Genomic DNA, 45,063 nt, shown 5'->3' with positions numbered 1-45,063 from the left:
CGGCCCCCGGACCCGTTGCGGGCCCCGGCCGCGCCCGCGCCCCCCCCCCCCCGCACGACGTGCGTCAGCCCTGCGGCGGGTTCCGGTCGACGGCCCGCGGGGTGGCGTCGGCCGGCGGGCCGGACGCCGCGTCCCGGGCCGTGTCCCGGTCGACCTGCGCGGGCGGGGACCAGGCCGGGGGCGGGCCCGCGGGGGCCGCGAGGGGCGGGCCGTAGGGCGGCGGCGGCCGCCGGGACCCCCGCCGCAGCGCCACCACGAACAGCAGCGTGCTCAGCGCCAGCACCAGGACGCCGGCGGCGAGCATCCCCCAGGCGAAGCCGGTCAGCCCGGGCACGGTCGCGCCGATGCGCGCCTCGACCACGACCCCCGGCGAGCCGTCGGTGTTCATGACGACGATCAGCCAGTCGCCCTCGGTCGGGTCCCAGGTCAGCTCCTGCGTCCCGGCGCCGGAGGCCTGCGCGACCCAGAAGTCCTGCTGGGCGGGCGGGGTGGCGGGCGTGCCGCCGGAGATCTGCTGCCCGGGGACGGCGCCGCCGCCGAGGTCGTCGACCACCGTCCGCGCCACGCCGTCGAGGTAGGCCTGGCCCTCGGCCAGCGGCGCGATGCCGACGAAGACGTCGGTGTCGGGGTCCGTGCCGGCCACCTCGAGCCGCGCAGTGCCCAGCAGCGAGTCCAGCGGCGCCCAGTCGGTGCCCGTGTCGGACAGCTCGATCTGCTCGCTGACCAGCGCCGAGCCCGGTGTGGAGAAGCTCTCCTCGGGGGTGGTCAGGTAGCCGTCGTCGTCCCGGCCGGGGCCGTCGGCCCAGATCAGCACGCCGCCGCCGAGCAGCAGCCCGAGGCCCGGGAACAGCAGCAGGATCGCGAAGACGAGCGCCACGACGCGGCCGGCACCCCAGCCGCGGGAGGGGGGAGCCTGCGACCACGCAGGCGAGGGGGCGGCGGTCATGGGGCACCTCCAGCGCGCCGCCGGGGACCGCGGGACCGCGGAGGGGACGCCGGCGGCGGCACCGAGCCTGGCACTGCGCGCCCGGGGTGCACGAGGGACCTTCTACTGTCGCGCCATGCGCGCGGTCACCCTGGACGGCACCGGCGGACCCGAGGTCCTGGGCTGGGGCGAGGTCCCCGACCCGGTGTGCGGGCCCGGTGAGGTCGTCGTCGACGTCGTCGCCACCGCGGTGAACCGGGCCGACCTGCTGCAGCGGCAGGGCTTCTACCCGCCGCCGCCCGGCGCCAGCGACGTCCTCGGGCTGGAGTGCAGCGGCATCGTCAGCGAGGTCGGCGAGGGGGTGACCGGCTGGCGGGTCGGCGACGAGGTGTGCGCGCTGCTGGCCGGCGGCGGGTACGCCGAGCGGGTCGCCGTCCCCGCGGGGCAGCTGCTGCCGCGGCCGGCCGGGGTGGAGCTGGCCACCGCCGCGGCGCTGCCCGAGGTGGTGTGCACGGTCTGGTCCAACGTGTTCATGCTGGCCGGGCTGCGCCGCGGGGAGAGCTTCCTGGTCCACGGCGGGTCCAGCGGCATCGGCACCATGGCGATCCAGCTGGCCGCCCGGGCCGGCGCCCGGGTGTTCACCACCGCCGGCACCGCGGCCAAGCTCGACGTCTGCCGCGAGCTGGGCGCGGAGGTGGGGGTCAACTACCGCGACGAGGACTTCGTCGAGCGGGTCCGGGAGGCGACCGGCGGCGCCGGGGTGGACGTCGTCCTGGACAACATGGGCGCGAAGTACCTGGCCCGCAACGTCGACGCGCTGGCCACCGGCGGGCGGCTGGTCTGCATCGGGATGCAGGGCGGCACGAGGGCCGAGCTCGACCTCGGGCTGCTGATGCGCAAGCGGGCCGCGGTGCACGCGACCACGCTGCGGGCGCGGCCGGCGACCGGCCCCGGCGGCAAGGCCGCGATCGTGGCGGCGGCGCGGTACGACGTCTGGCCCGACGTGGAGCGCGGCGTCGTGCGCCCGATCGTGGACCGGCGGCTGCCGATGTCGCGCGCGGCCGAGGCGCACCGGGTCGTCGAGGCCAGCGAGCACGTGGGCAAGGTGCTGCTGCTGACCGAGGGCTGAGCGGTCAGACCGGTACCCGGATCAGCTCCTGCCCGGTGCCGTCGCGGAGGACGACGGCGGCCAGCGCGTCGCGCTGGACGTCGGTCCAGCCGCGGAACCAGCCGTCCCCGTCGTGCGTGGCCGCCCACTCCCCCGCCTCGTGCCAGCCGCCGTCCCGGTCGACCACGAGCAGGTGGCACTGCGTGTAGCTGGCCAGCCCGGCGACGGTGACGTCGAGGTCCGTGCCGCCGGGCTCCCCGGTCGCGATGACGCTGATCTCCACGTCCCCGGCGGCCGCGGTGTGCGTGGTGGGCCCGTCGCCGGGACGGGTCGCCAGCACCACCCAGACGGCGGCGGCCGCCACCGCGACCACGAGCGCCGCCGCGGCCAGCAGCAGCCGCCGGGACCGCCGGGGCCGCGCCTGCTCGTCCACCGCCGCCCGGACGCGGTCGTACAGGTCCGGCGGGGGCTGCACCGGCGGGCCGGTCAGCTCGGCCGGGTCCACGCGGGACAGCAGCGCGGGCAGGTCCCGGAACTCGGTGAGCTCGGCCCGGCAGACGGCGCAGCCGGCCAGGTGCTCCTCGACCCGGCGCCGCTCGTCGCGCTCCAGCGCGCCGAGCACGTAGGCACCGAGGTCGGTGGCCCCCTGTGGGCAGGTCACGTCGTCATCCCTCGTTCGGCGAGCGCCAGCTTCAGCGCCCGCAAGGCGTAGTAGCACCGGGACTTCACCGTGCCGGGCGGGATGCCCAGGACGGCGGCGGCCTCCCCGACGGTGCGGCCGCGGTAGTAGGTCTCCACGAGGACGGCGCGGTGCTCGCGCGACAGGGAGTCCAGCGCGTCCAGCAGGATGATGCGGTCCAGCGCGCCGTCGAGCTCGTCCAGGCTGGGGATGGCCGCGACGGCGTCGTCCCCGACCTCGTGCGGGCGGGCGTGCCGCGCGCGGTGCGCGTCGATCGCCAGGTGGTGGGCGACGGTGAACAGCCACGGCCGCACCGGCGCCGCCTGGTCGTCGAGCTGGTCGAGGTGCCGCCACGCCCGGACGAGGGTCTCCTGGACGAGGTCCTCGGCCCAGGCGTGGTCACCGCCGCACAGCCGCAGCGCGTACCCGAGGAGCGCGGAGGCGTGCGCGTCGCAGAGCGCGCGCAGGCTCTCCTCCCGGGTGTCGCGGCCGCCCAGCCCCATCAGCGCACGCGGACCCGGTCCGTCCGGGACGGCGTGCCGCGGGTGACCCCGGAGCGGGGGAACGCGAGCACGGCCAGCACCGCGAGGACGACCGCGCCGGCCGCCTCGACCCACACCGTCTCCCAGAACAGCTCGGCGCGGGTCGACTCCTGGAAGCCGAACAGCCCCACCCACACCGACAGGCACAGCGCCCCGAGCGTGCCCGCCTGGAGCAGCGCGCCGAGCGCCGAGACCGCCGCCAGCCAGCGCCCCGGCGCGGCGAGCACCGCCAGCGCCAGAGCGAACCCGGCGATCACGTTGACCATGAACAGCGGCCCGATCCAGTCGATGGTGTCGTAGCCGTCCTGCCACAGGTACAGGTGGATGCCGGCCATGGCCACGAGCAGGCCCGCGCCCACCACCCGCAGGAGCAGCACCAGCCAGGGCGCGGCCGGGCGGCCGGAGGTGCCGTCCACCGCTCAGCCCGCCGCGACCGGCCCGTGGCCGGTGTCCGACGTCGACGTCTTCCGCATGGCCACTCCCTCCAGCAGGGCCCGACCGTCCCGGGCACCGACACCAGGGAGCACGGAGCCTGAGGGTCTGCGGTTCACCGCGGGGGCGCGGGGGGCGCCGGGAGCGCTGGTGTCCGCGGGTCGTCACCGGGCGTCGCGGACCGGCGGCGGGCGGTGCCACCCGGAACGGGGCGGCAGGGTCGGACTCAGCGGGGGCTCAGCGGGGGCTCAGCGGGGGCGCAGCGCGGCCACCGCGTCGATCACGTAGCCGACCTCCTCCGCGGTGTTGTAGTGCATCAGCCCCAGGCCGACCGCCCCGCCCTGCTCGCTGGCGCCGATCGCGTCGAACAGCTCGCGGGCGTAGCGGTCGCCGTCCCAGGCGCAGATCCCGCGCCGGGCGAGGTCGGCGGCCACCTGCCGGGGGCGCATGCCGTCCACCGTGAACGACAGCACCGGGGTGGGGCCGGCGGCGGCGCCGAGCACCTGCACGTGCCGCATCGCACGCAGCGCCTGGTCCAGCCAGTCGAACAGCTCGCTCTCGTAGGCGGCCACGGCCGTCATCGACCGGCGCAGCCGCTCCCGCCGGCTGCCCGAGGCCTCCCCGCACAGGCCGGCGAGGTGGTCGACGGCGGCGGCGACGCCCGCGTACAGCGGATAGGGCTGCCCGCCGATCTCGAAACGGTCGGGCACCCGGTCCGGGGAGGGCACGAGCTTGTCCGGCCACAGCTCGGCGAGCAGGTCCGGGTCGGCGACGACGGCGCCCACGTGCGGCCCGCACCACTTGTAGGCCGAGACCGTCAGGAAGTCCGCGCCCAGCGCCCGGCGGTCCAGCGGGTGGTGCGCGGCGGCGTGCACCGCGTCGACGAAGACCCGCGCCCCGACCCGGTGCGCGCGCTCGGCGATCGCGGCGACGTCCGGGCGGGTGCCGATGGCGCTGCTGGCGGCGGTGACGGCGACCAGCCGGGTCCGCGGGCCGAGCAGCTCGTCGTACTGCCAGTCGGGCAGCTCGCCGGTCTCGATGTCCACCTCGGCCCAGCGGACCTGCACGCCGCGCCGCTCGGCCAGCTGCACCCACGGCCGGATGTTGGCGTCGTGGTCCAGCCGGCTGACGACGATCTCGTCGCCCGGGCGCCAGGTGCGGGCCAGCGCCCGGGCCAGCACGTAGGTCAGCGTCGTCGCGCTCGGCCCCAGCACGACCCCCGCCGGGACGCCGCCGGTCAGGTCGGCCAGCGCGGCGCGGGCGCCGGCGACCAGCCCCTCGGCGCGCGCGGAGGCCGGGAACACCCCGCCCCGCGGCGCCACCGGGACCCGCATCGCCTGGGTGATCGCGTGCACGACGTTCTCCGGCACCAGCGTGCCCATCGGGCCCTCGGTGTGCACCAGCCCGTCGGACAGGCCCGGGAACTGGCCGCGGACGCGGGCGATGTCCAGCCGCGCGTCCCCCGATCCCATGTACACCGACCCTAGCCGCCCGGCGGGGGCGCCGACGGTCCGCACCGGCCCGGCGGCAGTCGCCCCGGGCGGGGCAGGATGGAGGGCATGACCATCCCCGGGAACGGCAGTGAGCGTCCGCAGCAGGTCGTCGTCGTCGGGCCGGACGGGCGGCCGGTCGGCACCGTGCCCCTGCCCGGCGGGGAGGAGGGCGGCCAGGACGGTGCCGCCGCCGTCGGCGACATGGTCGAGCAGCCCGCCAAGGTGATGCGGATCGGCACGATGATCAAGCAGCTGCTCGAGGAGGTCCGCGCCGCGCCCCTCGACGACGCCAGCCGGCAGCGGCTGCGCGACATCCACGCCTCGTCGATCCGCGAGCTGGAGCAGGGCCTGGCGCCGGAGCTGCGCGAGGAGCTGGAGCGGATCACCCTGCCGTTCAGCGAGGACTCCACGCCGTCGGACGCCGAGCTGCGGATCGCCCAGGCGCAGCTGGTCGGCTGGCTGGAGGGCGTGTTCCACGGCATCCAGACGGCGCTGTTCGCCCAGCAGATGGCCGCCCGGGCACAGCTGGAGGAGATGCGCCGGCGCGCGCTGCCCGGCGGCCCGAGCGCCGGCGTCCCGCAGCAGCCCGACTTCCGCCCCGGCGGCGGCCAGTACCTCTGATCCCGGCCCCGGGCCGGGATCAGGTCACCTGATCATCAAGCGTCCTCCCTCACGGTGTGCGGTGAGGGAGGACGCTCTGCGCTGAGGGAGGACGGCGTTCTCCCCCAGGTGACGCCGCCGTCCACAGGCGCGCCCGGACCGGCCGCCAGGCGTCTCCCGGCCCCGACACTCCCCGGCATGCACCCGGGTCTCGAGTTCGCCGAGCGGTCCCGCGGCGGCGTCTTCACCGTCGAGGACGCACGCCGCGCCGGTCTCCGCCCCGACCAGATCCGGTCGGCCGTCGTCTCCGGTGCCTGGCGCCCGCTGCGGCGCGGCATCTACGTGACGTCGGAGCGCTGGGCCGCGGCCCGCGACGTCCGTGCGCGGCACCTGCTCGCCGCCGCCGCCGCCCTCACCGCGCTCGACCCCGGCCCGGTGCTCAGCCACACGTCGGCGGCGCGGTTCCACGAGCTCGTCCTGCCTCGCCGGGTCGACGACGTCGTCCGCCTGACGCACCCCGACCAGTGGCGGAGCGGGAGGGGCTACCGGATCGCGGCCGCCGCCCTGCCGCCCGAGGACCTCGTCGTGGCCGATGCCCTCCGCGCGACCAGCGTGGCCCGCACGCTCCTCGACTGTGCTCGCGAGTGGTCCCTGACCGATGCGGTCGTCGCGATCGACAGCGCGATGCAGACGCGGAAGTGCCGGCGGGCCGACCTCACGGACGCCGTCCTGCGGCAGAGCCACTGGCGGGGCATCGGTGCCGCCGCGCGGGCGGTGGGCCTGTCGGACGGGCGAGCCGAGTCGCCGCTGGAGACCCGCGGGCGGCTGGCGATGCTCGCCACCGGCCTGCCCGCCCCGGAGCTGCAGGTGGAGCTGCACGGTCCACAGGGCTTCGTGGGGCGGGTGGACGCCTGGTTCGAGGAGGCCGCCGTCGCCGTCGAGTTCGACGGGGAGGTCAAGTACACCGATCCCTGGGGTGGCCGCACCCCGGCCGAGGTCGCCTGGGTCGAGAAGCGGCGCGAGGACCACGTCCGCGACCTCGACGTCCGCGTCGTCCGGGTCGTGCAGGAGGACCTGCCGCGCTTCGAGCGGGTGGCCGGACGGATCGACGAGCTGCTGCGGCGCCCGTTCACCGGCCCGCGACGCTTCCGCGTCGTCCGGACGCCCGAACCCGGCAGCGACCCCGCCGGCGCGGTCGCCTGACGCGCCGCCGTCGTCCTCCCTCACCGCAGAGCGTCCTCCCTCCCGGTCCACGGTGAGGGAGGACGCTCCACGATCAGGTCACCTGATCCCGGCCGGCCGGCCCCCGGGAACGGCGACGGCGCCGTCTCCCCCCGTGGGAGACGGCGCCGTCGTCGCGTGCGGCTAGACCGCGAAGCGGGCGATCGCCTGCTGCAGGTCGTCGCTCATCCGCGCCAGCTCGGCGGCGGCGCGCTGGGCGTCCTCGACGCGGGAGTTGGTCTCCTGCGTGCCGGCGGCGAGCCCGGAGATGGCGTCGGCGATCTGCTGCGAGCCGTTGGCCGCCTCCGCCACGTTCCGGTTCATCTCGTTGGTGGTCGCGGTCTGCTCCTCGACCGCCGCGGCGATCGTGGCCTGGAAGTCGTTGATCTCCCCGATCACCGAGCTGATCTGGCCGATGGCCTCGACGGCCCCGGCGGTGTCGGCCTGGATGGCCTCGACGCGGCGGGAGATGTCCTCGGTCGCCCGCGCGGTCTCCTGCGCCAGCTCCTTGACCTCGCTGGCCACCACCGCGAAGCCCTTGCCCGCCTCGCCGGCCCGGGCGGCCTCGATGGTGGCGTTGAGCGCGAGCAGGTTGGTCTGCTCGGCGATGCCGTTGATCAGCTTCACGACCGTGGCGATCTCCTGCGAGGAGTCGCCGAGCTTGCCCACGGTGCGGGTGGTGGTCTCCGCGACGGTCACCGCCTGCCCGGCGACCCGCGCCGCCTGGGTGGCGTTGGTGGCGATCTCGCGGATCGCGGACTCCATCTGCGACGAGCCGGCCGCGACGGTGTCGACGCTGGAGGCGACGTCCCCGGCGGAGGCCACGACGGCGTCGGCCTGGCCGGCCGCGGTGCGGGCGTTGTCGGCGATCGCGCCGGAGGCGGCGCTCAGCTTGCCCGAGGCGCCGGCCAGCCGCTGGGCGGAGTCGCCGACCAGGTGCAGCACCGCGCCGAGCGAGTCCAGCGTGTGGTCCAGCGACTGCGCGACCTCGCCGAGCTCGCCGCCGCCGGTCCGCCCGGCGCGCACCCGCAGGTCCCCGCCGGCGACCTGGGCCAGCACCTGGCGGATCCGCTGCACGGGCAGGGTCACGCTGCGGGCCACCAGCAGCGCCAGCACGACCGCCACCAGCAGGCCGGCGACGATGATCACCACGGTCACGGTGCGCGCGGAGGTGTAGGCGTCGCGGGCCTCCTCGGTCACGGCGACGGCGTGCGCGGCGGCCGCGTCGGACGCGACGACCAGCGACTCCTCGATGATCGACTCCTGCTCGTCCAGGGTCTGCACGAGCTGGCCGAGCTGCGCCGGCGCGAGGGTGGTCGCCCCCTGCTGCAGCTGGGCGAGCGTGGTCAGGTAGATCGCGACCGCCGCCTGGAAGTCGCCGAACGCCGTCCGGGCCTCGGCCGACAGCGGCATGGCCTCGACGGCCTCCATGTCGGCGGTCAGGCGCTCACCGATCTCCCCGACGTTCTGCCCGGCGCGGGCGATGCTCTCCGGCGGCAGGGTGGGGATGTTGGCCCGCGCGGTGTTCGCGGCCAGCTCCCACCAGTCCACCTGCAGCCGGCGCAGGCCGTCGAGCGGCTGCGCGCCGTCGGAGTGGACCTCGGCGGCCTTGGCGTCGAGGGTCGCCATCCGGGTGATGCCGAAGACGCCGACCCCCAGGGTGGTCAGGGCGACGACCAGGACCGCGCCGAGCACCCGGCTGCGCAGTCCCCATCCCCCGGTCCGCTGCGTGCTCCCCGTGTCGACCGACTGCGCGGCATCCATGCCCGGCAACTCCCACCTGTGCTCGACCGCGGCTCCTCCGCGGCCCCGACGGCAGGAGTGTCGGCAGCCGCCCGCCGGCCTTGAGCCGAGACGGATCCGTCCGGTGGGGTCAGAGCGCGGCGAGGAACGCGGCCACGCCGTCCTCCTCGTTGGTCCCGGTGACGTCCGTGGCGACGGCGAGCAGGTCGGGGTGGGCGTGGGCCATCGCGACCGCCCGGCCGCCGCCGGCCCGCACCCACTCGAAGACGGCGATGTCGTTGGGCATGTCACCGAAGACGACGACGTCGGCCGGGTCGACCCCGTGCTGCCCGGCGACCTTGGCCAGGCCGCTGGCCTTGGTGACGCCGGGGGCGGAGATCTCGGCGAGGGCGTCGTCGGAGGAGTTGGTCACGGTGGCCCGGCAGCCGGCGACCCGCTCGACCAGCGCGACGAACTCGTCCCGCGGCAGCGACTCGTGCCGGGCCAGCAGCTTGGCGGCGGGGGCGGCGACCATCTCGTCGAGGGTGGCCACGGCGACGCCGGGCGCGTCGAGGTCCCACCGCGGCTGGTAGACGGGCTCGTGCCGGAACTCCAGCCCGTACTCGACCGCGAACCAGGTGTCGGGCTGTACCCGCCGCAGCTCCGCCGTGACGTCCTGCAGGACGTCGGGGTGCAGCGCGTCCTCGTCGAGGATGGTGAAGCTCTCCAGGTCCAGCAGCACGGCGCCGTTGCAGCAGACCGCCGTGCCGTGCCGCAGCTGCTCGCGGATGCGCACCATCCAGCGCGGCGGCCGGCCGGTCGCCAGCACGACGGGGACGCCGCCGGCGCGCCAGCGCTCCAGCTCGGCGACCGTCTCCGGGCTGACGGTGTCGTCGCCGCGCAGCAGGGTGCCGTCCATGTCGCTGGCGATGAGCCGCGGCCGCCAGTCAGACACCGGCGGCCCCCGTCCCGAACAGCGCCTCCAGGTACCGGGCGACGCCCTCGGCGTCGTGCCCGCTGGTCCGGTGCTGGGCCGCGGCGCGCACCGCGGGGTGGGCGTTGGCGACGGCGACGGAGCGGCCGCCGGCCTCGGTGACCGCGGTGATCATCGGCAGGTCGTTGGGCATGTCGCCGAAGACGAGGACGTCGCCCAGGCCGACGCCGTAGCGCTCCAGGGCGACCGCCAGCCCGGTGGCCTTGGTGATGCCCGGCGGCAGCACCTCGATGAAGCCCAACCCGGCGTGGGTCAGCTCGGCGTCGCGGGGGTCCACCACCGAGCGGGCGCGGGCCAGCAGCTCGTCCTGGCCGAGGGAGGCCGAGCGGAGGAACACCTTGAGCACGGCCCCGGGCGGCAGCACCTGGTGGCGGGGCAGCAGGTGCGCGGGCTCGGGATAGGGCCACTCGAAGCCGTGCTGCACCCGCAGCTGGGTGTGCACCTCGCCCTGCTCGGCGGCGTCCTCGACGGCGACGACGAGCTCCCCCGCGACGTCCTCGATCCGCTCGATGACCGCCTGGGCGCGGTCGCGGGGCAAGCCGACGGTGCGCAGCACCTCGTCGCGCTCCAGGTCGACGACGAACCCGCCCTGGGCGAGGACGGCGATCCCCCGCCCGTCGAGTGCGACCCGGACGCTGTCGAGCAGCCGCGGCCCGCGGCCGGTCACGCCGACGACGGGCACGCCCGCGGCCCAGCAGCCCTCCAGCGCGGCGCGGGTGCGGGGCGTGACCAGGGAGTCGCCGTCGAGCAGGGTGCCGTCGAGGTCGGTGGCGACCAGCTTCGGCCGCCACGGCCCGAGGTCGCCCAGCTCGACGACCTCGTCGTACCCGTCGAGCACGCCGTGCGCCCGCACGGGTCCGGCCGGTCCCGAGGTCATGGCACCGGCACCGGCGCGGCCAGCGTCATCCCGGGGGTGAGCACCTCGTGGCCGCCGAGCCAGGGCCGCAGCGCCGCGGGCACGTGCACCGAGCCGTCGGCGCGCTGGTGCACCTCCAGCAGGCAGGCGATGGTGCGGGCGATCGCGCACAGGGTGCCGTTCAGCGTGGCCGCGGTCTGCGGCTTCCCGTCGGCGTCCCGGTAGCGGATGGCCAGCCGGCGGGCCTGGAAGGTGGTGCAGTCCGAGGTGCTGGTCAGCTCGCGGTAGGTGCCCTGGCTGGGGAACCAGGCCTCGATGTCGAACTTGCGCGCGGCGGACGTGCCCAGGTCGCCGGCCGCGATGTCGACCACCCGGTAGGGCAGCTCCAGGGCCTGGAGGAACTCCTCCTCCCAGGCCAGCAGCCGGCGGTGCTCCTCGGCGGCCTCCTCGGGCCGGCAGAAGCTGAACATCTCGACCTTGTCGAACCAGTGCACGCGGATGATGCCGCGGGTGTCCTTGCCGTAGGAGCCGGCCTCGCGGCGGAAGCAGGACGACCAGCCGGCGTAGCGGCGCGGGCCGCCGGACAGGTCCAGCACCTCGTTGGAGTGCATGCCGGCGAGCGCGACCTCGGAGGTGCCGACCAGGTACAGGTCGTCGCGCTCGACGCGGTAGACCTCCTCGTCGTGCTCGCCGAGGAAGCCGGTGCCCTCCATGGCCTCGGGGCGGACCAGCGCCGGGGCCACGACCGGGGTGAAGCCGGCGGCCACGGCCCGGCTGATCGCCAGCTGGGCGAGGGCGAACTCGAGCAGCGCGCCCGGGCCGGTGAGGAAGTAGAAGCGGGCACCGGAGACCTTGGCGCCGCGCTCCATGTCGATGGCGCCGAGGGCCTCGCCGATCTCCAGGTGGTCGCGCACGGGGAAGTCGTAGGCGGGCACCTCGCCGACGGTGCGCAGGAGAACGGCGTCGTCCTCCCCGCCGGGCGGGACGTCGTCGTGCACCACGTTGGCGATCCGCAGGTGCGCCTCGCGCAGGGCGGCGTCGGCCGCGCGCTGCGCCTCCTCGGCCTCCTTGACCTGCGCGGCCAGCGCCTTGGCCCGCTCCAGGACGGCGGGGCGCTCCTCCGGCGTGGCCTTCTTCACCGCCTGCGAGGCCGACTTCTGCTCGGCGCGCAGGTCGTCGGCCCGCTTGACCGCCTCGCGACGGGTGGCGTCGGCGGCGAGCAGGTCGTCGACGCGGGACTCGTCGGCCCCCCGGGCGCGCTGGCTGGCACGGACGACGTCGGGGTGCTCGCGCACGAGTCGCAGGTCGATCACCAGCCGATCGTAGGTGCCGGGCTGCGCGGGGCCCGGCACTCAGTCGCCGACCACCCGGACGGCGGGCAGCACGCCGCCGGCGGCGCTGCGCACGACGGCGGTCAGGTCGTCGCGCAGCGCGGCCAGCCGCTGCTCGCCGATCGCCTCCGCCCAGCCGCCCTCCAGCTCGGCCCAGACCTCCTCCACCTCGGCGAGCAGCGCGTGCCCCCGCCGGGACAGGGCGACCCGCTTGGCCCGCGCGTCGCCGGGGTGGGCCGCCCGCTCGGCGTAGCCGGCCGCGACCATCGCGTCGACCAGCTTGGACACCGCCTGCTTGCTCGTGCCGAGGGTGGCGGGGAGGGCCCGCAGGTCGACCGGGCCGCTGCGCAGGGCCAGGAGGACGAAGCCGAACGCCGGCCGGACGTCGGTCCACCCGCGGTCGGCCAGCCGCCGGTGCAGGTCGTCCACCAGCAGCCGGTAGGCCATGGCGAACAGCCGCGCGAGCGGGACCGGCGGCTCGCTCACCGGGCCCACGGCGGCGTGAACGGCTCACCGTCGGCCAGCTGCGCCTGCCCGCCGACGGGCAGGCAGCACACCGCGCGCAGGGCGTCCCGCCCTGCGGCGGAGAGGGCGAACGGCACGCCCGGGGGGACGACGATCGTGTCACCGGGCCCCGCCGCGGACGACTCCCCGTCCAGCCACACCTCGGCCCGGCCGGCGAGCACGACGAACACCTCCTCGCGGGTGAGCGTGTGCGGGGCGCCGACCTCCCCCGGCGCGAGCTCGACGGTCCAGACACTCGTCTCGGCCGAGCCGCGGGACGGCGTGGCCAGCGACGTGAAGCGGGCGCCGGCCAGCTCGTGGGTCGGCGCGGGCGGAGCGGGGACGACGGGCATGACGACCTCCACGGTCAACCAGGTTGACGATCGGTGCGTCGAGCATGCTCCGCCCGCGACGATCGGTCAACCACGTTGACGACCGTCCGGGTGAGCCGCCCGGGCCGGGCAGACCCGCATCGCCGCCCCCTGATCCGGGGCACGACGCGGCTCCACGGTCGCCGGCCCGGCTCCACCCTCGCCGCGAACGGATCCGGCGAGGGCGCGGTGCGGGACAATGGACCCATGCGGTTCCTGCAGCGACCCTCGCACGACCTCACCTACGCCGACGTGTTCATGGTGCCCAACCACTCCACCGTGGGCTCCCGGCTCGAGGTCGACCTGACCACGCCGGACCGGGTGGGGACGACGATCCCGGTCGTGGTGGCCAACATGACCGCCATCTCCGGCCGGCGGATGGCCGAGACCACCGCCCGGCGCGGCGGGCTGGCCGTGATCCCGCAGGACATCCCGGTCGACGTGGTCTCCGAGGTCATCAGCTGGGTCAAGTCCCGCCACCCGGTCTACGACACCCCGATCACGCTGGCGTCGACGTCGACCGTCGGCGAGGCGCTGTCGCTGCTCACCAAGCGCGCGCACGGGATCGTCGTGGTCGTCGAGGGCGGCAGCCCGGTCGGCGTGGTGACCGACGGCGCCTGCCAGGGCGTGGACCGCTTCACCCAGCTGTCGGAGGTCATGGCCCGCGACCCGCTGACCATCCAGGCCGGCACCGACCTGCCGAAGATCTTCGACGTCCTGTCCGACGAGCGGGTCAGCGCCGCCCCGGTGGTCGAGGGCGACCGGCTGGTCGGCGTGATCACCCGCAAGGGCGCGCTGCGCTCGGCGCTGTACCAGCCGGCGGTCGGGCAGCACGGGCAGCTGCTCACCTCGGCCGCGGTCGGCATCAACGGCGACGTCGCCGGCAAGGCCGGCGCGCTGCTGGCGGCCGGCGTGGACGTGCTCGTCGTCGACACCGCGCACGGCCACCAGGAGAAGGCGGTCGAGGCCGTGCGCGCCGTCCGGTCGGTGGCCGGGCCGGTGCCCGTGGTGGCCGGGAACGTGGTCACCGCCGGCGGCACCCGGGACCTGATCGAGGCCGGCGCCGACGTCGTCAAGGTCGGCGTCGGGCCGGGCGCCATGTGCACCACCCGGATGATGACCGGCGTCGGCCGGCCGCAGTTCTCCGCGGTCGAGGAGTGCGCGGCGGCCGCCCGCGAGCTGGGCAAGCACGTGTGGGCCGACGGCGGCGTGCGCCACCCCCGCGACGTCGCGCTGGCCCTGGCCGCGGGCGCGGCCAACGTGATGGTCGGCTCCTGGTTCGCCGGCACCTACGAGAGCGCCGGCGACATCCACGACGACGGCAACGGCCGGCTCTACAAGGAGTCCTTCGGCATGGCCTCGGCCCGCGCGGTCAAGGCCCGGACCTCGGCGCAGAGCGGCTTCGAGCGCGCCCGCGCCGGGCTGTTCGAGGAGGGCATCAGCTCCTCCCGGATGTACCTCGACCCCGCCCGCCCCGGCGTGGAGGACCTGATCGACCAGATCGTCGCCGGGGTGCGGTCGTCCTGCACCTACGCGGGCGCCCGCACGGTCGACGAGCTGCACGAGCGCGCCGTCCTGGGGGTGCAGAGCGCGGCCGGCTACGAGGAGGGCCGGCCGCTGCCGACCAGCTGGTGAGGGCCTGCGGGTGAGGGCACTGCCGCAGGAGCGCTTCGAGGAACTGGTCGCCGACGCGCTCGACGAGGTGCCGGCCGAGCTCATGCGCCTGCTGGACAACGTCGTCGTCCTGGTGGAGGACCGCGACCCCGAGGAGCCCGACCTGCTCGGCCTCTACGTCGGGGTGTCGCTGACCGAGCGCGGCTGGCAGTACGGGGGCGAGCTGCCCGACCGGATCATGATCTACCGCGAGGCCATCTGCGACGTCTGCGAGACCGAGGACGACGTGGTGGAGGAGGTCACGATCACCGTCGTCCACGAGATCGCCCACCACTTCGGCATCGACGACGACCGCCTGCACCAGCTCGGCTGGTCGTAGCCCTCGACGAGATCTGCACACTCGTCACCATCAGCGGCTGATGGTGACGAGTGTGCAGATCTCGCGGAGGAGGGCCCGCGTAACGTGATCGCCGTGGCCGAGGTCAAGAGCAGTGGGCTGCCGATCAAGATGCTGCACGACCGGGTGCTGGTCTCCCTGCGCAAGGAGGACGGCGAGCGCCGCTCCACCGGCGGCATCCTGATCCCGGCCACAGCCCAGGTCGCCAAGCGGCTGGTGTGGGGCGAGGCCCGCGGCATCGGCAACAGCGTCCGCCAGGTGAAGGTCGGCGACCAGGTGCTGTTCTCCCCCGAGGACCAGCACGAGGTCGAGGTGCACGGCGAGGACCTGGTCATCCTGCGCGAGCGCGACGTGCACGCCGTCGCCGCCGAGCGCATCGACGACGCCAACACCGGCCTCTACCTCTGAGCCGCGTCAGCCCGAGTCGCCCGTGCGCGCGTGCCGCGCGACCACCTCGGTCATGTCGGTGAGGAACCGGGCGACGACGCCGATCTCCTCGTCGGTGTAGCCGCGCATCGCCTCGACGAGGTCGGCGGCGAGCCCGCCGAAGTGCTCCCCGCCGGCGGCCAGCGCCTCCTCGGTCATCTCGAGCACGACGCGGCGCCGGTCCTGCGGGTCGCGGACGCGGCGCAGGTGCCCGGCCCGCTCCAGCCGGTCGACCAGGGCGGTGACCGACGCCGAGCGCAGGTCCACCGCGGCGCCCAGCCCGCCGGCGGTGAGCGCCTCCCCGCGGCGGGCGGCGTCCATGACCGCCACCAGCGCGCGGACGTCGGTGCGGCCCAGCCGGTGGTCCAGCGCGAAGCGCTGGCCGACCGCGTCGAGCTCCACGTTGAGCCGGCGCAGCAGCAGCCCCACCTCACGCCGCGCCGCCGTCGCGGCCTCGCTCCCGCTCTCCATCGCACCCCCGTCCGGTTGGCCGATCCTGCCGCACCGCGATAACCTCTCGATCGTCGAGATTATCGCCTATCGAGGGACCCGCCGTGTCGCGCAGGACCGCCCGCTGGCTGCTGCCGGCCCTCGTCGTGCTCGCCTGGCTCGCGCTGTCGGCGCCGCTGGGCTCCCTCGGCGGCCGGCTCGGCGACGTCCAGACCAACGACTCCGCCGCCTTCCTCCCCGACAGCGCCGACTCGACGCGGGTCAGCGAGCTGCTGCGGGAGTTCGACACCGAGCGCTCCCTGCCCGTCGTCCTGCTGTGGGAGTCCGACGACGGCCCGCTCGACCCCGCCGCCCTCGCCGAGGTCACCGCCCGGGTCGACGAGGCGGTCGCGCTGGCCGACGAGGCCGGCGCGCTCAACGGCGCACCCTCCCCGCCCCTGCCGTCCGAGGACGGCGAGGCGGTCCAGGCCGTCCTCCCGTTCAGCCCCGACCTCGGCGAGGCGCTGGCCGGCGTGGTCGAGGACCTGCGCGCCCTGCCCGGGGTGGACGGGACGACGGCCTACGTCACCGGCCCCGGCGCCCTGTTCAACGACTTCGCCGAGGGGTTCTCCGGCATCGACGGGCTGCTGCTGCTCGCCGCGTTCGGCGTGGTGCTGCTCATCCTGCTGGTCGTCTACCGCAGCCCGCTGCTGCCGCTGCTGGTCATCGGCACGGCGGGCCTCGCGCTGACCGCCACCCTGGCGGTCGCCTACCTGCTGGCCGACCGCGGGTGGATCGAGGTCAACGGGCAGAGCCAGGGCATCGCCTCGATCCTCGTCGTCGGCGCGGCGACCGACTACGGCCTGCTGCTGGTCGCCCGGTACCGGGAGGAGCTGCGCCGGGAGGAGTCCCGGTTCACCGCCATGCGCGCGGCGCTGCGGCAGTCGTGGGAGCCGATCGCCGCCTCCGGGGCCACCGTCGTCCTGGGGGTGGCCTGCCTGCTCTTCTCCGACCTGGGCAGCAACCGCGCCCTGGGTCCGATCTCGGCCGTCGGCATCGCGCTGGCCGTGCTCGCCGCGCTGACCCTCCTGCCCGCGGTCCTGGCGCTGCTCGGCCGGGCGGCCTTCTGGCCGTTCCGGCCCCGGTACGGCAGCGAGCAGGCCCACGGCCGGGGCTGGGAGCGGATCGCCGAGGTGGTCGGCCGACGGCCGGGCCGGGCGCTGCTGGGCAGCGCCGGCCTGCTGGTGGTGCTGGCGGCCTTCGTCCCGGCGTTCGACGCCGACGGGATCCCGCTGTCGGAGGCGGTCCGCGGCGGGTCGCCGTCCGGCGAGGGGCAGGTCGCCCTCGCCCGGCACTACGACGCCGGGTCGGCCACGCCGGCGACCATCGTCACCCCGGCCGGGGACTGGCCGGCCGTCGCCGACGCCGCCGCCGCGGTGGACGGCGTCGCGGCCGTCGCCCCCTGGGCCGGGGACGGCCCGCCCGACCCGCAGGCCGCCCCGGTGGAGGTCGACGGCCTGGTCCGGCTCGACGCCACGCTCGCCGACGCCGCCGACAGCACGCGGGCGCAGGAGACCGTGGCGGACCTGCGGGAGGCCGTGCGCGCGGTCGACCCGGACGCGCTGGTCGGCGGCCCGACGGCGCAGGACCTCGACACCCAGGAGACCGCCGCCCGCGACCTGGCGGTGATCGTGCCGCTGGTCCTGCTGGTGGTCACCGTCGTGCTGGCGGTGCTGCTGCGCGCACTGGTCGCCCCGGTGCTGCTGGTGGCGACCACCGTGCTCAGCACCGCCGCCACGCTCGGCCTCGGCGCCCTGGTGTTCGACCCGCTGCTCGGCTTCCCCGGCAGCGACCCGCAGGTGCTGCTCATCGGGTTCGTCTTCCTGGTCGCCCTCGGCATCGACTACACGATCTTCCTGATGACCCGGGCCCGGGAGGAGTCCGCGCGGCACGGGACGCGGGAGGGCGTGCTGCGCGCGCTCGCCGTCACCGGCGGGGTGATCACCAGCGCCGGGCTGGTCCTGGCGGCCACGTTCGGCGCGCTCACCGTGCTGCCGCTGGTGATCCTCATCCAGCTGGGCTTCCTGGTCGGCGCGGGCGTCCTGATCGACACCTTCGTCGTCCGCACGCTCGTGGTGCCGGCCGCCGTACGGCTGCTCGGCGACCGCGTCTGGTGGCCCGGCCGGCCGGGGCGCGTCCGGCACTGAGCGGCGGCCTTGCCCCCGGCCCGGCGGCGGGCCAGGGTCGGGCGCATGGCTCCCGGGCGGCCGCTGCGCGTCGCGGTGCTGGGCCCCGGCGGGGTCGGCGGCCTGCTGGCCGTGCTGCTGGCCGGCGGCGGGTCCGACGTGCTGTGCCTGGCCCCGCCGGCGACGGCCGCGCACCTGGACCGCGCCGGCCTGCGGCTGGTCAGCGCCCGCTTCGGCGACCGGACGGCGGCCGTGCGCGGGGCCACGGCGCTGACCGGGGCCGTCGACGTCTGCCTGGTCACCACCAAGGCCACGCAGCTGGCGGCGGCGCTGGACCGGGTGCCCGCCGACGTCCTGGGCGGGGCGCTGCTGGTGCCGCTGCTCAACGGGCTGGAGCACGTGGACCTGCTGCGGGCCCGCTACCCGGACGCCCGGACCGTCGCCGGCAGCATCCGCGTCTCGGCCGCCCGCACCGCCCCCGGGGTCGTCGAGCACAGCGGCTCGCTGGCCGAGGTGGCGCTGGGGCCGGATGCCGAGGTCCTGGCCGGGGCGCTGCGGCCGACCGGGATCGACGTCGTCGTCCGGCCGGGCGAGCGCGCGCTGCTGTGGGCCAAGCTGGTCTTCCTGGCGCCGCTGGCGCTGACCACGACGGCGCTGGGCGCCCCGATCGGCGCGGTGCGGGAGCGGCGCCCCGACCAGCTCGCCGCCGTGGTCGCCGAGGTGGCGGCCGTCGCCGGCGCGGACGGCGCCGGCACCGACCCGGAGGCCACCCTCGGCGCGCTGCGGGCCCTGCCGGCGGACACCCGCTCGTCGATGGAGCGCGACGCCGCTGCGGGCAACCCGACCGAGCTCGAGGCGATCGGCGGCGCGGTGCTGCGGGTGGCCGAGCGGCGGGGGGTCGCCGTCCCGGAGACGGCGCGGGTCGTCGCCGACCTGCGGGCCCGCCTGGGCGGCTAGGGCCGGCCGGCGCGGACCCCGGCCAGCCAGGCCTCCGCGTCGGTGAACGCCGCGTCCGTCGCCTCCTCGGCGACCGGCCGGTTCTCCCGGTCGTCGGCGCGCGGGTAGGAGCCCAGGAAGCGGACGTCCTCGCAGACCCGGTGCAGCGCGGCCAGCGCCTCCCCCACCCGGGCCTCGGCGACGTGCCCCTCGCAGTCCAGGGAGAAGGAGTAGACCCAGCGCCGCGAGCGGGTGGGGCGGGACTCGATGCGGGTCAGGCTGATCCCCCGGACGGCGAACTCGCGCAGCACCTCCAGCAGCGCCCCGGTGCGGTCGGCGACGACGGCCACCAGCGAGGTCTTGTCGTTGCCGGTGGGCGCGGGCAGCGGCCCGGGCGGGGCGACCACGACGAAGCGGGTGACCGCGCCGCGGTGGTCGGCGATGTCCTCGGCGATCGGCACCAGCCCGTACCGCGCGGCGGCGATCGGCGCGCAGACGGCGGCGTCGTACCGGCCCGCGGCGACCGCCTCCGCCGAGCCGGCCGTCGAGGTCTCCGGCTGCGGGGCCAGGCCCGGCAGGTGGGTGCCGAGCCAGCGGGCGGTCTGCGCCAGCGCGTGCGGGTGGCTGGCCACCGAGCGGACGTCGTCCAGGGTGGTCCCCGGGCGGCCGGCCAGCACGAACGTCGGCTCGAGGAAGACCTCGCGGGTGATCAGCAGCGGGTCGCCGTCGGCCAGGCCGTCCATCGTGGCCGGCACCGAGCCCTCGATGCTGTTCTCGAACGGCACCAGCGCGGCGTCCACCTCGCCGGCCCGGACGGCGGCCAGCGCGGCGGCCACGGTGGGCCGCGGCGAGCGGGGGGCGTCGTCCCCGACGGCCCTGCTCAGCGCCGCCTCGGCGAAGGTACCCTCGGGGCCGAGGTAGGCGTACCTCGTCGGGAAGGTGCTGGTGGGCTGCGTGCTGCCGGGCGCGGACACCCGACGAGGGTAGTGCGGGCGGGGTGGACGGGACGTCACCCCGGGGGAACCGCCGCGCCACCGGCCGCTGCGGCCGGCCCGCCAGCGCACCGAGTGGAGGGATGCGTGACACCCGGCACCATCCGCGTCACGGAGGGTGATCTGGATGCTGCGCTGTGGCGTCTCCTGGCCGCCGGTGACCGGGTCGACCCCCTCGCGTTCGCCCGGGAGCACGACGACGCCGCCGACCTGCTCGCCGCCGCGACCGACCCGGCCTGGGTGGCCTGGCGGCACGCGTTCGACGCCCGCCGGGCGCTGATCGACGCCGACGTCGACGCGGCCACCGCGGCCACGGGCGCGGCCCGGACGGCGCTGGGCGGCTGCGCCCCCTCGGCCCGGACGGCGCTCACCCTCGCCTACCTGGCCCACGTCGAGGCCACCGCCGACCACGTGGACGCCGCGATGCTGCTGGCCGTCGACGCCAGCCTGCTGGCCGAGGCCTCCGGCGGGGGCGCGGGCCGGGCGCGGCACCAGGCCCACCTGTGGCTGTCGCTGACCCTCGGCGCCCTGGACCTCGAGCAGCTCGCGGTGGACCAGGCGCTGCAGGGCTCGCGGGTCGCGGCCGGCCTGCCCGACCTCGGCGACCGGTGGCAGCTGCTGCGGCTGTGCGCCCAGCAGCACGTGGAGCTGGCGCAGACCCAGTGCCGGCGCGGCGAGGACGAGCGCGCCGCCGAGCTGGCCGAGGTCGCGATCGCCTGCGCCACCGAGGCCCGCGCCCTGGAGTGGGAGGCCGACCCGGCCGACGCCGACCTGCTCGACGTCGTCCAGGCGTGGGCCATGGCCTGCGCCGGCGACCGCGAGGGCGCGCTGGGCCCGCTGCGCCGGGCGCACCGGCGGGTGCACCGCGACGGCGGCGTCTGGCTGCGCGGCTACACCGACCTGGTGCTCGCCCGGCTGCTGGCCCGCCTGTCCGCCGACCGCGCCGGCGGCGGCCACGCCGAGGAGGCCACCGACCTGCTGGTCGACGCCGCCGGGGCCTTCGCCGCGACCGGCGACCGGCGCCGCTACCGCCAGTGCCTGCTCGAGCTCGGCCAGGCCACCGCCGCCCAGGGCCGGCCAGCCGAGGCGCTGCACTGGCTGGAGGCCTACCGCGGCGAGGCCGGTCGCGCGCACGCCCGCAGCCGGGAGCTGTGGGCGGAGATGTTCGTCCGGCGCAGCCGGCTGCGCGAGGCCGAGCGGCAGGCCGCCGTCCTGCGCACCTACGCCCTGCAGGACCCGCTCACCGGCCTGGGCAACCGGCGCAGCGCCGAGCGACGGCTGGGCAGCATGCCGCTGGGCCAGGCGCCGCTGTCGCTGGCCGTCGTCGACGTCGACCGGTTCAAGGAGGTCAACGACGACACCTCGCACTCGCACGGCGACGAGGTGCTGCGGCGGGTGGCCGACCTGCTGCGCGAGCACTGCCGCACCGGCGACGAGGTGTACCGGTGGGCCGGCGACGAGTTCCTCGTCGTGCTGCCCGAGGCCACCGAGAGCCAGGCGCTGCTGGCGATGGAGCGGCTGCGGGCCGCCGTCGCCGACGCCGACTGGGGCGACCTGCAGCTGCCCGAGCCGGTGACGGTGAGCATCGGCGTCGCCACCGCCCCGCCCGACCCGGAGCAGGCGGCGGTGCCGTCGGGCTGGCGCTCCCTGTTCGACACGGCCGACCTGCACCTGTTCAGCGCCAAGCGGGGCGGCCGCAACCGGGTGCGGGCGCCCGGCGGTGAGAACGCATGACCACCTCCCCCCGCTGGGGCGCCTGTGACGAAACGGACGACGCCCCGCCCACCGCCCGGCGCGCCCCCCGGCCGGTGCGTGACAGCCCGGACGACGCGGTGCACAGTGCGCTCGTGCCACCGGGAGCCCTGCACCACCGGGTGACCGCTGCCCTCTCCGACTGGCGGCTCGACGACGCCGAGGAGCTGCTCGCCGACGTCGGGGGCGACCCCTCCCCCTACGCCGCGCCCACCGTCCCCGCGGCCGACGCCGACGCCGCTCTCGGCCGCGCCTGGGCGGACACCCTCCGCGCCGAGCTGCTCGTCCGCCGGCTGCGCATGGCCGGCTTCACCCTCGTCGGCGACCCCGTCGAGCCGCTGCCCGGCGAGCCGCCGGTCGCCCCGCTGGACCTGCACGCCGGGGTGGCCGGCCTGCTCGACCGCCCGGCCGGCGACGGCGACGCGCAGGCCGAGCCGGCCGCTCGCGCCGCGCTGGCGATCGCGCTGGTCCGCTCGGCGAAGGCCGCCTTCGAGGCCAGCGACGACGACCTGCAGCGGGCCGCCGGTCTGGCCCGCCACGCGCGGATCGAGCTGCTCTCGCGCCGGATCGACGCGGCGATGGACGAGGCCGTCGAGGCCGCCAGCCTGCTGGACCCCGCGCTGCCGCCCTCCCCGCTGCTCGTCGACACGCTCGCCACCCTGGCCGGCGTGCTGGCCGACCTGGAGCTCATGCCGCTGGCGCTGGACTACCAGCGCCGCGCACACGAGACCGCGCTGGCCGCCGCGGCCGCGCCGGAGGCGCCCGACCCGGCCGACGGCGGGGGCGGCGAGGTGCTGGTCGCCCGCGCCGCGACCCGGCTCGGTGAGCTGAGCGCGGAGCTGGGCGAGGGGCTGCTCGACGACGGCGTGCCCGACTCCGCCGGGCCGCACTTCGCCGAGGCCCGCCGGCTGGCCGAGGAGGCGCTGGCGCTGCTGCCGCCGGAGGCCGGCGAGGCGGTCGTGGCCGCGCAGATCGTGCACGGCTGGGCGCTGGTCGGGCTCGGCGAGCACGCCGCCGCGGCCGGGCCGCTGCGCGCCGCCGTCCGGATCACCAGCGCCACCGGCGACCGGGCGCTGCTGGCCGCCGCGCTCCTCGCGCTGGGCCGCGCGCTGCGCCGACAGGGCGACGGCCGCGGCGCCGACGAGCAGCTGGCCCGGGCGCTGGCGCTCGCCACCGAGCACGGGCTGCCCCGGCTGCGCCGCGCGGCGCTGCGCGAGCTGTGCACGCTGCACGCCGAGCTCGACGACGCCGGCCGGGCGCTGCCCTACCTGCAGGCCTACCTCGCCGACGAGCTCGACCGGGTCGACGAGCGGCGCACCCGCTGGGTGGAGCTGTTCGGCCGGCGCAAGAGCCTGCTGGAGACCGAGCGCGCCGCCGGGCAGCTGCGCCGGCAGGCCTACGAGGACCCGCTGACCCACCTGCCCAACCGCCGCTACGCCGAGGCCCGCCTCGACGGGCTGCTCAGCGCCGGGACCACGCCCGCGCTGGCCGTCGTCGACGTCGACCACTTCAAGTCGATCAACGACGCGATCGGGCACCCCGGCGGCGACGCCGTGCTGCGCGTCGTCGGCGACCTGCTCATCGAGGGCTGCCGCGACACCGACGAGGTGTGCCGCTGGGCCGGGGACGAGTTCGTCGTCCTGCTGCCCGAGACCACCGCCGAACAGGCCGAGCGGGCGCTGGAGCGGATCCGCCGGGCGGTCGCCGCGCACGACTGGACGGCGCTCGGGCTGCGGCGCCCGGTGACGATCAGCGTGGGCATCGCCTCGGCGACCCGCGGCGACGACCGGCGCACCCTGTTCGCTGCCGCCGACGGGGTGCTCTACGACGCCAAGCGCTCCGGCCGCGACCGCGTCGTCCGGCTGTCGGCGGTCACCCAGCGGACCGGCGGCCCGCTGGACGCGCCGGCCGACCCCGCGCCGGCCGAGCCCGCCCCGGCCGAGCCGCCCGCAGCCCCCGCCGCGGCGGTCTCCGGCGGCTTCGCGCCGCTGCTGCTCGAGCCCACGGCCGCCGACGTCCCGCTGAGCGCCCCGCGCCCGGACCAGCCGGCGCCGCCGGTGCCCGCGCCGGTCCCCGAGCGCGGCCCCGAGCCCGACGTGGTGTGGGCCTCCGGGCGCAGCACCGAGCAGGTGCTGGCGCTGGTCCGCGAGGCGCGCGGGGAGCACCCCGACCGGCCGGCGGTCGTCGTCCGGGCCGCGGCCGAGACGCTCGTGGCGCTGGCCGGCGAGCACGACGGGGCCACCACCGTGGACGCCGCCGCGATGTCGGCCGCGGTCGGCCCGCTGCCGGAGCCGCGTGGCCGGGTCGTCGTCCTCTCCGCCGGCGGCGGCGACGCCGCGGTGGCCGCCGAGGCCGCGTTCGCCGCGCGGGTCACCGGCACCGACGTCGTCCGCGTCGCCGACGTCGGCGGCTCCCGGATGTACCGCGGCCTGCCCGACCCGGCGGTGCTCGCCGACGCCGACTGCCTCGTCGTCGTGGCCGGGCTCGACGCCTCCCTGGCCGGGCTGGTGGCGGCGACCACCGACGTCCCGGTCGTCGCGGTGCCGACCTCGACGGGGCAGCCCGGCTCGTTCGGCGGCTTCGGCGCGCTGCTCACCATGCTCAACTCCGCCACCCCGGGCGTGGTGGTGAGCAACATCGACAACGGCCACGCGGCCGGCGTCTTCGCCGCCCGCATCGCCCGGAGGACGGCCGCCCGCTAGGGCGGTCGTGCCCGGTGGCGGGCCCGGAGGGTCCCCGCCGGGTGCGACATCAGCGGCCCGGCCCGGGTCGGGGACGGCACCTGGCCGCGGTGCGGTCCGGGAGGACCGCGGTGTCGTCGCGACCCTCCGGGCCCGCCGCCGGTCACGGCACCTGCCTCGACCTCATCCCCCGGCCGACCAGCGGGACGGCGGCCAGCATCACCGCGGCGACCGCGAGCGCGCCGCCGACCGCCCAGGCCGCGAACACCACCAGCGCCGCCAGCTCCAGGCCCACCCCTGCCAGCGAGGTCAGCGTCGCCCGGTAGCGGCCGGTGATCCGCTCCTGCAGCCGCGTCTCGCCGACCACCAGCACGGCGAGGTAGAGCCCGTAGGACGCCGCGAGCAGCGTGATCGCCGCGGGCGACGCCCAGAGCGCGGCCCCCGCCAGCAGCGCGGCCGCCGCGGCCAGCAGCGCGGGCAGCGCGGCGCTGGGCAGCCGGGCGGCGCGCCCGCCGAGGCCCGCGCCCAGCGCTCCCGCCATCGACACCGCCAGCACCGCGGCCGGGACCGCCGGCTCGGGCACGCCCCAGTCCCCGGCCATGACCGGCAGGTACTCCTCGACCGCGTCCAGGCCGCCGAGCACCGCGACGGCGACGACGACCAGCCGCAGCCCGGGCCGGCGCAGCGCCTCGCCCACCGCGCGGCGCAGCGGCACGCCCGCGCCGTCGCCGTCCCCGTCGGCCACCGGCGGCGCGGACGGGAAGCGCAGCGCCAGCGCCGCGGCGGCCAGGCAGACGGCCACGCTGGCCCAGCCGACCAGCGCGTAGCCGCCGGCCGCGAACAGCACGGTGGCCAGGACCGTCGTCGGCACCTGGACCAGCAGCTCGGCCGCCGTCGTCCAGCCGTGCACGCGGGCGAACGCCCCCTCCGCCCCGCGCGCGGCCAGGCCGTCGTAGACCACGGCCTCCGCGGTGCCGGAGACCAGCGCGCCGGCGACCCCCCAGACGACGAAGCCGGCGGCGAACGACGCGGGGGTGGGCACCGCCGTCCACAGGGCGAACGCCACGGCCTCCAGCACGCCGGAGAGCACCAGCGCGCCGCGCCGCGACCAGCGGTCGGCCAGCACCCCGGCGGGCACCTCGGCCAGGAAGGCGGTGACCGACCACAGCGCGAACAGCCCGGAGACCTGCGCCTGCGTCAGCCCCGTGTCGAGGAACAGCAGCGCGTACAGCGGGTAGTACGGCACGAGCCCGGCCAGGGCGGTCCAGCCGACGGCGAGGCGCGCCAGGGGCCGGGCGGCGGCCGGCAGCGGGGCCGGCCGGGTGCGGGACCGGTGTCAACGGAACGGCATGCCGCGGACCGTACCGGGGCCCGGCGGCGGGCGTCGCCCTCTTTCCGGCTGGCCCCCCGGGGCCACAGGATGGCCCGAGCGGCCCCGTGCCGCGGGCACACCAGGACACGTCCCGAGTCGCTCCCCCGCAGGAGGTGCCATGCCCGCCCTGTCGCCGGCCATCGTGTGCCGGACCGTCGTCGTCCTCGCGTTCCTCGTCCCGCTGGCCGCCGCCGGCACGTCCGCCGGCGCGGCCGCCGGGCTCGCCCTGGCGCTGGTCGCGCTGTGGCTGGCCCCGCTGCTCGTCGCCCGGCCGGTCGCGCGCCGCCCGGTCGAGGCGCCGGCCGCCGGCCTGGTGCTCGAGCCGGCCGAGACGGGGGCGGGCTGACGGCCCGGCGGGGTCAGGTGAGCTCGGCGACCGCCTCGATCGCCAGGGCGATGCCGAACACGAAGAAGAGGGCCGCGGCGCCGTAGGCGATGGCCTTCTCCGGCAGCCGCTTGCCCAGCGCCCGGCCGACGACGATGGCCAGCGCGTCGGCGGCGACCATGCCCAGCGTCGAGCCGACCCAGGTGCCGAACCAGCCGTAGTCGGTGGCCAGGGTGATCGTGGCGAGCATCGTCTTGTCGCCCAGCTCGGCGAGGAAGAACGCGGTGCCGACGGCGATGACGGCCGACCGCACCGCGCGGCTGGCCTTGAGCTGCTCCTCCTCGGTCAGCGTGTCCCCGTGCAGCGTCCAGACGCCGAAGGCGACGAAGGCGACGGCGGCGGCGAGGTTGATCCAGCCGGTGGGCAGCGTCGTGCCGAGGCCGTAGCCGATGCCGACCGACACCAGGTGGACCACCGCGGTGGCGACCGTGATCCCGATGAGGACCGGCCAGACGCGGAAGCGGGTCGCGAAGGTCAGGGCCATGAGCTGGGACTTGTCGCCCAGCTCGGCCACGAAGATGACGCCGAAGGAGACGAGGGTGCTGACGAAGACGGCGTCCACAGGACGGTAGGGCCTCTCTGGTCCGGCCGGGGCGGGGTGCGAGACCTCGACCCGGCAGCATGCTGCCTGGGTCGAAGGTCTCGCCCGCCTCGCCGGAGCGGGGCCGCGCGGCCGGACCGGCCGGACGAACCGGCTCGGTCAGTGTGTCGACCGCGACATTGGGGGCTACTCCCCTTCGCTGGTCCCGCACACTACCCGCTCGCCGCGGGATCGTCGCCCTGTACGGCCGGTGACCGTGGGCACAGCCGCCGCGGTCACCGGAGCGGGTCGGGCGGCTCCGGCGGGCCGGGGTCCTCCCCGGCGACGGCGGGGCGGGGGAGCAGCCGCAGGCGCCGGCCCGTCCTGGCCGCGGCCGCCACGGGCGCCGCCCACACCGCGGCCAGCGCCAGGCCGAGCCAGACGGCGGCGCCGGCCGGCTCCCCGGCCACCGCCAGCGCGACGAGGTAGACCGCCACGACGAGCGTGCGGCACGCGGTCGGGACCACCGGCAGTCGCGCCATGCCGCTCACCGCCCCGTCCCCGACGAGGCGGGCACCGGCACCGAGATCCCGTAGTCGCGGATCTTGCGGTAGATCGTCGCGCGGGACATCGACAGCCGCCGCGCCGCCTCGACCTTGCTGCCCCGGCTGTCCAGCAGCGCCTCGACGATGGCGTCGCACTCCAGGTTCTCCAGCGGCGTCAGCACCCGCCGCGTCTGCGTCCGGCACTCCGGCGGCAGGTCGGCCGGCTCGATCACCCCGGCCCGCCGGCGGGCGAGGACCTTGCGCAGGACGTCGACCAGCTGGGCGACGTTGCCCGGCCAGCGGTTGTGCGTGAACACCCGCAGGACCTCCGGCGAGCAGGTGGGCGGCGTCCCCTGCGCGAGCCGGGCCAGCAGGTGCGGCACCAGCTCGGCGACGTCCTCCACGTGGTGGCGCAGCGGCGGGACCGCGACGGTGCGCGGGAAGTGGGGCAGCAGCGCCGCGGCGTCCAGCAGCTCCTGGCCCGTGCCGGCCACGGTCACCGCGACCCACGGCCGGTGCGGGTCGGCCGCGTCGCCGTACGGTTCGAGCACGTCGGGCAGCTCCTCCAGGACCGCGCGCGGCAGCCGGTCGACGTCGGCCAGCACCACCGTCCCGGCCCCGGACGCCAGCTCCTCGGCGACCTCGGCGAGCCAGCGCGCCCCCGAGGGGTCGGGCTCGACCACGGCGAGGGGGCCGGGGCGGCCGGCGTGCGCGGCGCGGGCGAGGCTGCGGCGGCCCGACCCCGGCTCGCCCTCCAGGACCAGCCACTCCCCGGCCTCCACCGCGCGCTCCACCGCCTGCACGCAGCGCGACCACACGGCGCTGGAGCCGGCGACCACCCGGCCGGTGGCGGGCCGGCGGGCCCGCACCGGCGGCCGGTCGGCGCGCGGGGCGGCGTCGACCAGCACGACGTCCAGGACGCCGCCGACGACACCGCCGTCGCCCAGCGTGGGCCGGCAGTGCACGCGGGCCGACCGGCCGCCGGGCAGGTCGACGACGAGCGGCCGCCACCGCCCGCCGGCCATGGCCTCGCCCGCCTCGGCCAGCAGGGCCTCCCGCTCGGCGGGGTCCAGCATCTCCCGGGCGCGGTCGTTCATCATCAGCAGGTCCTCGCCCACGGCCAGCACCGGGCCGCGGCTGCGCCGGCAGGCGACCAGGTAGTCGTTGAGGACGGCGAGCTCGCGCCGGCCCGCCTCGGCGAGCAGCGCCTGCTCGATCCGCCGGCCCAGGGTGCCGGCCGTGGCGACCAGCAGCGGGCCGGCGTCGCGCCGCCAGCAGGTGAGGTCGATGACCCCGAGCACCTTGCCCGACACCGGGTGCCGCACCGGCACGCCGGCGCAGGCCAGCTCCTCCAGCCGCTCCACGTAGTGCTCGGCGCCGAACACGTGCGCCGGGCCGCGGGCCTCCAGCGCGGTGCCGATGCCGTTGGTGCCCACGAACCGCTCGGCGTAGCTGAACCCCGGCGCCAGCCAGATCCGGTCCAGGTGCTGCTCGAGGCCGGAGTCACCGGTCAGCCGGCTGCGCACCACGCCGTCGGCGTCGCACAGGATGATGCTCACCGGCTCGGCCGCCAGCAGGTCCGCGACGTCGCCCAGCACCGGCCCCGCGGCCCGGGTGAGCAGGCTCTGCTCGCGCAGGTCCAGCTCGAAGGGCAGCTCCAGCCGGTCGGGGCGGACCTGCCAGGCGCGCGAGCGGGTCCACGAGGCGAGGATCGGCTCCCGGACCACGCCGGGGACGACGGCCTCCCGGTCGAGGAACGAGCTCCGGGCACGGGCGACGTCCGCCGTCCCGCCGGCGTCGGGTTCGCCGGCCGGCCGGCCGCGCGGGCGTCGAGGTGGGCTCAGGTCGTCCGACACCGCCATGCCCGTGGCCTCCCTCTGGCTCGAGGAGTCGGGTCCGCGCGGGTGACGGGGGCGTCGGTCCGCCACCCCCGCCGCGACCACCCTAGGGAACTCCACCCTAGGGAGGGGCGAATCGGTGAACGTCTCATATTGAGACCGCCGAGGCCGCGGCCAGCGAGTGTGATCCCTGACACGAGGCACCCGGACCGCGCGTACCGGGCGCCGCGTGCACGTGACCTCGGCACCCCCGCGCCGCCGAGGTCGCCGAACCGGAGACCGACCGGCCCCGCCGTCACCGGCGGAGGCCCCCGAGCCCACCCGACCACCACCGCGAGGAGACGACGTGAGTCGGCAGAGTCTGGCCAAGGCGCACCAGAAGATTCAGGAGCTGGCCTGGGAGCCCCAGTACCACGAGCCCTACATGAAGTACGGCACCGACTACACCTTCCGGAAGGCGCAGAAGAAGGACCCGCTCAAGCAGGTCCTCCGCTCGTACTTCCCGATGGAGGAGGAGAAGGACAACCGCGTCTACGGGGCCCAGGACGGCGCGATCCGCGGGAACATGTTCCGCCAGGTGCAGGAGCGCTGGCTGGAGTGGCAGAAGCTGTTCCTGTCGATCATCCCGCTGCCGGAGATCTCGGCGGCCCGCTCCATGCCGATGCTGTTCCACACCGTGCCCAACCCGGAGCTGCACAACGGCCAGGCGATCCAGATGATCGACGAGGTCCGCCACTCGACGATCCAGCAGAACCTCAAGCGCCTGTACATGAACAACTACATCGACCCGGCGGGCTTCAACAACAGCCTGCGGAACTTCCACAACGACTACTGCGGCACCATCGGCCGGCAGTTCGCGGAGGGGTTCATCACCGGGGACGCCATCACCGCGGCGAGCATCTACCTGACGATCGTGGCGGAGACCGCGTTCACGAACACGCTGTTCGTGGCGATGCCGGCCGAGGCGGCGGCCAACGGCGACTACCTGCTGCCCACGGTGTTCCACTCGGTGCAGTCCGACGAGTCGCGGCACATCTCCAACGGCTACGCCACCCTGCTGATGGCGCTGTCCGACGAGGGCAACCGCCAGCTGCTCGAGCGCGACCTGCGCTACGCCTGGTGGAACAACCACGCGGTGGTCGACGCCGCGATCGGCACGTTCATCGAGTACGGCACCAAGGACCGCCGCAAGGACCGCGAGTCCTACGCCGAGATGTGGCGCCGCTGGATCTACGACGACTACTACCGCAGCTACCTCGTCCCGCTGGAGAAGTACGGGCTGACGGTGCCGCACGACCTGGTGGAGGAGGCCTGGAACCGGATCTGGAACAAGGGCTACGTCCACGAGGTCGCCCAGTTCTTCGCCACCGGCTGGCTGGCGAACTACTGGCGGATCGACCCGATGACCGACGAGGACTTCGAGTGGTTCGAGTACAAGTACCCGGGCTGGTACGACAAGTACGGGAAGTGGTGGGAGAACTACGCCCGGCTGTCGCGGCCCAACGGCCACCACCCGATCGTCGCCGAGGACGTCGACTACGTGTACCCGCAGCGCTGCTGGGTCTGCATGGTGCCCTGCCTCATCCGTGAGGACATGTGCACGGCCGAGGTCGACGGCCACCACTACACCTACTGCAGCGAGACCTGCCGCTGGACCCACGTCGAGGCCTTCGCGCCCACCTACCAGGGCCGCGAGACGCCGAACATGGGCCGGCTCATCGGGCACCGCGAGTGGGAGACGCTCTACCACGGCTGGAACTGGGCCGACGTGGTCGAGGACATGGGCTTCGTCCGGGACGACGGCAAGACCATGACCGCGCAGCCGCACCTGGACCTGGACCCGAAGAAGATGTGGACGCTGGACCACCTGCGCCGCATGGGCCCGCTGCTGAGCCCCAACGTGCTGTTCAACGAGATGACCGACGAGCAGCGCGCGGCCTACGTCGCCGACTACAACCGGCAGGGCCCGGCCGGCCGTCCGGCCCCTCAGAGCGCCTGAGCGCGGGTCAGGCGAGGGGGAGGGCCGGGCGCCGCCCGACCCTCCCCCGCCGGTAAGGACCCCGTCCTCCTCGTCCCTCGCAGGCTCGGGACGAGCCTCGGGACGGGGCCGCCCGTTCTCGACCCATCGACGCCGTCGCAGGAGTGGCCATGGGGGACAAGCACGTCATCCGGTTCGAGCCGGTCGGCATCGAGATCGAGGTCGACTCCGAGCAGACCGTCCTGCGGGCCGCCGCCGAGCAGGGCGTCTCGCTGATGCACGGCTGCAAGGAGGGCCAGTGCGCCTCCTGCAAGTCGTTCCTGCTGGAGGGGGAGGACGTCGAGCTGGACAGCTACTCGACGTTCGCGCTCCCCGACTTCGAGAGGGAGGAGGGACAGACGCTCCTCTGCCGGCTGCACGCCTACGAGGACCTGGTGATCGAGCTCCTCAACTACGACGAGGAGATGATCGCCTCGGGCCTGCCCCTGCGGAGGGGCACGGTCGAGGTCCTCGCCAACGAGCCGGTCACGCACGACATGCGGCACCTGGTCGTGAAGCTGGTCGAGCCCGAGGAGATCAAGTTCTTCCCGGGCCAGTACATGGACTTCCGGGTGCCCGGCCACACGGCGACGCGCTCGTTCTCGATGGCGAACACCCCGAACCGGGAGGGGGTCTTCGAGTTCGTCATCAAGGTCTACCCCGGCGGGCTGTTCTCCGAGCACCTGGCGGAGCGGCTCGCGGTGGGCGACCGGCTGCAGGTGGAGGCGCCGTTCGGCGCGTTCCGGCTGCGGGAGAGCAGCACGGCGGCGCTGCTGTTCCTCGGGGGCGGGGCGGGCATCGCCCCGCTCCTGGCGCTGCTGCGATCGATGGCCGAGCGGGGCCTGGACCGCCCGGTCACCTTCTACTACGGCGCGCGCAGCCGCCGCGACCTCTGCTTCGAGGCCGAGATCGGCAAGCTGCAGGAGCAACTGCCGGCCCTGACCTTCGTCCCCGCGCTGTCGGAGCCGGCCGCCGGCGACGACTGGGACGGCGAGACGGGCCTGATCACCGACGTCGTCGCACGCCGGGAGACCGCGCTGCGGGGCGAGAACGCGCTGAAGGGCGTGGACGCCTACGTCTGCGGCCCCCCACCGATGGTCGAGGCGGCGCTCGTCGCGCTGCCCCGGCTCGGGGTCGCCGAGAACTCCATCTTCTACGACAAGTTCACCACCACCGGTGAGCCGGAAGGCGAGGACTGACCATGACCACGACCGAGCCCCGCGTCGCCGAGGTGCCGGCGCGCCCAGAACGGAGCGTCCCCAAGCCGGTCTTCACCGACGCCGAGGCCGGCGCCAAGGAGTTCCCCGACTCCGCGCCCAGCGCCCGGCGGTACAACTACTACGTCCCGGCGAAGCGCAAGCAGACCCACTACGAGGACGTCACGGTCGAGGTCCAGCCCGACCCGAGGCACTACCTGTCGCAGGGCTGGATCTACGGCTTCTCCGACGGCGTGGGCGGCTACCCCCTCACCTGGACCCGGCTCAAGGCCTGGGGCGTCGACGACCCGCCGCCGGTGCGCGGCGTCGGCACCGGGGGTGGCGGCAAGGGGCTGAACTGGCCGGCGCACGGCTGGCACGAGTTCCGCGACCCCAACGAGGAGTGGGAACAGACGATCTACCGGTACAACGCCAACGTCGTCCGGCAGGTCAACCAGAACGTCGAGAACGCCCGCAACGCCAAGGCGTTCGACCAGTGGACCCGCAACTGGGTGACCTTCGTCGAGCGCAGCGTCGGCGCCTGGATGCACGTCGAGCACATCCTCGGCCTGTACGTCTTCGCCGCGAACGAGCGCTCGGGCCCGACGAACATGCACAACACCGCGATGGCGGTGAACAGCGCGCACAAGATCCGGTTCGCCCAGGACCTGGCCCTCTACAACCTGACCCTCACCGAGGAGATCGAGGGCTTCGACGGCACCGCGCACCTCGCGGCCTGGAACTCCGACCCGGAGTGGCAGGGGGTCCGGGAGGTCACCGAGGCGCTCACGGCGATCGAGGACGACTGGGGCGAGGCCATCTTCGCCGCCAACATCGTGTTCGAGCCGCTGGTCGGGGAGCTGTTCCGCAGCGGGCTGGTCATGCAGGCCGCCCCGGGCAACGGCGACTTCGTCACCCCCACCGTCGTCGGCGCCGGCGAGTACGACTACGCCCAGCGGGACCTGCGCTGGAGCCTGGTCTGCTTCGGCCCGCTGGTGCACGACCGCGAGTTCGCCGACCACAACCGGCAGCTGATGCAGGGCTGGCTGGCGCACTGGGTGCCGCGCTGCCTGGCCGCGGCCCGCACCCTGCAGCCGCTGTGGTCGCAGCCGGACTCGCTGCCGCCGCGGTTCGAGGACGCCCTCGACCGCGCCAAGAACCGCTTCGCCGGGATCCTCTCCGACCTCGGCCTCGACGTCCCGAAGGAGCTGGCCCAGTGAGCACCACGGCAACGACCGAGTTCGGCGCCGTCAACAAGACGTCGTCCAACCGCGCCGGCATCACGCTCATGAACGACCAGGTGGGCCACGTGATCGCCGAGGTCATGAAGGACAAGGCCGGGGTCACCGTGACCTACCTGCCCTCGATGATCCGCGTCGACGCCGTGGACCGGGTGGTCTTCGACTACGACGAGCTCGCCGAGGCCCTCGGCGAGGAGCCCGGCTCGTTCACCTCGGCCGACCTCGAGGAGAGCATGTCGACCCACTACGGGCGCATGGTGCACGAGGACGGCTCGACGATCATGTTCGCCAACCCCGAGGACGCCGCCGAGTACCTGGGCTTCGACCTCACCCCGGCCGTGACCAGCGACATCCCCGCCGCCCGGGCCTCGACCGACTGATCCCTCCCCCGCGGGCCGCCGGGCGGGTCCTCTCCCGCCCGGCGGCCCGTCGTCCCTCGGCCCCGGCGATCGGCGCCCGGGCCGGTCCCACCCGCGCACGAGACCGTCCCCACCCGCGGATCCAGGAGGACCCCCATGGCCAAGGAACTGAGGTTCGGCGCCGACGCGCGCCGGCTGCTGCAGGTCGGCGTCGAGCAGCTCGCCGCCGCGGTGAAGACGACGCTGGGCCCCAAGGGCCGCAACGTCGTCCTGGAGCGGCTGACCGGCTCGCCCGAGGTGACCAACGACGGCGTGACCATCGCCCGCGAGATCCACCTCAAGAACCCGTTCGAGGACATGGGCGCCCAGCTGGTCAAGGAGGCGGCCATCAAGACCAACGACACCGTCGGCGACGGGACGACGACGGCGATCGTGCTCGCCGAGGCGATCGTGCGCGAGGGCATGGCCGCGATCGCCAACGGCGGCAACCCGGTGCTGGTCAAGCGCGGCATCGACCTGGCCGTCGGCCGGCTCGTCGAGCACCTGGCCGGCGTGGCCCACCCGATGGAGACCGAGGACGACTTCCGCCGGGTCGCGGCGATCTCGGCCAACGACGACCCGCTGATCGGCGACGTCGTCGCCCGCGCCCTCTACGCCGTCGGCCAGGGCGGGGTGGTCACGGTCGAGGACTCCCCCGTGCTCGGCATCGGCGTCGACTTCGTCGAGGACTTCGAGTTCGACAACGGCTACGTCTCGCCGTACATGGTGACCGACCCGGGGAAGCTGGAGGCCGTCCTCGAGGACGCCTACGTGCTGCTCACCGCGCACAAGATCACCAGCGTGCAGCAGCTCATGCCGGTGCTGGACAGCATCATGCGCGACCCGCGCCCGCTGGTGATCGTCGCCGAGGCGGTCGAGGGCACCGCCCTGCAGATGCTGGTGCACAACCACGTCAACGGGCTGTTCCGGTGCGTCGCGGTGCAGGCGCCCGGCTTCGGCGCCAAGCGGGTGCACATGCTCGAGGACATCGCCGCGCTGACCGGCGGCCGCGTGCACTCCCGGGAGTCCTCGTTCGGCCTCGAGCAGATGACCACCGCGCACCTCGGCCGCGCCGCGCAGGTCCGGGTGACCAGCGAGCACACCACGATCATCGGCGGCGGCGGGGACGAGGCCGCCCGCGAGCTGCGGCTGACCCAGCTGCGGGCCGAGCTGGCCCGGGCCACCATCGGCACCGACGAGGACTTCCTCTCCGAGCGGATCGCCCGGCTCTCCGGCAAGGCGGCGATCATCCGGGTCGGCGCGCCGACCAACGCCGAGGCCAAGGAGATCCGCCACCGCGTCGACGACTCGCTGCAGGCCACCCGGGCCGCCATGGCCGAGGGCATCGTCGCCGGCGGCGGGGCGGCGCTGCTGCACGCCGAGCCGGCGCTCGACGACCTCGACGTGACCGGCGACTACCGCATCGGGGTGGAGATCGTGCGCGGGGCGCTGTCCGGGCCCGCGCACCTGATCGCCTCCAACGCCGGCCACGACGGCCAGGACGTGGTCAAGCAGGTCAGCACGATGGCCGTGGACGAGGGCTTCGACGCCCTGGCCGAGCGGTTCGGCGACATGGTCGAGCTGGGCGTGATCGACCCGCTGCGGGTGGTCCGGTCGGCGCTGCAGAACGGCGCCTCGGTGGCGGGCCTGGTGCTCACCACCGACTCGCTGGTGGCCGAGGAGGTCACCCCCTGGAACAAGGCACTGATGACCGAGTTCGGCCCGCTCGACGAGGGGCTGCCGCAGCCCTCGCCGGACGCCAGCACGCCGCAGTCGCTGGGCCTCGGCCCGATGGTCGGCTGAGCACCGGAGGACGGCGGACCGCCGCCCGGGGCGGTGTCTCAGATTGAGACACCCGCCCCGGCGGCCGGTCCCTAGGTTCCGAACCAGGCAGTCCCGCCCCAGCGAGGAGGCACCCGGCATGCGCGCTGTCCGCGTCCACGCGTACCACTCCGACCCCAGCGTCGACGACATCGCCGAGCCGAAGCTGCAGGGGCCGCTCGACGTCATCGTGAAGGTGGGCGGCGCCGGGGTCTGCCGGACCGACCTGCACATCATCGAGGGCCAGTGGGACGGCATCCAGCACCCGCGGCTGCCCTACGTGATCGGGCACGAGAACGCCGGCTGGGTGCACGAGGTGGGCGAGGGCGTCACCAACGTCGCGGTCGGCGACACGGTGATCCTGCACCCGCAGCCCGCCTGCGGCCTCTGCCTGGCCTGCCGCCGCGGCGACGACATGCACTGCGAGGCCGCCTTCTTCCCCGGCCTGTCGGACAACGACGGCGGGATGGCCGAGTACCTGCGCACCACCGCCCGGGCCTGCGTCAAGCTCGACCCGTCCACCCAGCCGGCGGACGTCGCGGCGCTCGCCGACGCCGGGATCACCGCCTACCACGCCGTCCGCAAGGCCGTCCCGCTGCTGCCGCCGGGGACGACCGCCGTCGTGCAGGGCGCCGGCGGGCTCGGGCACATCGGCATCCAGTGCCTGAAGGCGCTGACCGCGACCCGGGTCGTCGTCGTCGACCGCAACCCCGACGCGCTGCGGCTGGCCACCGAGATCGGCGCCGACGAGACGGTCGTCGCCGACGGCGACCAGGTGGCCGCCGTGCAGGACCTCACCGGCGGCGGCGCGACGGTGGTACTCGACTTCGTGGCCGAGCAGGGCGCCGAGAACGACGCCTGGCAGATGACCGGGGCGGGCGGCTCGCTGTTCGTGATCGGCTACGGCGGCGAGCTGCGCATCCCGACGCTGGACTTCGTCGCCGGCGAGAAGAACGTCGTCGGCAACATCGTCGGCACCTACACCGACCTGGCCGAGCTGATGGTCCTCGCCCAGGCCGGCCGGGTCACGCTGCACACCCAGAAGTACCCGCTGGACCAGGCCGTGCAGGCCCTCCACGACCTCGACGCCGGGACGGTGCGCGGCCGGGCCATCCTCGTGCCCTGACCGCTCCCGACCGCCGCACCCACGCACGGACCCATCCGCAGAACGACGGGAGAGGTGCCCGCTCATGTACGAGAAGGACGGGGAGAAGTACTTCGTCGTCGACAGCCACATGCACTTCTGGGACGCCAGCCGGGAGAACTGGGTGCAGGGCCGCGAGGACCTGGCCAAGGGGTGGATCGACTGCTTCTACGGCTACCACAAGCTGGCTCCGCCGGAGACCCACTGGGACTGGGAGAAGTACCTGAAGGTCTCCGAGGACCAGCTGATGCGCGACGTCTTCGAGGAGGGCCACGTCGACAAGGCCGTCTTCCAGTCCACCTACCTCAAGTACTGGTACGCCGACGGCTTCAACACCGTCGAGCAGAACGGCTCGCTGCTGGAGAAGCACCCGGACAAGTTCGTCGTCAACGGCCGGTGGGACCCCCGGGACGGCGACGCCGGGCTGCGCCAGCTCGAGGAGGACGCCAGGCGCTGGAACCTCAAGGGCGTCAAGCTCTACACCGCCGAGTGGCACGAGGACGGCTCCCGCGGCTGGAAGCTGACCGACCGCGAGTCCTACCGGTTCCTGGAGAAGTGCCAGGAGCTCGGCATCACCAACATCCACGCCCACAAGGGCCCGACGATCTGGCCGCTGGACAAGGACGCGTTCTCGATGGAGGACGTCGACCGGACCGCCACCGACTTCCCGGGCCTGAACTTCATCATCGAGCACGCGGGCATCCCGCGGATCGACGACTTCGCCTACATGGCCGTCCAGGAGCCCAACGTCTACGCCGGCCTGTCCGTCGTCATCGGCGGGCACATGCACGCCCGCCCGAAGACCTTCGCCCGGTTCATGGGGGAGCTGCTCTTCTGGGTCGGCGAGGACCGGCTGACCTTCGGCAGCGACTACAACATCTGGACGCCGAAGTGGCAGGTCGAGGGCTTCGTGGACTGGCAGATGCCCGACGACGAGGCGTTCAGCGACTACCCCGAGGTGACCACGGCCACCAAGAAGAAGATCCTCGGCCTCAACGCCGCCAAGCTCTACGGCATCGAGGTGCCGGCCGAGTGCCGGCTGCCCGAGGAGCCGGCCATCCCGCAGCAGCGGCCCGGCGAGCAGCTCGCCGAGGAGATCGCCCCCGCGGGGCAGGCGTGACCGCAGGCGGTCCCGCCGACCTGCGGGACGCCGTCTGGCGGGCGCTGGGGACGGTGCTCGACCCCGAGCTCGACGAGCCGATCACGGAGCTGGACTTCGTGGCCTCGTGCACCGTCTCCGGCGACGGGGTCGCCGCGGTCCGGCTGCGGCTGCCCACGTTCTTCTGCGCGCCGAACTTCTCGTTCCTCATGGTCGCCGACGCCCACGACGCGGTGTCGGCGGTCGAGGGGGTGACCCGCGCGGAGATCGCGCTCGAGGACCACCACGCCTCGGCCGAGATCAACCGCGGGGTCGCCGCGCACGCGGGGTTCGTGCAGACGTTCGCGGGCGAGGCCGACGCCGAGCTGGCGGAGCTGCGGCGCTACTTCCTGGAGAAGGCGGTGGTGGCCGGCCAGGACCGGGTGGCCCGGCCGCTGGTGGACGCGGGGGCGGGTCCGGACGACCTGGCCGCGCTGACCCTCGGCGCCTGCCCGCCCTCGCCGGAGCTGGCCCGGCTGCGCAGCCGCCGGGCCACGCTCGGGCTGCCCGCCGGCGACGACGCCCCCCTGCTGATGCACCCCGACGGCAGCCCGGTGGAGACGGCGCAGGTCCCGCTGCACCTGCGCCGGGCCCGGCTGACCCGGGTCGGCATCGAGGCCAACGGCGACATGTGCCGCAGCTTCCTCGCGACGCGCTACCGCGGTGAGGCCGGCACCGGCTGACCCGCTGTCGGCACCGGCCCCCTCCGACACCGGGAGGTACCCCACGCATGTGTCCCGCGGCATCTCCCCGGTCAGGCGGGACGCGCGACCAGGACCCGGAAGAGGTTGTGCAGCCGGTAGCCCCCGGCGGCGGTCCGGTACGGGGCCAGCCGCTCCCGGACGGCGGCGGCCACCGCCGCCGGCCCGGCCCGCCGGGCGGCCGCCCGGCCGACGGCGGAGTCCAGCAGCGGCCCGAGCAGCTCGTCGTCGTCGGCGTAGTCGAAGGGGCAGACCACCTCGTCCAGCCGCTCGACGACGAGGCCGGCGCGGACGGCCAGCGCCGCCAGCTCCGCCGGGCCGGTCGCCGGCGGGGGACGGGACGGTCCCAGCCACGGGGCGAGCGCCTCGCCGAACGCGCGGACGTCGCACTCCTCCGGCAGCCCCCACACCGTGGCCGCCACGACCGCGCCGACGCGGCCGGCCGCCGCCAGCACCGCGACCGGGTCGGGCACGTGGCCGATCAGCTGGACCGCGGCGACGACGTCGAACGGGCCGGGCGGCGGAGCGGCGGCGTCCCCGACGGCGAAGGCCGCCCCGGGCACCGCGGCGGCGGCGCGCGCGACGGCCGCCGGGTCGAGGTCGACGCCGGTCACCCGGGCGCCGCGGGCGGCGGCGGCCCGCGCGAGGGCGCCCGTGCCGCAGCCGAGGTCGAGCACCGTCGTCCCGGCGGCGACGCCGGTGGCGTCCAGGACGGCGGCGTGCAGCGGGGCGCCCCACCCCTCCGGGCCCGGATCGGTCACCCCGGCGAGCGTATCCGCGGGACGGGGGGCCGGTGATGTTCCGGGCCGGGCTCCGCACCCCGGTGCCGCTGCTGCCCACCGGCGGCGACCGGCCGCCCCGCGCGGTCCGCCTCGCGCTGTTCGGCCCGGCGTTCGTCGCGGCGATCGCCTACGTGGACCCGGGCAACTTCGCCACCAACATCGCCGGCGGCGCGTCCTTCGGCTACCTGCTGCTGTGGGTGATCGTCGCGGCGAACGTCATGGCGATGTTCGTGCAGAGCCTGTCGGCCAAGCTCGGGCTGGCCACCGGGATGAACCTGCCCGAGGCGTGCCGGGCGCACTTCCGCCGGCCGGTGGTGCGGGGGCTGTGGGTGCAGGCCGAGCTGGTGGCGATGGCCACCGACCTGGCGGAGGTGATCGGCGGGGCGATCGCGCTCAACCTGCTGTTCGGGCTGCCGCTGCTCACCGGCGGGCTGATCACCGGCGCCGTCGCGTTCGGCCTGCTGGCGCTGCAGGGGCGCGGCGAGCGCCGGTTCCAGGCGGCGATCACCGGCCTGTTCGCGGTCATCCTCATCGGGTTCCTGGTCATGCTGCTGCGCGCGCCGGTCGACCCGGGGGCGGCCGCGAGCGGACTGGTCCCCCGCTTCGACGGCGCCGAGAGCCTGGTGCTGGCCACCGGCATCCTCGGCGCGACGGTCATGCCGCACGCGATCTACCTGCACTCGGCGCTCATCCCGCGCGGCATCGAGCTCGCCTCGGCCCAGCAGCGGCGGGCGGCGCTGCGCGTGCAGCGCGCCGACGTCCTCACCGCGATGGGGCTGGCCGGGCTGGTCAACGCCGCCATGCTGATCATCGCCGCCGCGCTGTTCTCCGGCTCGGACGTGCCCGACACCGACACCCTCGCCGGGGCGCACGCCGGCATCGCGCTGACCCTGGATGACTCCGCGGCCCTGCTGTTCGCCCTCGCCCTGCTCGCCTCCGGGTTCGCCTCCGCCGGGGTCGGGACGTTCGCCGGCCAGGTCGTGATGCAGGGGTTCATCCAGCGGCGGATCCCGCTGCTGGTCCGCCGGGCGCTCACGCTGGCCCCGGCGCTGGTCGTGCTGGCGGTGGGCGTCGACCCGACGGCCGCCCTGGTCGTCTCGCAGGTCGTGCTGTCCTTCGGCATCCCCTTCGCCCTGGTGCCGCTGCTGCTGCTCACCGCCCGCCGGTCGGTCATGGGCGAGCTGGCCAACCGGCCCCGCACGACCGCGATCGCGGCCGTCGTCGCCACGGTGATCATCGCGCTCAACGCCGTCCTGCTGGTGCTGCTGTTCTGAGCCCGGCGGCCCACCCCGCGGGGGGAGACGGTCCCGGCGGCGGTCAAGCCGCGGGCCCCGCGCGCCGATCGCGGACCCGTAGGTCTCGACTCCCGGGAGGGGGCACGGCATGACGTCTCCGGTGCGCCACCCCGCGCGGTGGGCGGCCCTGCTCGACGCGGCCGGGGACTCCGACGTCGACGGCGTGGTGCGGGTGGCCGCGGCCCTGACCGGCCTGTCCTGCGCCACGGTCAACCTGTTCGACGGCACCGTGCAGCGGCAGCTGTCCCCGCACGGCTTCACCGGCGGCACGAGCCCGCTCGAGCACTCCCTGTGCGCCGACCTGCTCGCGGCCGGCGCGACCGTCGCGGTCGCCGACGACCTCTCCCTGCTGGCCCGCTTCGCGCACAACCCCTGGGTCGACGGGCGGCTGGCGCGGGTCCGGGCCTACGGCAGCGCCGCGCTCGTCGCCGACGGCCGGGTGATCGGCAGCCTCTGCGTGTTCGACGAGCGGCCGCACGCCTTCTCCGCCGCCGAGGCCGACCGGCTCACCGACCTCGCCGCCGTCCTGGTGGCCCTGCTCGAGCGCTGCCGCCAGGCCGACGAGCTCGCGGAGCTGGCCACGGCCAGCGAGCTGGCCCGGCAGGAGGTGGAGGCCGCGCACGCGGAGCTGGCCGCCTCCACGGCGTTCACCACCGCGCTGCTGGAGGCGCTGCCGGTGGGCATCGTCGCCGCCGACGCGCGGGGCCGGATCAACCTGTTCAACCGGGTCAGCCGCGCCTGGCACGGCCTCGACGCCGACCCGTCGGTCCCGGTCGACGACGTGCCGGGCACCTTCCGCCTGGTGAGCCCGACCGGCCGGCCGCTGGACGTCAGCGAGATCCCGCTGTTCCGGGTGCTCGCCGAGGGCCGGATCGCGAACGTCCCGATCGCCATCGCCGACCCCGACGACCGGCTGCGCCTGGTCGAGGTCTCCGGGGAGCCGATCCACGCCGCCGACGGCACCCTGCTCGGCGCGGTCGTCGCCATGGACGACGTCACCGAACGGCGGGCGCTGGAGGAGGAGCTGCGCATGGCCGCGCTGCACGACCCGCTGACCGGCCTGCCCAACCGCACCCTGCTGGTCGACCGGCTCGCGGCGCTGGTCGTCGCGGCCGGGCGCAGCGGGGAGCCGTTCGCCGTCCTGTACTGCGACCTCGACGGCTTCAAGCCGGTCAACGACGTCGCCGGCCACGCCACCGGCGACATCGTGCTGCGCAAGGCGGCCCGCCGGCTGCGCGCCGCGGTCCGGCCCGGGGACACCGTGGGCCGGATCGGCGGCGACGAGTTCGTGCTGCTCTGCCCCGGGCTGCGCGACGAGCTGGCCGCCCGGGACGTCGCCGACCGGGTCACCGCGTCCTTCGCCGAGCCGCTGGCGCTGGCGAACGGCACCCGCCACGAGGTCGGCATCAGCGTCGGCGCGGTGCTGTGCGACGCCACCGACACCCCGCTGACGGCGCTGGCCCGGGCCGACGCCGCGATGTACCGGGTCAAGGCCGCCCGCCGCGCCGCCCCGGCCGCGCGCTGACCCGGCCGCCGACAGCCCGCGTCAGCCCTCGCCGATCCCCCGCACCCGCGCCAGCCGGCCGGCCAGCGCCCGCACCACCGCGTCGAGGTCGGAGCCGTCCTCGGGCGCCCCGGCGCGCAGCGCGACCGCGCCGTGCAGCGCCGTCCACAGCAGGGCCGCGTCGGCGGCCGGGTCGGTGCTGTCCGAGCGGCCGGCGGCCACGCACGCGGCCACCCCGTCGACCAGGACGGCGAACGCCTCGCCGCCGCGCCCCCGGCGCGGCCCGAACATCGCCCGGTAGCGGGCCGGCGCGGCCAGGCCCGCCTCGACGTAGGCCCGGCAGCCGGCGACCAGCCGCTCCCCCGGGTCCTCCAGCGGCGCGACCGCCCGCTCGATGGTGGCGCGCAGCCGGTCGAAGCCCTCGTCGACCACCGCGTCGAGCAGCGCCTCGAGGTCGGGGAAGTGCCCGTACACGGCGGGTGCGCTGACCCCGGCCTCGCGGGCCACGGCGCGCAGGGTGACCGCCTCGACCGCGCCGGTCCGCTCGAGCAGGGCCGCCGCGGCCCGCACCAGCTCGCCGCGCAGCTGTCCCGGGAGCCTCGCCACGGATCCGACTTTACATGCGTTAAGTCGGCGGTCTACCGTCGCTTTACACCTGTTAAGCGCCGAGCGACCGGAGGGCACCGTGTCCGTCGTCCCCGACCTGCCGTGGACCGCCGCCGACCCGGGGGGCGGGGCCGGCGTCGTCCTCGTGACCCGCCTGCGGCTGCGCCGCCTGCGCGACGTGCCGGCGTTCCTGCGGACGTCGCTGGCGATCCGCCGGCAGGTGATGCGCTCCCCCGGCGCCCGCTCGCTGCAGCTGCGCGCCCAGCCGCTGGCGCGGACGTTCACCACGGTGTCGTGGTGGGACGACGACGCCGCCGTGCGCGCCTTCGCCCGCGCCGAGCCCCACCGCGGGGCCATGCGGGCCTGGCGCGAGCGGCTGACCGGCTTCGACAACGTGACACTGCCCGGCGCCGCGGGCGTCGTGCCGACCGTCGGGTCCGCGGCCCCTCAGGCGCTCGGCGCCGCCTGACCCGCGGCGGCGCCGGCGACCTCCCCCGGCGCACGGCGGCGTGCCGGCCGGTTTCCCGCTTGACCCTGACGCGGCGTCAGGCTGTGCACTGGTCGGCGTCGAAGAGGGGAGGGCCCGTGAACGTGGGCGAGGTCGCTGCGCTGACCGGCGTCACGGTGCGCACGCTGCACCACTACGACCGGATTGGCCTGCTGTCGCCGTCCGGGCGCAGCGCGGCCGGCTACCGGCGGTACTCCGCGGACGACCTGGACCGGCTGCACCAGGTGCTGGTCTACCGCGCGCTCGGGTTCTCCCTGGAGGAGGTCGCGGCCCTGCTGGACGACCCCTCGGTCGATCCCCTGGAGCACCTGCGCCGGCAGCACCGGTTGCTCCTGGACCGGCTCGAGGAGCACCGGCAGCTGCTCGCGGCCGTCGAGAAGGAGATGGAGGCACGGCAGATGGGGATCAGCCTGACGCCGGAGGAGCGGTTCGAGGTGTTCGGCGAGCACGACCCGGCGCGCTACGAGGCCGAGGTGCAGGAGCGCTGGGGCGAGACGGACGCCTACCGGCAGTCGCGGCAGCGCACCCGCGGCTACACCAAGGAGGACTGGCTGCGGATCAAGGCCGAGGGTGAGGCGCTGACGCGGCGGATGGCCGAGGCGCTGCGGGCCGGCGTGGCGCCCGACAGCGCCGCCGCGATGGACCTGGCCGAGGAGCACCGGCAGCAGATCACGCGGGACTTCTACGACTGCCCGCCGGAGATGCACGCCGGCCTCGGGCGGATGTACGTCGAGGACGAGCGGTTCACCGCCACCTACGAGGCGGTCGCGCCCGGGCTGGCGCGGTGGGTGAGCACCGCCGTCCAGGCCAACGCCGCCCGCCGGGCCGGCTGACCCCTCGACGGGATCTGCACAGTCGTCGCCCTCAGCGGCCGATGGTGACGACTGTGCAGATCTCGCGGGCTCACACGCGGATGAGCAGCTCGCCGTGCATCATCCCGAGCCAGCCGTCGTCGGCCTGCGCCCAGCGCCGCCAGGCGGCAGCGAGGTCCTCGAGCTCGTCGCGGGTCGCCAGCCCGTAGGCCACGGCCTGCTCGGCGAAGGACGACGCCGTCGCCCGGCCCGCCCAGGAGGTGCCCCACCACTCCCGCTCGGCCGGGCTCGCGTAGCACCAGGACGACGTCGTGGCGGTGACGTCGCGCAGCCCCGCGGCGTGCGCCCAGGCCAGCAGGCGGCGGCCGGCGTCGGGCTCGGCGTCGTTGGCGCGGGCGACGCCGTAGTAGACCGCCAGCCAGCGGTCCAGGTCGGGGTCGGCGGGGAACCAGGTGAAGGTCGCGTAGTCGACGTCCCGGACGGCGATCACCCCGCCGGGCCGGCAGACGCGGGCCATCTCGCGCAGCGCGGCCACGGGGTCGGTCAGGTGCTGGAGCACCTGGTGGGCGTGGACGACGTCGAAGGAGTCGTCGGGGGCCTCCAGCGCGTACGTGTCCCCGACGGCGAAGGTGACGGCGACGCCCGCCCGCTCGGCCACCGCGCGGGCCTCGCCCAGCGGGTCGGGAGAGACGTCCAGGCCGACCACCCGCCCCGGCGCCACCCGCCGGGCCAGGTCCACGGTGATCGTGCCCGGCCCGCACCCCACGTCGAGCAGGTCGAGCCCCGGTCGCAGGTGCGGCAGCAGGTGGCCGGCGGAGTTCTCGGCGGTCCGCCAGCGGTGGGACTGCAGGACCGGCTCGGCGTGCCCGTGGGTGTAGGTGTCCATGCCGCCGATCATGGCCCGGACATCCCACAGTGCGGAACGGCTATCCCATACATTGAGATGTGACCGATCCGCCCCGTCCGGCTGTCCGGCCTCGGGGCAGCGCGTCCTCCCTCAGCGCAGCGCGTCCTCCCTCACGGTGTGTGGTGAGGGAGGACCCGCCACG

Annotated in this window: 43 protein-coding genes; 23 read left to right on the top strand and 20 right to left on the bottom strand. The window is 75.7% G+C overall.

What is annotated here, in order from left to right; genetic code table 11:
- Positions 1-64 precede the first annotated feature (64 nt).
- Positions 65-946: a hypothetical protein gene (locus ACI79F_RS22120; protein WP_456578946.1), complete on the bottom strand. Its 882-nt coding sequence runs from the start codon at positions 944-946 to the stop codon at positions 65-67.
- 115 nt (positions 947-1,061) lie between these two features.
- Here ACI79F_RS22120 and ACI79F_RS22115 point away from each other — a divergent pair, with 115 nt between their 5' ends.
- Positions 1,062-2,054, top strand: coding sequence for an NAD(P)H-quinone oxidoreductase (locus ACI79F_RS22115; RefSeq protein ID WP_456546080.1), 993 nt, complete (start codon positions 1,062-1,064; stop codon positions 2,052-2,054).
- A 4-nt stretch (positions 2,055-2,058) separates the two neighbouring features.
- Here ACI79F_RS22115 and ACI79F_RS22110 read toward each other — a convergent pair whose 3' ends face one another.
- The 4 genes from ACI79F_RS22110 to ACI79F_RS22095 all read right to left on the bottom strand — a co-directional run bounded on the left by ACI79F_RS22110 (position 2,059) and on the right by ACI79F_RS22095 (position 5,158).
- A complete protein-coding gene (locus tag ACI79F_RS22110; RefSeq protein WP_456546081.1) occupies positions 2,059-2,694 on the bottom strand; it encodes an anti-sigma factor family protein in 636 nt (211 codons plus the stop codon).
- Entirely contained in the window at positions 2,691-3,215 is a 525-nt protein-coding gene (locus tag ACI79F_RS22105) for a sigma-70 family RNA polymerase sigma factor (RefSeq protein WP_456546082.1), read from the bottom strand. The genes ACI79F_RS22110 and ACI79F_RS22105 overlap by 4 nt, the downstream gene beginning before the upstream one ends.
- Positions 3,215-3,670 (bottom strand): hypothetical protein, encoded by a 456-nt coding sequence (locus tag ACI79F_RS22100; protein ID WP_456546083.1) that lies wholly within the window; start codon positions 3,668-3,670, stop codon positions 3,215-3,217. Before ACI79F_RS22100 ends, ACI79F_RS22105 begins: the two co-directional genes overlap by 1 nt.
- Before the next feature lie 264 nt (positions 3,671-3,934).
- Positions 3,935-5,158: a cysteine desulfurase-like protein gene (locus ACI79F_RS22095; protein ID WP_456546084.1), complete on the bottom strand. Its 1,224-nt coding sequence runs from the start codon at positions 5,156-5,158 to the stop codon at positions 3,935-3,937.
- Between the two features lie 87 nt (positions 5,159-5,245).
- On the opposite strand from ACI79F_RS22095, the gene ACI79F_RS22090 reads away from it, so the two are divergent.
- Positions 5,246-5,800 carry a bacterial proteasome activator family protein gene (locus tag ACI79F_RS22090; protein WP_456546085.1) on the top strand — a complete coding sequence of 185 codons (555 nt, stop codon included), beginning with the start codon at positions 5,246-5,248 and terminating at the stop codon, positions 5,798-5,800.
- Positions 5,801-5,977: 177 nt separating this feature from the next.
- On the top strand, positions 5,978-6,982 hold the full coding sequence (locus ACI79F_RS22085; RefSeq protein WP_456546086.1) for a type IV toxin-antitoxin system AbiEi family antitoxin domain-containing protein: 1,005 nt from the start codon (positions 5,978-5,980) through the stop codon (positions 6,980-6,982).
- A 162-nt stretch (positions 6,983-7,144) separates the two neighbouring features.
- Here the strand turns inward: ACI79F_RS22085 and ACI79F_RS22080 are convergent, their stop codons facing one another.
- The 6 genes from ACI79F_RS22080 to ACI79F_RS22055 form a co-directional block, all read right to left on the bottom strand.
- Positions 7,145-8,764, bottom strand: coding sequence for a methyl-accepting chemotaxis protein (locus tag ACI79F_RS22080; protein ID WP_456545040.1), 1,620 nt, complete (start codon positions 8,762-8,764; stop codon positions 7,145-7,147).
- A gap of 109 nt (positions 8,765-8,873) precedes the next feature.
- Positions 8,874-9,677: a Cof-type HAD-IIB family hydrolase gene (locus ACI79F_RS22075; protein ID WP_456545041.1), complete on the bottom strand. Its 804-nt coding sequence runs from the start codon at positions 9,675-9,677 to the stop codon at positions 8,874-8,876.
- Positions 9,670-10,593 carry an HAD family hydrolase gene (locus ACI79F_RS22070; protein WP_456545042.1) on the bottom strand — a complete coding sequence of 308 codons (924 nt, stop codon included), beginning with the start codon at positions 10,591-10,593 and terminating at the stop codon, positions 9,670-9,672. The genes ACI79F_RS22075 and ACI79F_RS22070 overlap by 8 nt, the downstream gene beginning before the upstream one ends.
- Positions 10,590-11,885: a serine--tRNA ligase gene (serS, locus tag ACI79F_RS22065; RefSeq protein WP_456545043.1), complete on the bottom strand. Its 1,296-nt coding sequence runs from the start codon at positions 11,883-11,885 to the stop codon at positions 10,590-10,592. The genes ACI79F_RS22070 and serS overlap by 4 nt, the downstream gene beginning before the upstream one ends.
- A gap of 39 nt (positions 11,886-11,924) precedes the next feature.
- The gene (locus tag ACI79F_RS22060) at positions 11,925-12,389 is read right to left on the bottom strand and encodes a MarR family winged helix-turn-helix transcriptional regulator (RefSeq protein WP_456545044.1); all 465 of its coding nucleotides are present in this window, start codon (positions 12,387-12,389) and stop codon (positions 11,925-11,927) included.
- A complete protein-coding gene (locus ACI79F_RS22055; RefSeq protein ID WP_456545045.1) occupies positions 12,386-12,760 on the bottom strand; it encodes a cupin domain-containing protein in 375 nt (124 codons plus the stop codon). The genes ACI79F_RS22060 and ACI79F_RS22055 overlap by 4 nt, the downstream gene beginning before the upstream one ends.
- 225 nt (positions 12,761-12,985) lie before the next feature.
- Between ACI79F_RS22055 and ACI79F_RS22050 the strand changes: the two genes are divergently transcribed.
- From ACI79F_RS22050 to ACI79F_RS22040, 3 genes are all read left to right on the top strand, one after another.
- Positions 12,986-14,413: a GuaB1 family IMP dehydrogenase-related protein gene (locus tag ACI79F_RS22050; RefSeq protein WP_456545046.1), complete on the top strand. Its 1,428-nt coding sequence runs from the start codon at positions 12,986-12,988 to the stop codon at positions 14,411-14,413.
- Between the two features lie 10 nt (positions 14,414-14,423).
- Positions 14,424-14,771, top strand: a complete 348-nt coding sequence (locus ACI79F_RS22045) for a metallopeptidase family protein (protein WP_456545047.1) — start codon at positions 14,424-14,426, stop codon at positions 14,769-14,771.
- An 84-nt stretch (positions 14,772-14,855) separates the two neighbouring features.
- Positions 14,856-15,197 (top strand): GroES family chaperonin, encoded by a 342-nt coding sequence (locus ACI79F_RS22040; protein ID WP_456578945.1) that lies wholly within the window; start codon positions 14,856-14,858, stop codon positions 15,195-15,197.
- 6 nt (positions 15,198-15,203) lie between these two features.
- On the opposite strand, the gene ACI79F_RS22035 is transcribed toward ACI79F_RS22040, so the two are convergent.
- A complete protein-coding gene (locus ACI79F_RS22035; RefSeq protein ID WP_456545049.1) occupies positions 15,204-15,686 on the bottom strand; it encodes a MarR family winged helix-turn-helix transcriptional regulator in 483 nt (160 codons plus the stop codon).
- 83 nt (positions 15,687-15,769) lie between these two features.
- On the opposite strand from ACI79F_RS22035, the gene ACI79F_RS22030 reads away from it, so the two are divergent.
- Together ACI79F_RS22030 and ACI79F_RS22025 are read left to right on the top strand one after the other, a co-directional pair.
- Entirely contained in the window at positions 15,770-17,851 is a 2,082-nt protein-coding gene (locus ACI79F_RS22030) for an MMPL family transporter (protein WP_456545050.1), read from the top strand.
- A 45-nt stretch (positions 17,852-17,896) separates the two neighbouring features.
- The gene (locus ACI79F_RS22025) at positions 17,897-18,787 is read left to right on the top strand and encodes a ketopantoate reductase family protein (RefSeq protein WP_456545051.1); all 891 of its coding nucleotides are present in this window, start codon (positions 17,897-17,899) and stop codon (positions 18,785-18,787) included.
- Here the strand turns inward: ACI79F_RS22025 and pheA are convergent.
- Positions 18,784-19,740, bottom strand: a complete 957-nt coding sequence (gene pheA / locus ACI79F_RS22020) for a prephenate dehydratase (protein WP_456545052.1) — start codon at positions 19,738-19,740, stop codon at positions 18,784-18,786. The genes ACI79F_RS22025 and pheA overlap by 4 nt on opposite strands.
- 105 nt (positions 19,741-19,845) lie before the next feature.
- Between pheA and ACI79F_RS22015 the strand changes: the two genes are divergently transcribed.
- Together ACI79F_RS22015 and ACI79F_RS22010 are read left to right on the top strand one after the other, a co-directional pair.
- Positions 19,846-21,492: a diguanylate cyclase gene (locus tag ACI79F_RS22015; protein ID WP_456545053.1), complete on the top strand. Its 1,647-nt coding sequence runs from the start codon at positions 19,846-19,848 to the stop codon at positions 21,490-21,492.
- Between the two features lie 113 nt (positions 21,493-21,605).
- Positions 21,606-24,212, top strand: a complete 2,607-nt coding sequence (locus tag ACI79F_RS22010) for a diguanylate cyclase domain-containing protein (RefSeq protein ID WP_456545054.1) — start codon at positions 21,606-21,608, stop codon at positions 24,210-24,212.
- Positions 24,213-24,354: 142 nt separating this feature from the next.
- Here the strand turns inward: ACI79F_RS22010 and ACI79F_RS22005 are convergent, their stop codons facing one another.
- Complete coding sequence (locus ACI79F_RS22005) at positions 24,355-25,449, bottom strand: MFS transporter (RefSeq protein WP_456578947.1); 1,095 nt, start codon at positions 25,447-25,449, stop codon at positions 24,355-24,357.
- Between the two features lie 232 nt (positions 25,450-25,681).
- Between ACI79F_RS22005 and ACI79F_RS22000 the strand changes: the two genes are divergently transcribed.
- Positions 25,682-25,909: a hypothetical protein gene (locus ACI79F_RS22000; RefSeq protein WP_456545055.1), complete on the top strand. Its 228-nt coding sequence runs from the start codon at positions 25,682-25,684 to the stop codon at positions 25,907-25,909.
- A 13-nt stretch (positions 25,910-25,922) separates the two neighbouring features.
- On the opposite strand, the gene ACI79F_RS21995 is transcribed toward ACI79F_RS22000, so the two are convergent.
- The 3 genes from ACI79F_RS21995 to ACI79F_RS21985 form a co-directional block, all read right to left on the bottom strand.
- Positions 25,923-26,510: a TMEM165/GDT1 family protein gene (locus ACI79F_RS21995; RefSeq protein ID WP_456545056.1), complete on the bottom strand. Its 588-nt coding sequence runs from the start codon at positions 26,508-26,510 to the stop codon at positions 25,923-25,925.
- A 254-nt stretch (positions 26,511-26,764) separates the two neighbouring features.
- Positions 26,765-27,010, bottom strand: a complete 246-nt coding sequence (locus ACI79F_RS21990) for a hypothetical protein (RefSeq protein ID WP_456545057.1) — start codon at positions 27,008-27,010, stop codon at positions 26,765-26,767.
- Positions 27,011-27,015: 5 nt separating this feature from the next.
- Positions 27,016-28,875 (bottom strand): sigma-54-dependent Fis family transcriptional regulator, encoded by a 1,860-nt coding sequence (locus ACI79F_RS21985; RefSeq protein WP_456545058.1) that lies wholly within the window; start codon positions 28,873-28,875, stop codon positions 27,016-27,018.
- 322 nt (positions 28,876-29,197) lie between these two features.
- Between ACI79F_RS21985 and ACI79F_RS21980 the strand changes: the two genes are divergently transcribed.
- From ACI79F_RS21980 to ACI79F_RS21945, 8 genes are all read left to right on the top strand, one after another.
- Positions 29,198-30,850, top strand: a complete 1,653-nt coding sequence (locus ACI79F_RS21980; RefSeq protein WP_456545059.1) for a hypothetical protein — start codon at positions 29,198-29,200, stop codon at positions 30,848-30,850.
- Between the two features lie 149 nt (positions 30,851-30,999).
- Positions 31,000-32,067, top strand: a complete 1,068-nt coding sequence (locus ACI79F_RS21975) for an FAD-binding oxidoreductase (RefSeq protein WP_456545060.1) — start codon at positions 31,000-31,002, stop codon at positions 32,065-32,067.
- A 2-nt stretch (positions 32,068-32,069) separates the two neighbouring features.
- Positions 32,070-33,284 carry a hypothetical protein gene (locus ACI79F_RS21970; protein ID WP_456545061.1) on the top strand — a complete coding sequence of 405 codons (1,215 nt, stop codon included), beginning with the start codon at positions 32,070-32,072 and terminating at the stop codon, positions 33,282-33,284.
- A complete protein-coding gene (gene mimD, locus ACI79F_RS21965) occupies positions 33,281-33,685 on the top strand; it encodes a propane 2-monooxygenase effector subunit MimD (protein ID WP_456545062.1) in 405 nt (134 codons plus the stop codon). The genes ACI79F_RS21970 and mimD overlap by 4 nt, the downstream gene beginning before the upstream one ends.
- 135 nt (positions 33,686-33,820) lie before the next feature.
- Positions 33,821-35,506, top strand: coding sequence for a chaperonin GroEL (gene groL, locus ACI79F_RS21960; protein ID WP_456545063.1), 1,686 nt, complete (start codon positions 33,821-33,823; stop codon positions 35,504-35,506).
- A 118-nt stretch (positions 35,507-35,624) separates the two neighbouring features.
- Positions 35,625-36,650 carry an NAD(P)-dependent alcohol dehydrogenase gene (locus tag ACI79F_RS21955; RefSeq protein WP_456545064.1) on the top strand — a complete coding sequence of 342 codons (1,026 nt, stop codon included), beginning with the start codon at positions 35,625-35,627 and terminating at the stop codon, positions 36,648-36,650.
- 64 nt (positions 36,651-36,714) lie between these two features.
- Positions 36,715-37,788: an amidohydrolase family protein gene (locus ACI79F_RS21950; RefSeq protein ID WP_456545065.1), complete on the top strand. Its 1,074-nt coding sequence runs from the start codon at positions 36,715-36,717 to the stop codon at positions 37,786-37,788.
- Entirely contained in the window at positions 37,785-38,489 is a 705-nt protein-coding gene (locus tag ACI79F_RS21945; RefSeq protein ID WP_456545066.1) for an iron-sulfur cluster assembly protein, read from the top strand. Before ACI79F_RS21950 ends, ACI79F_RS21945 begins: the two co-directional genes overlap by 4 nt.
- A 71-nt stretch (positions 38,490-38,560) precedes the next feature.
- Here ACI79F_RS21945 and ACI79F_RS21940 read toward each other — a convergent pair whose 3' ends face one another.
- Positions 38,561-39,268, bottom strand: coding sequence for a class I SAM-dependent methyltransferase (locus ACI79F_RS21940; protein ID WP_456545067.1), 708 nt, complete (start codon positions 39,266-39,268; stop codon positions 38,561-38,563).
- Between the two features lie 35 nt (positions 39,269-39,303).
- Between ACI79F_RS21940 and ACI79F_RS21935 the strand changes: the two genes are divergently transcribed.
- Together ACI79F_RS21935 and ACI79F_RS21930 are read left to right on the top strand one after the other, a co-directional pair.
- The gene (locus tag ACI79F_RS21935; RefSeq protein WP_456545129.1) at positions 39,304-40,563 is read left to right on the top strand and encodes an Nramp family divalent metal transporter; all 1,260 of its coding nucleotides are present in this window, start codon (positions 39,304-39,306) and stop codon (positions 40,561-40,563) included.
- Between the two features lie 109 nt (positions 40,564-40,672).
- A complete protein-coding gene (locus ACI79F_RS21930; RefSeq protein WP_456545068.1) occupies positions 40,673-42,109 on the top strand; it encodes a diguanylate cyclase domain-containing protein in 1,437 nt (478 codons plus the stop codon).
- A gap of 21 nt (positions 42,110-42,130) precedes the next feature.
- Here the strand turns inward: ACI79F_RS21930 and ACI79F_RS21925 are convergent, their stop codons facing one another.
- Positions 42,131-42,694 carry a TetR/AcrR family transcriptional regulator gene (locus ACI79F_RS21925; RefSeq protein ID WP_456545069.1) on the bottom strand — a complete coding sequence of 188 codons (564 nt, stop codon included), beginning with the start codon at positions 42,692-42,694 and terminating at the stop codon, positions 42,131-42,133.
- Positions 42,695-42,773: 79 nt separating this feature from the next.
- On the opposite strand from ACI79F_RS21925, the gene ACI79F_RS21920 reads away from it, so the two are divergent.
- Positions 42,774-43,163, top strand: coding sequence for an antibiotic biosynthesis monooxygenase family protein (locus ACI79F_RS21920; RefSeq protein WP_456545070.1), 390 nt, complete (start codon positions 42,774-42,776; stop codon positions 43,161-43,163).
- A 122-nt stretch (positions 43,164-43,285) separates the two neighbouring features.
- Positions 43,286-44,035: a MerR family transcriptional regulator gene (locus ACI79F_RS21915; protein ID WP_456578944.1), complete on the top strand. Its 750-nt coding sequence runs from the start codon at positions 43,286-43,288 to the stop codon at positions 44,033-44,035.
- A 70-nt stretch (positions 44,036-44,105) separates the two neighbouring features.
- On the opposite strand, the gene ACI79F_RS21910 is transcribed toward ACI79F_RS21915, so the two are convergent.
- A complete protein-coding gene (locus tag ACI79F_RS21910; RefSeq protein ID WP_456545072.1) occupies positions 44,106-44,900 on the bottom strand; it encodes a methyltransferase domain-containing protein in 795 nt (264 codons plus the stop codon).
- Positions 44,901-45,063 lie beyond the last annotated feature (163 nt).

The organism is Blastococcus sp. SYSU D00868, from assembly GCF_054050575.1.
Note: the sequence above shows the minus strand (reverse complement) of the source record. Positions and strands in the feature narration are given on the sequence as shown.

Bases quoted from the DNA above. Each gene is read 5' to 3' on its own strand.
- ACI79F_RS22000 (WP_456545055.1), top strand. From the start codon at position 25,682: ATGCCCGCCCTGTCGCCGGCCATCGTGTGCCGGACCGTCGTCGTCCTC.
- ACI79F_RS22055 (WP_456545045.1), bottom strand. From the start codon at position 12,760: ATGCCCGTCGTCCCCGCTCCGCCCGCGCCGACCCACGAGCTGGCCGGC.
- groL (WP_456545063.1), top strand. From the start codon at position 33,821: ATGGCCAAGGAACTGAGGTTCGGCGCCGACGCGCGCCGGCTGCTGCAG.
- ACI79F_RS21930 (WP_456545068.1), top strand. From the start codon at position 40,673: ATGACGTCTCCGGTGCGCCACCCCGCGCGGTGGGCGGCCCTGCTCGAC.
- ACI79F_RS22085 (WP_456546086.1), top strand. From the start codon at position 5,978: ATGCACCCGGGTCTCGAGTTCGCCGAGCGGTCCCGCGGCGGCGTCTTC.
- ACI79F_RS21955 (WP_456545064.1), top strand. From the start codon at position 35,625: ATGCGCGCTGTCCGCGTCCACGCGTACCACTCCGACCCCAGCGTCGAC.
- ACI79F_RS21990 (WP_456545057.1), bottom strand. From the start codon at position 27,010: ATGGCGCGACTGCCGGTGGTCCCGACCGCGTGCCGCACGCTCGTCGTG.
- ACI79F_RS22080 (WP_456545040.1), bottom strand. From the start codon at position 8,764: ATGGATGCCGCGCAGTCGGTCGACACGGGGAGCACGCAGCGGACCGGG.
- ACI79F_RS22105 (WP_456546082.1), bottom strand. From the start codon at position 3,215: ATGGGGCTGGGCGGCCGCGACACCCGGGAGGAGAGCCTGCGCGCGCTC.
- ACI79F_RS21975 (WP_456545060.1), top strand. From the start codon at position 31,000: ATGGGGGACAAGCACGTCATCCGGTTCGAGCCGGTCGGCATCGAGATC.
- ACI79F_RS22095 (WP_456546084.1), bottom strand. From the start codon at position 5,158: ATGGGATCGGGGGACGCGCGGCTGGACATCGCCCGCGTCCGCGGCCAG.
- ACI79F_RS22120 (WP_456578946.1), bottom strand. From the start codon at position 946: ATGACCGCCGCCCCCTCGCCTGCGTGGTCGCAGGCTCCCCCCTCCCGC.
- ACI79F_RS21970 (WP_456545061.1), top strand. From the start codon at position 32,070: ATGACCACGACCGAGCCCCGCGTCGCCGAGGTGCCGGCGCGCCCAGAA.
- ACI79F_RS21910 (WP_456545072.1), bottom strand. From the start codon at position 44,900: ATGGACACCTACACCCACGGGCACGCCGAGCCGGTCCTGCAGTCCCAC.
- ACI79F_RS22070 (WP_456545042.1), bottom strand. From the start codon at position 10,593: ATGACCTCGGGACCGGCCGGACCCGTGCGGGCGCACGGCGTGCTCGAC.
- ACI79F_RS22050 (WP_456545046.1), top strand. From the start codon at position 12,986: ATGCGGTTCCTGCAGCGACCCTCGCACGACCTCACCTACGCCGACGTG.
- ACI79F_RS22115 (WP_456546080.1), top strand. From the start codon at position 1,062: ATGCGCGCGGTCACCCTGGACGGCACCGGCGGACCCGAGGTCCTGGGC.
- ACI79F_RS21985 (WP_456545058.1), bottom strand. From the start codon at position 28,875: ATGGCGGTGTCGGACGACCTGAGCCCACCTCGACGCCCGCGCGGCCGG.
- ACI79F_RS22090 (WP_456546085.1), top strand. From the start codon at position 5,246: ATGACCATCCCCGGGAACGGCAGTGAGCGTCCGCAGCAGGTCGTCGTC.
- ACI79F_RS21935 (WP_456545129.1), top strand. From the start codon at position 39,304: ATGTTCCGGGCCGGGCTCCGCACCCCGGTGCCGCTGCTGCCCACCGGC.
- ACI79F_RS22035 (WP_456545049.1), bottom strand. From the start codon at position 15,686: ATGGAGAGCGGGAGCGAGGCCGCGACGGCGGCGCGGCGTGAGGTGGGG.
- ACI79F_RS22025 (WP_456545051.1), top strand. From the start codon at position 17,897: ATGGCTCCCGGGCGGCCGCTGCGCGTCGCGGTGCTGGGCCCCGGCGGG.
- ACI79F_RS21950 (WP_456545065.1), top strand. From the start codon at position 36,715: ATGTACGAGAAGGACGGGGAGAAGTACTTCGTCGTCGACAGCCACATG.